The organism is Zestosphaera sp., assembly GCA_038843015.1.
Classification (GTDB): Archaea; Thermoproteota; Thermoprotei_A; order Sulfolobales; family NBVN01; genus Zestomicrobium.
On the sequence record JAWBSH010000006.1, the window covers coordinates 1 to 57,671 of the forward strand.

The 57,671-nt window shown below is 42.2% G+C and carries 66 protein-coding genes and 2 tRNA genes (1 of these 68 running past the window's edge); 27 read left to right on the top strand and 41 right to left on the bottom strand.

Annotated features, from left to right (window positions below; all coding sequences use genetic code 11):
- Positions 1–202 (bottom strand): glycoside hydrolase family 1 protein (locus QXL29_05355; GenBank protein ID MEM2284019.1); only part of this gene is annotated, 202 nt, incomplete at its 3' end.
- A gap of 107 nt (positions 203–309) precedes the next feature.
- Complete coding sequence (locus QXL29_05360) at positions 310–672, bottom strand: hypothetical protein (GenBank protein MEM2284020.1); 363 nt, start codon at positions 670–672, stop codon at positions 310–312.
- A gap of 130 nt (positions 673–802) precedes the next feature.
- Between QXL29_05360 and QXL29_05365 the strand changes: the two genes are divergently transcribed.
- The 13 genes from QXL29_05365 to QXL29_05425 all read left to right on the top strand — a co-directional run bounded on the left by QXL29_05365 (position 803) and on the right by QXL29_05425 (position 10,235).
- The gene (locus QXL29_05365; protein ID MEM2284021.1) at positions 803–2,053 is read left to right on the top strand and encodes an MFS transporter; all 1,251 of its coding nucleotides are present in this window, start codon (positions 803–805) and stop codon (positions 2,051–2,053) included.
- 97 nt (positions 2,054–2,150) lie between these two features.
- Complete coding sequence (locus tag QXL29_05370) at positions 2,151–3,008, top strand: M55 family metallopeptidase (protein MEM2284022.1); 858 nt, start codon at positions 2,151–2,153, stop codon at positions 3,006–3,008.
- A 17-nt stretch (positions 3,009–3,025) separates the two neighbouring features.
- Positions 3,026–3,994: a hypothetical protein gene (locus QXL29_05375; GenBank protein ID MEM2284023.1), complete on the top strand. Its 969-nt coding sequence runs from the start codon at positions 3,026–3,028 to the stop codon at positions 3,992–3,994.
- A 244-nt stretch (positions 3,995–4,238) separates the two neighbouring features.
- Positions 4,239–4,787, top strand: a complete 549-nt coding sequence (locus QXL29_05380; GenBank protein MEM2284024.1) for a multiprotein bridging factor aMBF1 — start codon at positions 4,239–4,241, stop codon at positions 4,785–4,787.
- Positions 4,788–4,790: 3 nt separating this feature from the next.
- Complete coding sequence (hflX, locus tag QXL29_05385; protein MEM2284025.1) at positions 4,791–5,924, top strand: GTPase HflX; 1,134 nt, start codon at positions 4,791–4,793, stop codon at positions 5,922–5,924.
- Between the two features lie 52 nt (positions 5,925–5,976).
- Positions 5,977–6,510: a tRNA (cytidine(56)-2'-O)-methyltransferase gene (locus QXL29_05390; protein MEM2284026.1), complete on the top strand. Its 534-nt coding sequence runs from the start codon at positions 5,977–5,979 to the stop codon at positions 6,508–6,510.
- On the top strand, positions 6,503–7,036 hold the full coding sequence (locus QXL29_05395) for a transcription factor (GenBank protein MEM2284027.1): 534 nt from the start codon (positions 6,503–6,505) through the stop codon (positions 7,034–7,036). Before QXL29_05390 ends, QXL29_05395 begins: the two co-directional genes overlap by 8 nt.
- Positions 7,011–7,979 carry a DNA cytosine methyltransferase gene (locus tag QXL29_05400; GenBank protein MEM2284028.1) on the top strand — a complete coding sequence of 323 codons (969 nt, stop codon included), beginning with the start codon at positions 7,011–7,013 and terminating at the stop codon, positions 7,977–7,979. Before QXL29_05395 ends, QXL29_05400 begins: the two co-directional genes overlap by 26 nt.
- A 119-nt stretch (positions 7,980–8,098) precedes the next feature.
- Positions 8,099–8,626, top strand: a complete 528-nt coding sequence (locus tag QXL29_05405) for a RecB-family nuclease (GenBank protein ID MEM2284029.1) — start codon at positions 8,099–8,101, stop codon at positions 8,624–8,626.
- Between the two features lie 26 nt (positions 8,627–8,652).
- A tRNA-Gln gene (locus QXL29_05410) sits at positions 8,653–8,743 on the top strand.
- A gap of 51 nt (positions 8,744–8,794) precedes the next feature.
- On the top strand, positions 8,795–9,124 hold the full coding sequence (locus tag QXL29_05415; protein MEM2284030.1) for a hypothetical protein: 330 nt from the start codon (positions 8,795–8,797) through the stop codon (positions 9,122–9,124).
- Positions 9,117–9,680 carry a sulfite oxidase-like oxidoreductase gene (locus tag QXL29_05420; GenBank protein ID MEM2284031.1) on the top strand — a complete coding sequence of 188 codons (564 nt, stop codon included), beginning with the start codon at positions 9,117–9,119 and terminating at the stop codon, positions 9,678–9,680. The genes QXL29_05415 and QXL29_05420 overlap by 8 nt, the downstream gene beginning before the upstream one ends.
- Before the next feature lie 180 nt (positions 9,681–9,860).
- Positions 9,861–10,235 (top strand): class II SORL domain-containing protein, encoded by a 375-nt coding sequence (locus tag QXL29_05425; GenBank protein ID MEM2284032.1) that lies wholly within the window; start codon positions 9,861–9,863, stop codon positions 10,233–10,235.
- A gap of 19 nt (positions 10,236–10,254) precedes the next feature.
- Here QXL29_05425 and QXL29_05430 read toward each other — a convergent pair whose 3' ends face one another.
- From QXL29_05430 to alaXM, 4 genes are all read right to left on the bottom strand, one after another.
- Positions 10,255–11,289: a VIT1/CCC1 transporter family protein gene (locus tag QXL29_05430; protein ID MEM2284033.1), complete on the bottom strand. Its 1,035-nt coding sequence runs from the start codon at positions 11,287–11,289 to the stop codon at positions 10,255–10,257.
- A gap of 3 nt (positions 11,290–11,292) precedes the next feature.
- Positions 11,293–12,516 (bottom strand): FprA family A-type flavoprotein, encoded by a 1,224-nt coding sequence (locus QXL29_05435; protein ID MEM2284034.1) that lies wholly within the window; start codon positions 12,514–12,516, stop codon positions 11,293–11,295.
- 91 nt (positions 12,517–12,607) lie between these two features.
- Complete coding sequence (locus tag QXL29_05440; GenBank protein ID MEM2284035.1) at positions 12,608–13,309, bottom strand: peroxiredoxin; 702 nt, start codon at positions 13,307–13,309, stop codon at positions 12,608–12,610.
- Positions 13,310–13,498: 189 nt separating this feature from the next.
- Positions 13,499–14,218: an alanyl-tRNA editing protein AlaXM gene (alaXM, locus tag QXL29_05445; GenBank protein ID MEM2284036.1), complete on the bottom strand. Its 720-nt coding sequence runs from the start codon at positions 14,216–14,218 to the stop codon at positions 13,499–13,501.
- A 142-nt stretch (positions 14,219–14,360) separates the two neighbouring features.
- On the opposite strand from alaXM, the gene QXL29_05450 reads away from it, so the two are divergent.
- The gene (locus QXL29_05450; protein ID MEM2284037.1) at positions 14,361–15,062 is read left to right on the top strand and encodes a DUF357 domain-containing protein; all 702 of its coding nucleotides are present in this window, start codon (positions 14,361–14,363) and stop codon (positions 15,060–15,062) included.
- Between the two features lie 64 nt (positions 15,063–15,126).
- On the opposite strand, the gene QXL29_05455 is transcribed toward QXL29_05450, so the two are convergent.
- The 5 genes from QXL29_05455 to QXL29_05475 form a co-directional block, all read right to left on the bottom strand.
- Entirely contained in the window at positions 15,127–15,843 is a 717-nt protein-coding gene (locus QXL29_05455) for a 50S ribosomal protein L2 (GenBank protein ID MEM2284038.1), read from the bottom strand.
- A 15-nt stretch (positions 15,844–15,858) separates the two neighbouring features.
- Positions 15,859–16,122, bottom strand: coding sequence for a 50S ribosomal protein L23 (locus QXL29_05460; GenBank protein ID MEM2284039.1), 264 nt, complete (start codon positions 16,120–16,122; stop codon positions 15,859–15,861).
- Entirely contained in the window at positions 16,119–16,931 is an 813-nt protein-coding gene (rpl4p, locus tag QXL29_05465) for a 50S ribosomal protein L4 (GenBank protein MEM2284040.1), read from the bottom strand. Before rpl4p ends, QXL29_05460 begins: the two co-directional genes overlap by 4 nt.
- Positions 16,932–16,947: 16 nt before the next feature.
- A complete protein-coding gene (locus QXL29_05470) occupies positions 16,948–17,967 on the bottom strand; it encodes a 50S ribosomal protein L3 (GenBank protein MEM2284041.1) in 1,020 nt (339 codons plus the stop codon).
- An 87-nt stretch (positions 17,968–18,054) separates the two neighbouring features.
- Positions 18,055–20,877, bottom strand: coding sequence for a DEAD/DEAH box helicase (locus QXL29_05475; GenBank protein ID MEM2284042.1), 2,823 nt, complete (start codon positions 20,875–20,877; stop codon positions 18,055–18,057).
- A gap of 101 nt (positions 20,878–20,978) precedes the next feature.
- On the opposite strand from QXL29_05475, the gene QXL29_05480 reads away from it, so the two are divergent.
- The gene (locus QXL29_05480; GenBank protein MEM2284043.1) at positions 20,979–21,323 is read left to right on the top strand and encodes a hypothetical protein; all 345 of its coding nucleotides are present in this window, start codon (positions 20,979–20,981) and stop codon (positions 21,321–21,323) included.
- Between the two features lie 14 nt (positions 21,324–21,337).
- Here QXL29_05480 and QXL29_05485 read toward each other — a convergent pair whose 3' ends face one another.
- The 9 genes from QXL29_05485 to QXL29_05525 form a co-directional block, all read right to left on the bottom strand.
- A complete protein-coding gene (locus QXL29_05485; protein ID MEM2284044.1) occupies positions 21,338–21,661 on the bottom strand; it encodes a hypothetical protein in 324 nt (107 codons plus the stop codon).
- Positions 21,662–21,776: 115 nt separating this feature from the next.
- Positions 21,777–23,426 carry a hypothetical protein gene (locus tag QXL29_05490; GenBank protein MEM2284045.1) on the bottom strand — a complete coding sequence of 550 codons (1,650 nt, stop codon included), beginning with the start codon at positions 23,424–23,426 and terminating at the stop codon, positions 21,777–21,779.
- Complete coding sequence (locus QXL29_05495; protein MEM2284046.1) at positions 23,423–26,143, bottom strand: ATPase, T2SS/T4P/T4SS family; 2,721 nt, start codon at positions 26,141–26,143, stop codon at positions 23,423–23,425. Before QXL29_05495 ends, QXL29_05490 begins: the two co-directional genes overlap by 4 nt.
- 6 nt (positions 26,144–26,149) lie before the next feature.
- Positions 26,150–26,854: an ATPase domain-containing protein gene (locus QXL29_05500; protein ID MEM2284047.1), complete on the bottom strand. Its 705-nt coding sequence runs from the start codon at positions 26,852–26,854 to the stop codon at positions 26,150–26,152.
- Positions 26,847–27,365 (bottom strand): hypothetical protein, encoded by a 519-nt coding sequence (locus tag QXL29_05505; GenBank protein ID MEM2284048.1) that lies wholly within the window; start codon positions 27,363–27,365, stop codon positions 26,847–26,849. Before QXL29_05505 ends, QXL29_05500 begins: the two co-directional genes overlap by 8 nt.
- Positions 27,366–27,374: 9 nt before the next feature.
- Positions 27,375–27,863, bottom strand: coding sequence for a hypothetical protein (locus tag QXL29_05510; protein ID MEM2284049.1), 489 nt, complete (start codon positions 27,861–27,863; stop codon positions 27,375–27,377).
- 44 nt (positions 27,864–27,907) lie between these two features.
- Positions 27,908–28,516: a hypothetical protein gene (locus QXL29_05515; protein ID MEM2284050.1), complete on the bottom strand. Its 609-nt coding sequence runs from the start codon at positions 28,514–28,516 to the stop codon at positions 27,908–27,910.
- Between the two features lie 98 nt (positions 28,517–28,614).
- A complete protein-coding gene (locus tag QXL29_05520; GenBank protein ID MEM2284051.1) occupies positions 28,615–28,860 on the bottom strand; it encodes a hypothetical protein in 246 nt (81 codons plus the stop codon).
- A 10-nt stretch (positions 28,861–28,870) separates the two neighbouring features.
- Entirely contained in the window at positions 28,871–29,482 is a 612-nt protein-coding gene (locus QXL29_05525; GenBank protein MEM2284052.1) for an archaellin/type IV pilin N-terminal domain-containing protein, read from the bottom strand.
- A gap of 245 nt (positions 29,483–29,727) precedes the next feature.
- Between QXL29_05525 and QXL29_05530 the strand changes: the two genes are divergently transcribed.
- From QXL29_05530 to QXL29_05540, 3 genes are all read left to right on the top strand, one after another.
- Positions 29,728–30,111: a hypothetical protein gene (locus QXL29_05530; protein ID MEM2284053.1), complete on the top strand. Its 384-nt coding sequence runs from the start codon at positions 29,728–29,730 to the stop codon at positions 30,109–30,111.
- A gap of 9 nt (positions 30,112–30,120) precedes the next feature.
- A complete protein-coding gene (locus QXL29_05535) occupies positions 30,121–30,972 on the top strand; it encodes a helix-turn-helix domain-containing protein (protein MEM2284054.1) in 852 nt (283 codons plus the stop codon).
- A gap of 473 nt (positions 30,973–31,445) precedes the next feature.
- Positions 31,446–32,087 carry a winged helix-turn-helix domain-containing protein gene (locus QXL29_05540; GenBank protein MEM2284055.1) on the top strand — a complete coding sequence of 214 codons (642 nt, stop codon included), beginning with the start codon at positions 31,446–31,448 and terminating at the stop codon, positions 32,085–32,087.
- A 23-nt stretch (positions 32,088–32,110) separates the two neighbouring features.
- Here QXL29_05540 and QXL29_05545 read toward each other — a convergent pair whose 3' ends face one another.
- The 4 genes from QXL29_05545 to QXL29_05560 all read right to left on the bottom strand — a co-directional run bounded on the left by QXL29_05545 (position 32,111) and on the right by QXL29_05560 (position 35,706).
- Complete coding sequence (locus QXL29_05545) at positions 32,111–33,151, bottom strand: DUF5305 family protein (GenBank protein MEM2284056.1); 1,041 nt, start codon at positions 33,149–33,151, stop codon at positions 32,111–32,113.
- A complete protein-coding gene (locus QXL29_05550; protein MEM2284057.1) occupies positions 33,141–34,349 on the bottom strand; it encodes a signal peptidase I in 1,209 nt (402 codons plus the stop codon). The genes QXL29_05545 and QXL29_05550 overlap by 11 nt, the downstream gene beginning before the upstream one ends.
- A gap of 91 nt (positions 34,350–34,440) precedes the next feature.
- A complete protein-coding gene (locus tag QXL29_05555; protein ID MEM2284058.1) occupies positions 34,441–35,130 on the bottom strand; it encodes a hypothetical protein in 690 nt (229 codons plus the stop codon).
- Between the two features lie 21 nt (positions 35,131–35,151).
- Positions 35,152–35,706 (bottom strand): hypothetical protein, encoded by a 555-nt coding sequence (locus QXL29_05560; GenBank protein ID MEM2284059.1) that lies wholly within the window; start codon positions 35,704–35,706, stop codon positions 35,152–35,154.
- Positions 35,707–35,908: 202 nt separating this feature from the next.
- On the opposite strand from QXL29_05560, the gene QXL29_05565 reads away from it, so the two are divergent.
- The 3 genes from QXL29_05565 to QXL29_05575 all read left to right on the top strand — a co-directional run bounded on the left by QXL29_05565 (position 35,909) and on the right by QXL29_05575 (position 38,095).
- A complete protein-coding gene (locus QXL29_05565) occupies positions 35,909–37,321 on the top strand; it encodes an ATPase domain-containing protein (protein ID MEM2284060.1) in 1,413 nt (470 codons plus the stop codon).
- 88 nt (positions 37,322–37,409) lie between these two features.
- Positions 37,410–37,703, top strand: coding sequence for a chromatin protein Cren7 (locus QXL29_05570; GenBank protein MEM2284061.1), 294 nt, complete (start codon positions 37,410–37,412; stop codon positions 37,701–37,703).
- Positions 37,703–38,095 (top strand): signal peptidase I, encoded by a 393-nt coding sequence (locus QXL29_05575; protein ID MEM2284062.1) that lies wholly within the window; start codon positions 37,703–37,705, stop codon positions 38,093–38,095. The genes QXL29_05570 and QXL29_05575 overlap by 1 nt, the downstream gene beginning before the upstream one ends.
- Before the next feature lie 19 nt (positions 38,096–38,114).
- Here QXL29_05575 and QXL29_05580 read toward each other — a convergent pair whose 3' ends face one another.
- The 4 genes from QXL29_05580 to thsA all read right to left on the bottom strand — a co-directional run bounded on the left by QXL29_05580 (position 38,115) and on the right by thsA (position 43,553).
- Complete coding sequence (locus QXL29_05580; protein MEM2284063.1) at positions 38,115–40,130, bottom strand: DNA topoisomerase I; 2,016 nt, start codon at positions 40,128–40,130, stop codon at positions 38,115–38,117.
- A gap of 167 nt (positions 40,131–40,297) precedes the next feature.
- Positions 40,298–41,416, bottom strand: coding sequence for a site-2 protease family protein (locus QXL29_05585; protein MEM2284064.1), 1,119 nt, complete (start codon positions 41,414–41,416; stop codon positions 40,298–40,300).
- A 21-nt stretch (positions 41,417–41,437) separates the two neighbouring features.
- Positions 41,438–41,752: a DNA-directed RNA polymerase subunit K gene (locus QXL29_05590; protein ID MEM2284065.1), complete on the bottom strand. Its 315-nt coding sequence runs from the start codon at positions 41,750–41,752 to the stop codon at positions 41,438–41,440.
- A 91-nt stretch (positions 41,753–41,843) separates the two neighbouring features.
- Positions 41,844–43,553 carry a thermosome subunit alpha gene (thsA, locus tag QXL29_05595; GenBank protein ID MEM2284066.1) on the bottom strand — a complete coding sequence of 570 codons (1,710 nt, stop codon included), beginning with the start codon at positions 43,551–43,553 and terminating at the stop codon, positions 41,844–41,846.
- Between the two features lie 203 nt (positions 43,554–43,756).
- Between thsA and QXL29_05600 the strand changes: the two genes are divergently transcribed.
- On the top strand, positions 43,757–44,038 hold the full coding sequence (locus QXL29_05600; protein MEM2284067.1) for a UPF0147 family protein: 282 nt from the start codon (positions 43,757–43,759) through the stop codon (positions 44,036–44,038).
- A gap of 50 nt (positions 44,039–44,088) precedes the next feature.
- A complete protein-coding gene (locus QXL29_05605; protein ID MEM2284068.1) occupies positions 44,089–45,537 on the top strand; it encodes a DUF402 domain-containing protein in 1,449 nt (482 codons plus the stop codon).
- 368 nt (positions 45,538–45,905) lie between these two features.
- Here QXL29_05605 and tmk read toward each other — a convergent pair whose 3' ends face one another.
- The 5 genes from tmk to QXL29_05630 are packed head-to-tail and all read right to left on the bottom strand — an operon-like array spanning position 45,906 to position 50,772.
- Complete coding sequence (gene tmk / locus QXL29_05610) at positions 45,906–46,541, bottom strand: dTMP kinase (protein ID MEM2284069.1); 636 nt, start codon at positions 46,539–46,541, stop codon at positions 45,906–45,908.
- Between the two features lie 9 nt (positions 46,542–46,550).
- On the bottom strand, positions 46,551–46,946 hold the full coding sequence (locus QXL29_05615) for a DUF126 domain-containing protein (GenBank protein MEM2284070.1): 396 nt from the start codon (positions 46,944–46,946) through the stop codon (positions 46,551–46,553).
- Positions 46,943–48,151, bottom strand: coding sequence for an aconitase X catalytic domain-containing protein (locus QXL29_05620; GenBank protein ID MEM2284071.1), 1,209 nt, complete (start codon positions 48,149–48,151; stop codon positions 46,943–46,945). Before QXL29_05620 ends, QXL29_05615 begins: the two co-directional genes overlap by 4 nt.
- A 4-nt stretch (positions 48,152–48,155) precedes the next feature.
- The gene (locus tag QXL29_05625) at positions 48,156–49,472 is read right to left on the bottom strand and encodes a UbiD family decarboxylase (protein ID MEM2284072.1); all 1,317 of its coding nucleotides are present in this window, start codon (positions 49,470–49,472) and stop codon (positions 48,156–48,158) included.
- Positions 49,465–50,772, bottom strand: coding sequence for a Clp1/GlmU family protein (locus QXL29_05630; GenBank protein MEM2284073.1), 1,308 nt, complete (start codon positions 50,770–50,772; stop codon positions 49,465–49,467). Before QXL29_05630 ends, QXL29_05625 begins: the two co-directional genes overlap by 8 nt.
- Positions 50,773–50,844: 72 nt before the next feature.
- Here QXL29_05630 and rsmA point away from each other — a divergent pair, with 72 nt between their 5' ends.
- Positions 50,845–51,678 carry a 16S rRNA (adenine(1518)-N(6)/adenine(1519)-N(6))-dimethyltransferase RsmA gene (gene rsmA / locus QXL29_05635; protein MEM2284074.1) on the top strand — a complete coding sequence of 278 codons (834 nt, stop codon included), beginning with the start codon at positions 50,845–50,847 and terminating at the stop codon, positions 51,676–51,678.
- Here rsmA and QXL29_05640 read toward each other — a convergent pair.
- Complete coding sequence (locus QXL29_05640) at positions 51,668–52,315, bottom strand: hypothetical protein (protein ID MEM2284075.1); 648 nt, start codon at positions 52,313–52,315, stop codon at positions 51,668–51,670. The genes rsmA and QXL29_05640 overlap by 11 nt on opposite strands.
- A gap of 131 nt (positions 52,316–52,446) precedes the next feature.
- Between QXL29_05640 and QXL29_05645 the strand changes: the two genes are divergently transcribed.
- Positions 52,447–52,983: a CDP-2,3-bis-(O-geranylgeranyl)-sn-glycerol synthase gene (locus tag QXL29_05645; GenBank protein MEM2284076.1), complete on the top strand. Its 537-nt coding sequence runs from the start codon at positions 52,447–52,449 to the stop codon at positions 52,981–52,983.
- Here the strand turns inward: QXL29_05645 and QXL29_05650 are convergent.
- The 7 genes from QXL29_05650 to QXL29_05680 all read right to left on the bottom strand — a co-directional run bounded on the left by QXL29_05650 (position 52,980) and on the right by QXL29_05680 (position 56,623).
- Entirely contained in the window at positions 52,980–53,162 is a 183-nt protein-coding gene (locus QXL29_05650; GenBank protein MEM2284077.1) for an RNA-protein complex protein Nop10, read from the bottom strand. The genes QXL29_05645 and QXL29_05650 overlap by 4 nt on opposite strands.
- A complete protein-coding gene (locus tag QXL29_05655) occupies positions 53,159–53,962 on the bottom strand; it encodes a translation initiation factor IF-2 subunit alpha (GenBank protein MEM2284078.1) in 804 nt (267 codons plus the stop codon). The genes QXL29_05650 and QXL29_05655 overlap by 4 nt, the downstream gene beginning before the upstream one ends.
- 17 nt (positions 53,963–53,979) lie before the next feature.
- Positions 53,980–54,180 carry a 30S ribosomal protein S27e gene (locus QXL29_05660; GenBank protein MEM2284079.1) on the bottom strand — a complete coding sequence of 67 codons (201 nt, stop codon included), beginning with the start codon at positions 54,178–54,180 and terminating at the stop codon, positions 53,980–53,982.
- Positions 54,177–54,470, bottom strand: coding sequence for a 50S ribosomal protein L44e (locus tag QXL29_05665; protein ID MEM2284080.1), 294 nt, complete (start codon positions 54,468–54,470; stop codon positions 54,177–54,179). The genes QXL29_05660 and QXL29_05665 overlap by 4 nt, the downstream gene beginning before the upstream one ends.
- A gap of 70 nt (positions 54,471–54,540) precedes the next feature.
- The gene (locus QXL29_05670; protein ID MEM2284081.1) at positions 54,541–54,822 is read right to left on the bottom strand and encodes a 30S ribosomal protein S26e; all 282 of its coding nucleotides are present in this window, start codon (positions 54,820–54,822) and stop codon (positions 54,541–54,543) included.
- 114 nt (positions 54,823–54,936) lie between these two features.
- Positions 54,937–56,394, bottom strand: a complete 1,458-nt coding sequence (proS, locus tag QXL29_05675; protein MEM2284082.1) for a proline--tRNA ligase — start codon at positions 56,392–56,394, stop codon at positions 54,937–54,939.
- A gap of 109 nt (positions 56,395–56,503) precedes the next feature.
- Positions 56,504–56,623 (bottom strand) — tRNA-Asp (locus QXL29_05680).
- Between the two features lie 111 nt (positions 56,624–56,734).
- Here QXL29_05680 and QXL29_05685 point away from each other — a divergent pair.
- Positions 56,735–57,139 (top strand): translation initiation factor IF-5A, encoded by a 405-nt coding sequence (locus tag QXL29_05685; GenBank protein ID MEM2284083.1) that lies wholly within the window; start codon positions 56,735–56,737, stop codon positions 57,137–57,139.
- Positions 57,139–57,671 carry the 5' portion of a signal recognition particle protein Srp54 gene (locus tag QXL29_05690; GenBank protein ID MEM2284084.1) on the top strand. It continues 814 nt past the right edge of the window, so only the first 533 of its 1,347 coding nucleotides appear in the window; its start codon is at positions 57,139–57,141; its stop codon lies off the right edge, out of view. The genes QXL29_05685 and QXL29_05690 overlap by 1 nt, the downstream gene beginning before the upstream one ends.

The following is a 57,671-nucleotide window of genomic DNA, read 5'->3' on the forward strand; positions in this document are numbered from 1 at the left end:
CGTGGTCTGCCTTATACAGCGTTAGATAGCCGGGACCCTCTTCAGGTAGGTGACCACTCACAATACCTGAGATGATATTATTAGGGTCGTGGACCCACACCCACCAGTCCGTGTTAGGGTCTACTTGTTCAGGAAACCCCATCTCAAATTGAAAGCCTGATTCACTAAAACCAAGTAAGAAGTTCTGTGGGATCTTTACCATACACTACTCACATATAATATAACAGTTATCAAGATAAAACTTTTAATGCCTCAAAAACACGAGCACGAAGTAAAGATTAACGCTAGCACTTCAGAAGCTCTCAGAGATTACCCTATTGAGTCTCTTACGTTAAATTTTATACTACCGTAATCTTTAGTCGTAGCAACAAAAACTATCTCGTGTTCTCCTGGTTCAAGCTTAATACCTTCTACTCTTATCGTCACGGCAGTATTCAACGAGAAATTAACAGGATTTGACTCTGATACGTCCTTGTTTAATACACTTCCCGATTCCGTGATTAACTTAATGCTACCTATAGGGATTGGCTTACTGTCAACATGTATTTCCAAGGGTTTAATTAGTATAGCATCAGCAAGAACGTTTCTAAGCATGAGTTCAAAGCCTTCTTCGGTGTTCTTAAGGCTCTTCTTAACATAGAGTCTCCTAAGAAAAATTGAGGGTATAATCACTAGATACACCTCACAACTACTCACATAAACCAAGTTAATAAGCCTTCATGAAGGAACTCCTTATTATAAGCGAGAGTGAGTTATTGACGGCTTTTAATCTTAACTTTATTCATGTGGTTTTGGTGGTCTCGTGAATAGCGACTCACTTAAAGGTTTGTTCAGGCGTGTGTTTAGTGAGTTTAGGTTCATGCTTAAAGGTAATGTCGGGATCATGGCTATCTCATGGTTCCTATTCAGTCTTAGTGGTGCTCTTGTTCAGCCCTTTTTTACGCTCTATGCTAAGAGCCTCGGAGCTGACGAGTTCTCAATAGCTTTAGTTAAGTCAGCAGGTCTCTTAGCGCTTTCCATAGCTTTGATTCCTGGAGGCCTGCTCACAGACTACATTGGTAGAGTTAAGATGATAGTAGCCGGCACTATAGGGATAACGGTTATTCAATTTCTTTACGCTCTAGCGGATAGCTGGAGGTTTCTAGCTCTTATATGGATTTTAGACGAGTTACTTCACTTTTATCAACCAGCACTCTCAGCAATAGTTATGGACTCACTACCTAAGGATAAGACTCTAAAAGGCTTCATAATCCTTCAAGTATTCCCAAACTTGCCGTGGCTATTCATGCCTTTAGTAGGTGGCTACCTGTACGACACGTACGGGTTGATAGGTATTAGAGCAGGCTTTATACTTTCTGGAATAATCAGTGCCATAGTAACTATCTTGAGGATTAAAGGATTTAAAGAAACCTACAGCTACAGACAAAACAACTCAAGTCCGAGAAATATAGTTTATAACTTAGTAAAGAACAGGAATAAAGTTTTCAATGCTTTAAGAGTTTACGTCTATACTGCTTTGTTATTCCCGATAGCTACGGGAGTTTCAAGCACCTACAGCTCTATCTACGTAGTTGACGAGCTCGGCATGAGCAAAGTTGATTTAGGAGAGATTACGAGCTTCTCCATCGCCTTAAGCATAGCGTTTTCCTCGATATTCTCGACCTTCAAGAACGTTGATAAACATCTGCGTGAGCTGGGAGTGCTGGGGTCACTCTCCGTAGCTCTCTCACAGGCCGCATTGGGGCTTGCAGGAAAGACAGCCACCAACTTTGTTTTTCTTGCCGCACTCTCTTTTGTATTGAGTCAAGTAGGCTCTACACTGACAGGACCCGTAATCTCAGCAACACTCACTAGAATCATACCCATTGAACTCAGAGGCACTATGACAGGAATTCAGCGAACGTTAGAAACTCTAGGCAGTTCTCTAGGTTCTTTTATAGCAGGAGTGCTCTACATCGTATTAGGCCCCTCAGACTCCCTACTGATCAGCTCGCTACTTGGATTAACAGCCACTTACTACTTACTAATGCTTCTAACTAAACTCACTACTTAGTCAGTGTTCCACTTCTTGAAGTATGTGATTCCTGAAGATCTGACTCGCGCTATTTTTAACGTTTCAGTTAAGAATATATCTGACAGGTGTTTTAATCGTGCCGTGGAGGAGAGCCTTCCTCTCAGTGGATTTGGAGGGACTACCTCACGTCGTAAGTCGTCTTCATTTAGTTCCTGGAAGACCTCTCTGGGAAGAGGCTAGAGAAATAGCTACTAAGGTCGTTGTGAGGGCGTGTGAGGTCTTGAGAGATAGCGGGTTCGAGGAAGTAGTTGTTGCTGACAGCCATGGGGATATGGTCAACCTAGAAGTGAGTAAGTTTTCAGACTATGTGGTGTTAGTCAGAGGTTACCCCAGACCCACTTCTATGATAGCTGGTGCTGAAGGGAGTGACGTTGCTTTAATGATAGGATATCACTCGGGCTTCGGCACTCGTAAGGCAGTTTTTGATCATACGTTCAGCGGGGCAGTAGTGAGAAGTCTTGAGTTCAACGGAGTCAGGTTCAGCGAGTATCTAGTGAATTCTTCTGCTTTAGGACATTTAGGAATTCCCGTAGTATTCTTGGCAGGCGACGAGAATTTAAGGACAGAGGTAGCTAAACACACTCCTTGGGTAGTATTCACTCCTTTAAAAGAATCACTAAGTAGGTATTCAGCAAAAAGTCCATCACTAAGTAGAGTGTTGAAGGACCTAGAATTAGGTATTAGAGAAGGATTAAGAAAACATGCTGAGGGCTTAACAAAGCCGTTCAAGATAGAGACACCGGTTACTGTCAGAGTGAGTTTTCACGAGAGTGGGTTTGCTGACGTAGCAGAACTCCTACCGATAGTAAAGAGGGTTGACAGCTTGACTGTAGAGTATGAGGCGCGCAATCCCGTAGAAGCCTACAAGATCTTAGAAGCGTTGATAATGGCTTCTCACGGCATTAGACTAATAACTGAGATTCAGTTAAGGTAGTTGCTACAGGTTTTCTCATGTTTAGGTCTCTCCTTAAACTAATAGAGAGTCCTGAAAAAATCGACTTCTTCAGGCTTTTCTATCCTTCTTTCTCGCTACCGCTAGTTTCTATATCTAGTGACGGCTTAAAGGCAGTTAAAGAATACGGACACTGTAGAGGGACTCAGCTAGTTATCGAGAATAACGGGTTATACGCTTTAAGCGACTTTAATGAGTGTCTCCAGTACTCGCAGTACTTGAGTGGCTCGTGGTTCAACGCAAGAGATTACCTAAGTAGCGTATCTGAGAACTTCAGGAACTTGATAGAAAGAATGCTGACTCTGTACACTGACTTAGGAATTCCGACGTCACCGCTAGACGATCTAGAACTCTTCACTTCCATAATACTCTCACGCAATACTGACTACCATAGAAACACTGTAGGTTGGGTTAAGAAACTCCTTAAAACTTTCCCCTCTCTAGAATCACTAATCAACGCTGAGTCAGACTTCTTGGTCTCTAGGGTTAGCAGTAGCTACCAAGTACTTGAGTTACCGAAAATCTTGGATTGCTACTTGAGAGTGAGGAACTTGCTGAAGGGACCCTCAGAAAACTCGCGAGCTCTCTTAAGATGTCCTGGAGTAGGTCCTAAGACGCTGTACGCCTACATACTCTTCGTGAAACTAGATTCTAGGTATGCTCCAATAGACACTAACTTGCTAAGCTTCTTGAGCAGACTAAGAGATTTAAGAAGAATAATCAGCAAGTCGGCGCTCCCTATCAAAGAATATTGCTTTAAGTACGTCTGTGATTCATGTCCGAAGAACGGCGTGTGCATTGAAGCATTGCTGAGGAATAAGTTAGGACCTCTAAATGGTTGGTTCCAGACTGTCGCTTTCTTACACAACAAGACATACTGCGCAACTAGAAAATGTCTTGTGTGCCCACTATCTACGGAATGCCTATCCTTCATAGGGAGAGGCGACCTGACCTCCTCCCCGCCCTAAAGTGCGGGGGTTCTGGGGAGGTTTGGAGCTACATTCCCGGCTATCGCCGGGTTCAGCTCCGCGCCCGGTCTCAGGCGCATTACCCCTACCCCGTGTAGAGCGGGGCTCAGGGATATGGCTTCCCAATACCTAAAGAATACAGAGCTTAAAACCTTACCACACCATCCCCGCCCTAAAGAACGAGGCTTTCGGGATTGTAAGAACTTAATAACATGCTTAACGGATTATGTAGAGGGTTAGGTAATTGAGTAGTGACTTGACTTACTGTGAGATGTGCGGCAGACCCATAAAGAAGAGAGAAGCTAGAGTAGTTTATGTTGAGGGGAGTAAGCTAGTTCTGTGTTTTTCTTGCTATTCTAAAGTCTCTAAGAGAGCCGTGAGCGCTGAGCTGAGAGAAATCGCTCAAAAGCCTGCATCAACACACTCACACAGACCCAGTCTCACCACTCGAGCAACTAGCAAGACACCGCAGAAAAGTAGTAAAGTGGTAGATGAGTACGAAGTGGTTCCAGACTATCATGAGAGAATAAAGAAAGCTAGAGAGAAGCTAGGATGGTCGCAGAAAGTGCTTGCTAACGCAGTTAGAGAGAGCGAGAATGTTATTAAGAGAATAGAAGCCGGACGTCTAGTCCCCTCAATAGACCTAGCACGCAGGTTAGAGAACGTACTTAAAATACAGCTGTTAGAGCCGGTAGTCGACACAAGCGTCAGTACCTCAAAAACCGTGAGTAAGGGTATTACGGGCCTCACAATAGGTGACGTAATGGTTTTAAGGAAGGAAGAGAAGGAGTAGCTGATGAGTAAGAAATCAATACTAGTAGCTAGAGAAAGCGATTTAAGTGAGGCGCTTTCTCTAGCTGACACAATACGTTTAAATATAGTTAAGAAACTCATACTACGAAATAACTACAGACCAGACAGAAACTACTTCCTCAACTCAAGACTACTAGACGAAGTCAAGAGTCTCCTTAACACTCTCAACTCGAACAAAACAATAATAGACTCAATCTACATCTATGAAGTCCTACACCCACGTCAGGTAGTCAATTTAATAAAAGAGCTAAAGTTAGAAGTTAGAGACAAGATACTAATGGTTCTTGAAATATTCGCTGGCCACGCAGGCTCTAAAGAAGCTAAGTTGCAGATAGAGATGGCTGAGATAACATATCAACTACCCATCGTTAAAGAGTGGATTAGGAAAGCTAAGTTAGGTGAGCTCCCGGGTTTCATGGGTCCTGGAGAATACGCTACCGAGACCTACTATAACCACATGAGAAGAAGACTCGCTAAAATAAGAAAAGACTTGAATGAGTTGAGAATCAGGAGAAGAAAAGAAAGAGAACTTAGAGTCTCTAAAGGTTTCCCACACATAGCTATTTCAGGCTACGCCAACGCAGGAAAAACAACTCTATTTAATTCCCTAACTAAACTAAGCAAGCCTACAGGTCCAGAAATGTTCACAACTATTTCTCCTAAAGTGGCGTTAGCGTTAATAGACTGCTCTGAGGTAGTGTTTGTCGACACTGTAGGTTTCATAAGAGACTTACCTCCGGAAGTTATAGAGGCTTTCTACGCTACACTAGAAGAAATCTCATTCTCAGACTTGGCAGTCTTAGTTCTAGACTCTTCTGAACCCTCAAACATGATTGAGTCGAAACTAAAGACTTCACTAGATATACTATCGAAGATAGGATACTTTGGGAAACCTCTCATCGTAGCTCTAAATAAAATCGACTTAAGTAACGACCTAGAAAACATAGAGAGTCTAGTCAGAGACTACATGTCTTCTAACTACTTATGGAGTTGGCGTCTAGTTAAAGTTTCTGCTCTGAAGGGTAAGGGTTTGAGCGAGCTTAAGAAGGTATTATGTGAGTTTCTCTCACCGAAAACTAGCGAGGGTCTTAAAACAAGTAGTTTCAGACATAATTAGAGGTCTGAGCCCTAAATATATTTTTAGGGGGACCGCTTTGCTCCATAAGGGAATTAAAGTTTGCGTTTTAAGGATAGGTCATAGACCTGAGAGAGATAAGAGGGTGACTACGCACGTAGCGCTTACCGCGAGAGCTTTTGGTGCGTCGTGTTTTGTATTAGGCGATGTAGAAGATCAGAGTGTTTCTGAGAGTTTAAGGAAAGTCTGCGAGAGGTGGGGCTGCGGAGACTTTAAGTATCTCTCGGGCGTTTCTAGTATTAAGTTTATTAATGAGTGGAAAAATTCCGGAGGTTCTGTAGTGCACCTCACGATGTACGGCTTACACCTCGACGAGGTCATCAACACTATAAGGTCGTCATCTAAAGATTTACTGGTTGTAGTAGGCGCATCGAAAGTTCCGAGAATCTTCTACGAGTTAGCAGACTTTAACGTAGCGATAGGGCATCAACCACACTCGGAAGTTGCTGCCTTAGCAATCTTCTTAGACAGGCTTTTTGAAGGAAAAGAACTTCACCTTATTTTCTCTGATGCTAAATATTATATAGAGCCGTCGATTAAGGGAAAGAAGGTGGTTAGAGTTGGGTAAGTCTAGAAAGTTAGACGAGCTATCTAAATTTATTGAAGAATATATCGGGGAAGCGGGCAAGGCAGTTTTCGAAGTCTTAGTTAAGCGTAATAAAGAGTTAACAGACTCAGAAATAGTTTCAGAGACGGGCATTAACGAGCAGGAAGTTAGAAGAGCTCTATACGAGCTACACTCATTAGGCATTGTTGCTTACAAGAAAAAGCAGAGTCCTGAAGATGGAAAGTTTATTTATACGTGGTTCATAGACGGAGGCAGACTTAATCAAGTCCTCCTCCAGAGAAAGAAAGAAACATTAAGTAAACTTAAGGCTAGGCTAAATTTCGAGTCTAACAATACTTTCTTCGTGTGTGACGTTGACGGTGTTAGACTAACTTTTGATGAGGCTTTCGAGAATGACTTTAAGTGTCCTAAGTGTGGGGCTGATTTAAGGCCTGAAGACAATACGACTACTAAAGAATTCCTGAAGAAAATGATCGCCAAACTCGAAGAGGAAATATCTAATGAGGAGAAGGAAGTCACTAGTTGATTTATTTGCTGGTGGCGGAGGCTTTAGCAGGGGATTCTATGAAGCGGGCTTTGAGCCCGTCCTAGCTGTAGAGATAGATGAAGCCTCAACTAAGACATACGTATCTAACTTCCCTAAATCGCTAATTATATCGGAAGACATACGCGACCTCGAGTGCTGGAGGTTACGTGACCTTCTAAGTTATGAGAAAGTAGACGTAGTGATAGGCTCCCCACCTTGCGAGCCTTTCACAGGGTCCAACCCTAACAGAATGAAAGACCCTCTAGACAGACTGTATAGAGACGAGACAGGCAGACTAGTCTTAGAATTCATAAGGATTCTTGAATGTCTAGAGCCTGAGTACTTCGTCATGGAGAACGTTCCGGCAATACTAGACGGAGACCTGAGTTCAGCACTTAAGGAAGAATTTAGTAGGGTTGGGTATGACGTCTACTTCAACCTTCTCAGAGCAGAAGATTATGGAACTCCCTCAAGAAGACTTAGAGTGTTCATATCTAATGTTCGTATAGACCCTCCTAAGTCAAGTAGGCTAATTACTGTGTTAGAAGCAATTTCAGACCTTCCGGAACCTTCGGCAGACCCTCAGATACCTAATCACGAGCCGCCGCCAAGTCTCAGTAAGTCTAAGCTGAAGAAAGTGCTTAGGCTTAGGTGGGGTGATTCAGTAGTTAAGTATGAAGGTGCTGAAGGACGATTCTTACCTAATCTTATTAGGTTGCATCCCTACAAGACAGCGCCGACGGTGTTAGGCTCTTCAAGATTCATACATCCTTTCGAGAACAGGCTACTTACTGTCAGAGAGCAGGCTAGACTGATGGGGTTCCCTGACAACCACGTATTTCTGGGAGGTAGAGACCAACAATATAATCAAGTGGGGGAGGCTGTTCCGCCACCAATAGCTAGAGCGATAGCTCTTGAGTTACTTAAGCGTTTAGGTACTTGAAAATCTAACCATCATTTTTAAGCCTCTTTTATGAAATAGTTGTTGTGAGAACTCAAGACGAGAAGAGGTAGTCTTGATAACAAAGCTCGTATTGCTGAGTAGGTTGGTGAACAGAGGTGTTGGGTCAAAGTCCTGTGAACACTGAGCAGACACTAAGAACTAGAGACGGTGATGACAGCTTAGAACTAATAGTAGTAGTCAGTAATGTTTCGTCTCCTCAGAGACTAATTGATTTCGCTAAGCTAGTCTATGGTCTAAGCAACTTAAGAAGTAGCCTAGTCTTCACTAGGGTTTCTGGCATGGCGGCCCAGTCAGGAGTGCCTGAAGTAAGTAAGTATCTGTATAGGTTAGGTAAACCATTACTTCTCCTGCCATCACCTCAGGATGTCATCGACTTGCTAAAGCCTGACAGAATTCTAGTATTAGCTAAAACTGATGTTTCTAAAGACATCGAAGAAATAGCTGACAGCTTGAAAGGTCGAGTAGCTCTGTTAGTCAACGGCGGCGATACACCTCCACCTAAAACAGAGCTTAGCTTAGGGGATCACGTTATGGTGAGAGAGCTTGACCCATCTACACCACCCCAAGCACTACTAGCTATAACACTCTACGTGATTATGAAGAAGCACGCAGAGAAAAACATTTAAGCTGAGTTACTATAAGAAAATCGTGGAGCCGGGTCGTCTAGCGGCCAAGGATGCGGGGCTTTGGACCTAACAGGAGGAACCCCCGTGACCGGGGTTCGAATCCCCGCCCGGCTACCACGTCATTTTCTACTTAAAATCGTGCGGCTCGTATAATACTTCGGGATTTTCGTGGAGTGCCGGGTCTCTAGTCCCGAAGCGCTCGCACCTAAAGGGATTAAGCTCGTCCTAACATGTGATCACGCACCTAAAGAAGCTTTTTTTATTGAGGAACTACATAAACATGCTTCCGCGGTCAAAGATTTCCTGAGTAATATGCTAAATCTAAAAGACCTTGAGATAATATTTAGTGAGAATGAAGTTATAGGTACAGACTACATACTATACTCTTACAAAATTTTTCGTCAAGGGAGCTACGTAGGCACGTGCAGATTTATAGCATACAACAATAAATTAATTAAGTCTCTGTGCACTATTAGTGGAGGGATCGCTTTTGAGTAAGCCTGACTCATTACCTCCTGGACAAAGAGCTATACCTAACTTCATAATCTACAGGATTCTTGGTCAGCCCCAAGTAGACCTTACTTCATGGAGGTTAAGGGTAGGGGGCGATGTGAGCAACCCCCTAACATACACATACAACGAATTGCTTGAAATGATTGACACGTCTTATGTCTCAGATTTCCACTGCGTCACTGGATGGTCTGTAAGAAACGTCATGTGGGAAGGCGTCTCACTAAGAAAACTCTCCATGAGAGCACAGCCGTCAAAAGATGTCAAGTGGGTTTACATAGTGAGTCTAGATAGGTACACGACCGTAATACCATACGAAGATTTTCTCGATGAAAGAAGTCTCCTTGCATTAAGAATGAATGGAAGGACTTTAAGTTTAGAACAAGGCTTTCCAGCAAGGATCTTCATACCACATTTATATGGCTGGAAGAGTGCTAAATGGGTGACTGAGATCACCCTAACTAAAGAATATAAAGATGGATATTGGGAGGCTTTAGGCTATCATCATAGAGGAAACGTATGGAGAGAAGAGAGGTTTAAGTAATTAATTTCTTCATCTTAATTCACCAGCAAGAGATTTCACTAACACTTAAATCAAACTAAGTAACACTTTTAACGTAATATAAAAATATTTAAATAAAATTGATTGACATATTATAATATTTTAGTTTCAATGATTAATCTTTATTAGCTTCAAACCAGTAGATATATTGGTGTATCTTAAATGAAGAGCTTCAGCGAACTAATATATAGTCAGGAGAGAGCGCCAGGCGAAGCAATAACTAAAGTTGAAACCCACACACCAAAAATAGAAGCACCCGATACCGTAAAAACTAACGAAGCTTTTGAGGTTAAAGTTTTTGTAGGACCTCACCCAAACACCGTAGAACACTCTATCAGAAGGATAGAACTCTACTTCTACGAAGAAGGTAGACCTTTTAACCCGATAAGACTAGCTACTACAGAGTTAGAGCCTGTATATAGTGAGCCAGAAATAAGGTTGAAAATAAAACTGAAAAAGAGTGGAGTCATATACGCTGTAGAGTACTGCAACTTACACGGATTGTGGGAAGCTAGGAAAGAAATTAAGGTTGAGTAAACTTATTCTACTTTATTTTTCATATCTCAATACCTAAGAGAATGTTAGCTATTCTACCAATAAAGTAAGTTATGGTTGCGGCGATCATTCCCAGAGCTATTAGTTCTAGGATTTTGCGCTTGGCTTCAAGACCTCCTAAAATGGATATTATGAAGCCCGTCAGCCCTAAGGCCGCCGCAGAAAACACGAAAGACAAAACTACTGAGATTGGTGGAGGGATAAGCAACACGTAGGGGAGTAAAGGTACTAGAGACCCTGACAAGTAAGAGAGCCCCGTGAATAGTCCTGCTTTTTTGGGGTCTCTTGATGCCTCCTCATTTCCTATGTGAATGTCTAAAGCAGTTAGACTAGTTCCAAGTTCTCCAGAACTATAGCCAGACTTTACCGCAGACAGTAACTGTAAGTACTTCATTTTTTCGTTAGCTATTTGTGTACTAGTCTTTGAACTAATATATGCTCCTATACCCATAGAAAGAGCTCCCCCAATACCCACTAGCGTGCCGCCAATAAAGACGTATAGTGGGAGTACAAAAGTTCCTGCAAGCCCTGCAGAGACTGAGAGAACCTCGACTAAGCCGTCATTCATTCCCAAAACTATTTCCCTAACGTGTTCTAGGAAAGTCTTATACAGCTCTTCTTCCTTCTTCAAAACATTCTCGTGAAGTACTTCGTCTTTAGCGATACTTACGAGTAACTTTACCTCATGATCATCTAGCTCGCCTGACTCAACCACACTTAAGTATTCTCTAACAGCTCTCACTTCGTCATGCTCTAATAACTTGATAACGAAGCCTAAACCAAAAACCCTATATGCAAACTTCAACAACATTAAATTCAGTACTTTTTTAAACCTGCGTGCTTTGGGTTCTACTTCCTTCCTCTTAAGGAAATTCTTCCAGAAAGCGACGTGCGAAGCTTCCATGGAAGCAAGCTCTTTAAGTTTTTTGCTAAGTGCCTCATCAGAGACTCTAGCAGCTAAGTACTCATAAGATGCTTGAGCAAGTTCCTCGTCCTCTAAAGACTTAAGGGCTATCCTTATTATGTCATGACTCATGTCTTAAGAAACCTCTAAAGAAGCCAAGATTTCTCTCGCTAGACTACTTAATTTCTGGAAGTCTGTCTCTGTGAGTAGGCTGTTAACTGATAACTCGCCAGAGAGCTTAAACTTAGATCTCGTGAGTAAGTTCCTTATCTCTCTTGATGCCGCGTCGTTCCAGCCGTAAGTAGTTATGATGTAGAGCGGCTTTTCGGAATCCGTCTTACTTAGTAGGAGTTCTAATACGTACTTAGTTAGAGGGAAGACAGCGTTGTCATATGTTGAGGTTACTAATACAATCACCTTAGCATCAATAGCTTCTCCTAGAAAATCTGAGACGTTATCTCTATAATCTGAGGTAAACTTGAATACCTCAATATGCACGTCATCTCTTTTGATCATGCTTAATAGTTTCTCAACTATTTTCTCGTTATAGCCGTACATAGACGTATACAGAATAACTAGCTTCTTATTTTCTGGTCTAGCTTCAGCCCATAAACGATAAAGCTTAATCGCCTCATTAATTGTGTCAGTTCCTAGCAATACAGCCCCGTGTGAGGGTGCTACTAACTCCACCTTTAGATTATGTGTAGTAAGCTTATTTAGCGCCTTAATGACGTTATCTCTGTAATGTCCTATTATGTTAACAAAGTATTTTTTCATGAACCTAGAGTACCGCGTCTTCAAATCAGTTAAATCACTTACTATGATGGGAGACACAGAGTAAGCGCCGAACGCGTCGCAAGTCATCAGAGCTCTAAACTCATCAACATAAGTGAAAATTGTTTCCGGCCAGTGCAACCACGGGACATGGAAAAACCTCAACGTAGTGTCGCCAAGCCTCAACTCTTCGCCATCTCTTACAGGCCTAAATTTAACTTCTATACCTAGAAGAGACTTTATGAGTTTAGCTGTGAGAGGGTGTCCTAAGACCTCAGCTCCGAACTCATTTAAAGCACTCAAAGCTTTCAAGGAACTACTGTGATCAGGCTCCATGTGATGAAGGACTACATACTTAATATCTCTTAAATCAACTACTCTTCTAAGAGCATCAATGTATTCTTCTGAGAATACGTGTTTTACAGTGTCAAAGAGGACAGATCCTTCTTTAGTCTTCAGGACGTACGAGTTGTACGTGATCCCCTCAGGTATCTCCCAGAGAGACTCAAAGTACATTATTTTCCTGTCAAAAACTCTCAAGACAACCAGGTCTTTTAGAAGTTCTTTTACTTCAACTAGCTCCAATGTAAGACCCCTATAATATAGGTAATAATACTTAAAATCGTGTATTAGTTAGGTTCCCTCAAAAAACGTTGTACTTTAGGGACTTCTTAAATTACTTGCGAGCTTCTGCTACTCTCTTTAAGAAAGCTCTTGCTTCTGCAGCGTCTTCTGCAGGTACTTCTTTATGACAGAACCACCAGTCAAAGCACGTATATTTCTTTAATCTTTCGGACGCTTCACTCATGGTTGATGGTGGCGGTATTATAGCTCTTTCACCTATTAATTCGTTGTTAGGCCAGTTCGCAGGTATGGCTACACCGTGTTCTTCATGTACTTGCAGAGCTTTTAGTATCCTGAGTATTTCGTCAATATTTCTACCTAATTCTAGAGGGTAATACAGGATAACTCTTATTACGCCTTCAGGATCTACAATGAATACTGCCCTAACAGTTGCCGTAGTAGATTCTGCATGAAGTAATCCAAGCTTCTCAGCTACTTGCCCTCTAGGATCAGCTATTATAGGAAACGGAATCTCATAACCTAGTTTCTCTTTTATCCACTCAACCCACTTAATATGGCTATAGTTGCTGTCTATACTAAGTCCTATAAGCTCTGTGTTTAATTTTTTGAAGTCTTCATACCTTACAGAGAAAGCAACGAATTCAGTCGTACACACTGGAGTGAAGTCTGCTGGGTGACTAAAGAGGACAAACCACTTACCTTTATAGTCGTCTGGCAAGACCTTCTTACCGTAATTAGTGAGTACCTCGAGCTTTGGGAAGGGCTCACCTATTAAAGGTATTAAACCGGGCATTTTTGTTTCACCAATTTATATTTAAAATTGAGGTATTTAAACTTTATCATTGGATAAATTAATGAAAGCATTTAACTTTATGAACAGACTGAAATATACGCTAGGTTACTCTACGGGTTTGATTAGAGTAAATACTTCTCTAGAGTGAATACTTAAAGAAAGAAAAATCGTTCGCTACAGACGCGCTAGTTAAGGCTCTACTGTATAGTATATTCTCTTTCTCTTCTTACCTCTATTTTCTGTTTTTAAGAGGACAAACTTGCCTATCTCTGCTGTGTTCTTAACGTGAGGTCCTCCGTCAGCTTGTATATCAACACCGGGGATCTCTACTATCCTTAAAGTTTCTATGTTTGGCGGCATCCTAGCGGCTAGCTTTACTATACCTGGTATTTTCATAGCCTCTTCTCTGCTAAGCCAGTAGATTCTAACTTCTATACTCTTCTTTATGATCTCGTTAACTTCTTCTGCTGCCTTACTGAAGACTTCTTTTTCGTCACCCTGCACATCATAGTCTTCTTTCGCTTTATCTGGTTCTACACTACCCCCAGTAACTAGAGAGCCGTATCTAGAGTACATGACTGCAGATAGTATGTGTGCTGCGGTATGTAACCTCATCAACTTATACCTCCTCTCCCAATTCAACTCACCAATAATTGAGGAACCGGGCTTCAAACCCTCGACACTATCAAGCACGTGTATGACCTCGCCAGAGTTCTTATCGATTATTACGTCTCTGACCTCGTACTTCTTCTCGCCAGAGTAGAGCCAGCCAGTATCATTAGCTACACCCCCAGACGTGGGATGAAAAGCAGTCTTATCTAAGACTACACCATCTCTAGCTACTTCAATCACAACAGCCTCAAATCTCCTTAAGTAGCTGTCTTTCTGAAACAGCAACTCAGTAACCACTCAAACCACCGAATAGTATTAAGAAAAACAATAAAAATAACTAGAACACTAGCAACCACTGCATCTCCTGCCTGAACAGCTAGAAAAAGGTTAGGTTATTTATAATATGCTGCATACGAAGTTTATTCTCCGGGGTAACGTAATGGCGTTAGAAGACATTCACACTAGGTTAAAGACCTACATAGACATGGTTGAAAAAGCACTGAAGACCTTGAGAATATTAAATGACAGTAAAGAAGTAAACGAGGTAATAAGACTAGCGTCACTTTACTTGAATGACTCGAAGTACTACTTCAGCATCGGTGATTACGTAACTTCATTGTCTTGCGTAGCATACAGTGAGGGCTTGTTAGACGCCTTAAGACTTACAAGCAACGTCGAGTTTGAGTGGGTGAGAGAAAAGCCTAAAAAAGTCCTCATAGGAGGGACTTTCGACTTGCTACATCCGGGTCACGTACATTACGTGAGAGAGGCTCATAAGAGAGGACTAGTATATGCCGTAGTAGCTAGAGACTCTGTAGTCAAGAAAATAAAAGGAAGAGAACCAGTATTTGACGAAAAATCAAGACTCACTCTAGTTTCTTCTCTTAAATACGTTTATGAGGCAATACTAGGTGATGAAGAAGACTTTATGAAGCCAGTGATTAAAGTGAGGCCAGACATAATACTGTTGGGTCCTGACCAACCCATAGACGAGCATACTCTCACCCGGAATAGCGAGAAACTAGGTCTAAACGTGACTGTAGAGAGACTGAGAGAGAGGGTGGGAGGACAGCTGATGTCAACTACAGACATAATAAAAGAAGTCCTCCGCAGATACTGCGTAAATCAATACAACAAATAAAACCAGAAAAATTAAAGGATGTAAGGTTCACAACGGAAATACGCTTCAAGACTTTAAAGAACTCTTACCTCTTTCTGAGACCTGTTCTCCTAGCGGCTATATGGCCTACCTTCCTGCCTGGCGGCGCGTTTCTAGATACTGTGGACGGATGTGACTTCCTCTGGTGGTGTCCACCACCAAATTTATGACTGACCGCATTCATTGCTACGCCCCTGACTCTAGGCCATTTATGCGCTTTCACTTTCCACTTATGGTAAGCAGCACCAGCTTTAAGTAAGGGCTTCTCAGGTCTTCCAGCACCCGCCGGAACACCTATAGTTGCCCTAGCCGTACTCAAAATACTTTTCTGTCTTTTGCTGGGTAGAAGAACTATAGTGTACTTGTCAGACCTGCCGAGAACTATGGCGTAACTGCCGGCCTGCCTAGCTAGCTTACCGCCATCACCTGGTCTCAACTCTATGTTATAGATTTTAGTTCCTTCAGGTATCTTACCTAACGGGAGAGTACATCCTAGGTTTGCCGGCGCGTCAGGACCTATAAAGACTTCCTGCCCCACATACATGCCCTCAGACGCAGGTATGTAATATTCACCGCCATTCTCTAACACTATCCTAGCTAGGGGGACCCACCTACCCGGATCATGTAACAATTCAGCAACAACTCCCTTATATGTGGCGTCAGTTAGTGGGGGGTACCTAGCTTCAGCAACTCTAGTGTGTGAGGGGCTCCTGAAGTTTTGCCCGCCGCGACCAGCTCTCTGCTGAAGTATTTTCTTACCCACCCAACATCACCCTACCTAAATAAGACCTAACCTAGTCGCTACCTCGCTAGCTTTATACTCTGGCTTAAGCTTAACATAAGCTTTCTTCTCTCCCTTCATAGTTATCAGAACGTTTACTTTCTCTACCTTAACACCAAAGAGTTTCTCTACAGCCTCTTTTATATCGCCTTTAGTGGCTTTTAGGTCAACTACAAAGACTAAAGTATTATTCTTCTCTATCAGTGAGAGAGTTTTCTCAGTAGCTAAAGATCTCTTAATTATTGACGCAGGGTCCTTCAAAAGCTCATCACCTCAAACCTCTTCCTGAGTACTTCTAAAGCAGACTTAGTGTATATAGTTAGCCTTCCCGGAACACCCCCAGGAGCTAAGTGTATCACACTCAACATACTAGCAGGAACTACGTCAACCCCGGGTAAGTTTCTGAAAGCTTTGTATGTGTCGAGATTCTCCTCATGCACTACAATCAAGAGAGACTTAGGCCTCACGTACCTCCTGCCCCTCATCTTACCCTTACCAGCCCTAATCCTAGTCTTATTGTGTGCTCTCTCGACATCCACGAAAACACCCAGGCCCTTAAGCAACTTCTTAGCATCACTAGTCTTAACGACACTCAGCGCCTGATCATCAACTACTATTGGTAAGACTTCTTTTTCGAATAAGTGACCTCTCAGCCTAACTAATTCAGGATGACTAGTAGCGGCTATAGCTGAAGCAATAGCCCTGACCTTCTCTTTCTTATTTATCCTCTCCCTAACAACTTTCTCGACTCTAGGTGGGTGAGCTAGCCTGCCACCCCTAGTCATAGGAGCTAAGACCGCACGACCGTTATCAAGCCTGGGCACCCTAGCTACACTATGCCCTATACCCCACGATTCACCAACTCTTCTCTTACCAGCTAAGGGGTCTCTCCCTTTAGGCTGCAACCTAGCAGTAAAGGAAGCTAAGAAAGCCCTCCTAATTAAGTCTTTCCTTACCGGAAAAGAAAAAACGTTAGGAAGAACCACCTCACCGATTACGTTACCACTAGCATCATACACAGGAACCTTCTTCTCCACTATTTTCTCACTCACGAGTAGTTTCTCAGACATCACTCAACACCTAGACTCAAATCTTACTCTCAAGACTTATATAAACAATCTTAGGAGCCTTATCCGGCACCCAGCTAGGAGGTCTGATAGGCCATCTAAGAACTAAGGGTCTCTTGGGAGTTCCCTGAACAGAACCTGCAAGCACTATGTAATCAGTTCTTACTTGACCGTAGTGCGGGAAGCTACCCACGGGAGTTATTTTGCTACCGTCATCGCCTATAATGAGTATCCTCTTATTATATTCTGTCCTTCTGTGAAATCCCATCTGGCCTGGCTGAGGGACCGGACTTATAGCACCGAATGCAGGGCTCCTAGCACCGATCCTTCTATGACCTTTCCTATGTTTATGCCACTTAGGCAACTCCCTAACACCAAACCTCTTTATCACCCCCTGAAAGCCCTTCCCCTTAGTAACTCCAATAACGTCTATGAACTGCCCAACACTAAAGACATCAGAAACTCTTAAAGGCTTTCCGAGAACACTCACGGCATACTCTATCTGAGTTTTCAAGTCCCCACCGCCTAACTTAACCTCAATGACGTCAGGAACTTTCTTACTAAGACCACCAGTCAGCTTAGGTTGAGAGGCCATTATTAGGGACACTCTAGCAATACTGTCTCTCATTTCTTCAAGCTTCTTAAGAGTTTCCTCGGAAGCGCCTGCTGTCACAGAGAGAGTCTTAATCCTCCTATGAATCTCTAACTCCTCAGGAGGTCTAGTCCAGACCTCAGTTAAAGTTTTGAGGCCTGCTACAGTAGCTTCATAAAATCTAGCCGCAAGCGGTATCATAGGGGGAGTCTCAACAACAGTTACTGGAACGAAAATTTCTTGTCCGTAAGTTGGTCTTCCAGGACGGTCATCTACTAATATTACGTGAGTCATTCCCACTTTATAGCCTAAGAAAGCGAGCGGCTTAGGACTACCTAACGTTACTTCAGGCCACGCCCTCACAGACGGCACAAACTCGGCAGCTCTTTTCCTAGGCCTAACACCTAGAGAGCCTCTTCGCGGAGCACTCCATTTCCTTCTAGCCATCAGCTACACCCAACCTTCTATGATCCTAAATGTTTTGGTGATAAGTGCTTAAATACTTTTACCTAGATAACTAAATCTACGTTAAGTCTACTTGCCGACGTCCCAGTACCTCCTAGTCTTCACATAATTTCTTTCGAGTTCGTAAATTGACAGGTAAAACTCTTCCTCACTACTGGAACTCAGCGCCTTCACGGCGTTGTGAGGACCTACGCCCCTAGCAGCTAAAGCAATCACGGCTTTCTTACCAAAAGCTAAGACGAGTCTTGCAGAAGCTACTAACTCCTTATATTTCCTCTTCTCTTCTTCGCTGACTAAAAACTCATATTTAGCGCCATACCTAATGACCTTCTTTACTAAACTACTTAGGTCTTCATTACCAAAATATGTGCCTACTACCGAGTAACCACACCTGTTACAGGTTACCCTCTCTGGTAAGTTCTTGACGACGTCGCGCCAGCTGTTACCGCACTTAAGACAGTAGAGTCTTACTTCTTTCTCAAGCAATCTCTTCTTGAGTAACTCAACTACCACATTCCTAGGAAGCTTCTCTACCTCTACTCTACCGTATCCACCAGCAACTTTAAGTCCTTCCAACGCTATTGGGGACAGCTCACTACTTACCACGATATTCTTAGTTAAGTGACCTGACTTAAAACCTCTGAAAAAACTTTCAAGAACTTCAGAATCGACGTAGCGAGTTAAGATCTCATTAAGTACTTCTTTACTGACTATTTCGTGACTTAAGTATCTACTAATTAAGGTCTTAATAACTTGAGAAGGAGCGTCTTCAGGCATTATGCCAAGCCTTACCAAGACCTTCCTAGCCACATACTCGGCTAGAGTCGACTTAAGTAAAGACTCTCTCAAGTAACTAACTACCTCTTCGCTAGTTAAATTACTAAGTAAATTCTCTAGTAGAGTTGCCACGACAGACTCGCTAGTGCTACTTGGGAGGAGCACGTAGACTCTGTAAGGGTCAGACTTCATTACAGGCTTTACACCGAGCATCTTACTCAAGTAATAAGACACCACGTGAGCAAGACCTAAATTACCTCTGCTCCCCAAACAAGAATGAATAACTGCTAAGACGTTGCTATTCCGACTAACCTCAACAAGCACTTCCTTCTCGGTAGGTAAGGGATAACCCTTACCTACGTGATCTCTTAACACCGTGCTCAAGTAACTTAAGACGCTGACGTCATCAACGAACCTCAAGTAATTACTTAAATCACTCCCTGAAACTATCATGCGTCTGAGAGCACAGACTTCCCTAGCCACCCTAAAATCAACAGGTATGTTCTCGCCAGACCAAGTAGGAATCAAAGCTTCCTCCTCATTACTCAACTCCACAAATATCTTCTTAGTTTCTTCATCTATGCCGAGGACCTTCCATACCCTGCCTGACAAAACAATGTTTGAGTTTTCGTCAGCTGATATAGCAACGAACTCCTCGTCTAGCCTCCCTACATGACTACCTGTCACTACGTCTATTACGTCATACTGTGAAGACTCAACAATCATGGTTGTTTTCAAATAATAGATCCTGCCCTTACTAGTCGCGGCGTAAGTGTTATCAGGTAGTCTCTTCAGATACTTCAAGTCAACCAGTAAGTCTATGACTTTTTGAAGATCTTCTTCTGGTAGTTCTGCGTAGGGGTAACTCTTCCTGAGAATCTTGAGTGCCTCGTCGAGAGTGAAGTTTTCTTCAAGACCTAAGCCCACTAACAAGTGAGCTAGGACGTCAAGAGACCCTTTAAATATATTCGGTTTCTCCAAGTCGTAGTTTGAAGTCCTCCTAGCAATGACTAAAGATTCTGACGCGTCATCTAGGTTCTTACTAGTTACTACATACCCTACTGCCTTCAGCCACAGCTTATGTGATGATCTACCGACCCTCTGAAGCAACTTCACAGCTTGTCTAGGAGAAGACACTTGAATAACTGCGTCTACGTGACCTACGTCAATGCCTAGTTCTAAGCTAGAAGTAGAAACAACTGCTCTTAGCAAACCTTCCTTGAGCTTCTTCTCTACTTCTTCCCTGACTTTCTTTGATAGAGAGCCGTGGTGCACCTCAACCGAGAGTCCGCGCTTACAAAGCATTGTTCCAAGCCACTCAGCTTCGTCTCTGGTATTAGTGAACACTATAACACTCCTAAACCTAGTTAATAGCTCTAAAACCTTGTCGACTACGGCATTTCTGGACTCGCTACTTGTTGGTGAGCTGGATTGCGCGACAGCTACCCTAATCTCAGATTCTCTAGACATAGGTATTGAGACATCGATAACTAGTCTGCCGGGAGCTAGAAGACTCTTAACTTTGTTTAAGTCGCCTATGCTAGCTGAAAGAGCTACACGCTGGTATCTTCCCGCAATCTTCTCAAGTCTTTCTAAATCAGCTAGTAGGTGAACCCCTCTCTTGCTATTAATCAGCTCGTGAAACTCGTCTATCACTACCCACTTAACGTTCTTTAAGTAATTTCTTAAGTCTTTGTTGACTAGAACGTAAGCTAAAGTCTCAGGAGTAGTTATCAGGATGTGGGGTGGTGAGAGACTCATTAACTTTCTGGCAGTACTCGGCGTGTCGCCATGTCTGACAGCTACTTTAAACCCTAACATATCGCCTAAGATGCCTAACCTGCGTAGCATGTCTCTGTTAAGAGCTCTCAGAGGAGTCACGTAAATAACTGTTATGGGTGAGACCTCACTTCTCTTCTTACACATCATAGTAAGTATTGGCAACATTGCTGCTTCAGTCTTGCCGCTACCTGTTGGCGCTACTACGAGTACGTGATGTCCTGATAAAATAGCGGGAATAGCTTTTTCTTGTATGGGGGTTAACTCAGCTAGACCTACTTTCTTAGCTAACTCAGCAACCTCCGCATTCAGCAGTCTTGCCGCGTCTTCCAGCATCTCACTCACTAGTCTCAAATATATAAGTATTAACTACTCTGATAAGCTGGTGGGGGGTATAATTTATAAATATCCACAAAGATGTCTTCTAAGGTGTTAGAATGTCAGAAGAAGAAAAAAGAAAGGAAGAAGAGGGGGAAGAGGCAGAAGAAGAGAGCTTCGAGAAAATTATTAATCTAGAGACTACAGAGGAAGAAACTAGCTGGAGTGCCGAAGAAGTTGAGGTACCGAGAATCTCGTTTAGTATAAATTCTTTAGAGACTATGATAAGCGTTGAAGAACTACTTCTGAAAGCGCTTAATAACCCTGAGACCGCGGACGAGGTAGTAAGGAGTATAAGAAGGTTGAGAGAGAACTTCTCATTGAGGCAGAAGAAAGCAGAACAGAAACCAAAAACAAGGAAGCTTCAGAAAAAGAGAGCTTCTGAAAGCAGGAGTAAGAAGTAATTTTGTGTTTCCTGTCAGCTCATTAACTTAAGTATATATTCTTGATTTACTCTCTTATCAAACACCACAGTAACTATTTTTTGATTGTTCTCCACTCTTAACTTAATCTTATCTACGATAACTTTCCCTAAGAGCAAGTCTCTCTCACTCTTACGTGGTGTTATATACTCCTTGAACTTCTTTCTTAACGAGCTGTAATGAGCGTCGAAATTCCTCAAGATTCTTAAAGTATCTTCAATATCCTCAGTTGAGCCTAGTTCCCTAGCTATCTTCTCTAGAACATCGTAAACGTCTGTGAGAACTCCTTCAATTACTACGTACCCTAACTCCCTAAACACTTTAACTCCTAAATCACACCACCTAATCTAAACCTAACTAGAACTAGTTTTTATTTCTAGATTGAAACTGGTTAAGCTCTCGATTTAGAGATTTAAAGAAGCCTTCAAGCATTGTTTAAGTTAGTGGTATCATAGGTTGTGATATCATCTCTGCCACAGGTTGAAGCAAATTCACTACCAGCACATCTGATATAAGGCCGCCGAAGCCCCCCAACATTAAGAGGACTGCTAGGTAGTAGATTGAGGAGTGTTTAAGTCCCCCATTAGTTATGGTTAGTGCGACGGTATTCATTGAGGTGATAGCTACTATTACTGACAAGTTTATCGAGTTTATGAAGGCTTCTGGGAGAGGATAGAAAGGCATTATGGTTTGTATCTGAGATAATACTGAGGCGAAGATCTTCATTAAAGAAGTGATGAAAGTTATTAATAACACGTTAGTCAAGTATATCGCGTAGGTTGAAGTCTCGAAAGTCTTATGGACCTGGTATCTACGTAATCTCAGCCTACTTATCATTAAGGAAACTTCAGAGAGATTAAGTCCTGTTCTAGAAGTGTCTCCGCCAAACCTTAAAGTGTCTTCAAGAATCCTTGACATGCGGTGAGCGAGTTCTGAGCGAGTGCTAAGTACGAATTCCTTCAAGCTCACAGAGAAACTTATGTTATTGCTTAGCAGGCTGTTGAGTCTCTGGAGAGACTTAGCGATTTTACCAAACAAGACACTCAGTAGAGGTTCCAGAGCTTTAAGAGGTGATGGAACTATAGAGAGATTACTGCCGTACATCCTTATAAAAACCGTTAAATCTTTATCTACCTCTTTCACGAACTTCTCTATCCTCACGTACGCGTAGCCCGGAATGAAGAGAGCAGCCCCCACTAGAATTAACAACACATACAGACTTAAAGAAAGAAGACCTGTTAAACAGGAAACGATTAGTATAGAGCATATAGCACTACTAAAAACCAGAATTAAGTTAGGGACCTTTAAAACTTCTTTTCTGAGAGCCCCACTCACGACGATGATATCTCTAGGCGAGACCATCCATATAGGCACTAATATAGTGGCTGTCGCCGCAAAAACCCCTATCAACGAAATCAACACAATACTGAGATCACCGCCGAACATTATAGAGAGTACTAAGAGATTAGCAACAACGAATATAGCTGAGGTAAGTACTGCGGTGTAGGCACTTAAGAGCACGTTGACAGAGTCCATAATCCTCTGGTAAGAATACTCATAAACACTCATATAATTTCTTAACTCAACCTCAATGAATCTCTCGGCACTCTCACCAACTCTTATAGAAGCCGCATATCTCTCCATAAAATCTCTCAAGTACTTAAGCTTAGTTACCTCAGAACTAACAATATAGAGAGACTTAGCTAAATCATACCCGAAATTCTTAGAAAGATTAACTACCTTCCTCATATACTTAGCTATCTTAGAATAACTTTCTGAATCAGCCACAGAAGAAATTACGTTGAGATTAGAGGTGCCGCCAGTAGACACTGAATACGCGTGAGCAAGCATAAATATAAAGTCTATGTCAGGTATAGTAACACTCAAATACTTAACTTTAACTATGCCGTAAGCGTAAGTAAAGAAAACAGAAACAAACGATACTAGCAGAATGATAACCACGTTGAGAGGATAACCTAAGCCGGCATACTCAACTATTAGGTAAGCCAATATTAGAGAAGCAACAATTACAGAACTCTTAATTAAGTTCTTTAAAAGCACCCTACTACTGAGCCCGAGAATCAAATCAGAGCACCTTTTCTTAGAAGGTCAATAGCTTTCTCGATACCTACTTCCCTAGACTTAATAATAGCTCTCCACACATCCCAATAATCAAAAACTTTCTTCTCAACTAATTCTTTGATAAATAAAGTTCTTAACTCGAGCTCGTCGTAAATCTCACTAACTCTGCTTCTAGGTATGCCTCTCATCACAGCTATCTTCTCTTCTAGCAGGTAGCTAGTTCCCCTACCGCTAAAAACAAATTTGTCATTTACAGGATCCCACACAAACACGGGTATGGCTATGATGCTGTCATTTTGCGGGTAGTAACCAATTACCTCGTAGAGCTTAACCATCTTCCTAGCTAAGAAGCCCTCCTTAGTATAGACAGCTGACTGAAACCAGGCGAAGTTGAGAGCACCTATGTTAGTTTTAGGAATATTTATTGGGTTGTTAGTTAGTCTCTGTGTTAACGTGTCGATGTCTGACGCGTGGAACGTTGATAAGACTGGGTGACCGGTATTGTGGAGAGCTGTAGGAAGGAAACCACCTAGGAATAACTCAGACTCGGGGACCGATATGTCGTAAACAAATCCGTCATACCTAGATTTACTAATTCTGAGAACCTTTAGGAAGACTAAATCACTTCTTAGGAGTGTTTTGATCCTGCCTAAGAGAGTTGCGTCGCTTTCGTTAAGGAGGCTTAAGTCTTCTTTAAAGGATTCAATTACGTCTTCAACTACCTTCTTAGAAACGAATTCTCTTGAATTATTGCCTGACTTCCTCAAAAGTCTGTGCTCGTTAAGAGAGATACTTGAGTTTTGAATGACGTGTCGTAAAGCATCCAATATGCGCACCGGGACCTCTTCTCTTGGCAGACACACTACAACCTCGTAAGATTGTTCATTGCCCTTTAAGACAGACATATAAGACTCAAAACCTAGCAACCTAGCAAACCAAGTCGCCGCGGTAGCAACCTTCTCATCACTTACGTAGTAAATAATTGATTCTTTTGAAGCTTTAAGTGATTCAAGCGTCTTAAAAGCTTGAGTGTTGAGAAGACTAGTAATCATCAACCATAAAGTCATCGGACGTGAGAAGAGTTCTCTTAAGTTAAGATTACCAAACGAGGCATTCTGCTTGCTACCTGCTCTATCAAAGTTCTTAACGAAAGAGACTAGGAAATCGCCTTCTTCAAGTTGTGAGACGAGCTTAGGTACAACCTTCATAGACTTCATGTCAAGAACGAAAACGCTGTGCGAGCCCGTGACTCTTAAACGTCCCCCACCCTCATAAATTATCTCGTAAATCGTGTTAGTCTTATGTCTCAGGACGTAGTTTATGGGAGACCAAATAACCTTGCCTGACTTGCTGAGTGACAAGACCTCATAACCACTAACATATCTCTTTCCTTCAGCGTCGTCACTAAAGAACTTATCCACGAATTCACCTATAGGAACTAGCTTTACTCTGCCAGTCCTCACTTCCTTAATCAAGACTGGAGTCTCCCAGGCAACGCTTTGAATAGCTTGAAAAGCTATCGAGCCTTCAGCACCTCTAATCTCACCAACGATTATGTAATTTGGTCTCTGCCTAAGCGCAGACTTAAGTAAATCAAACATTGACACGCTACTTTCAGGTCTTCCTGTATCTCTAGTTAATTCCCTCACCCAGTTAGGGTGTGGGACCACTACTTCCGCGGTATCCTCTATGGAGACTATCTTAGCAGAAGGTCTTATGAAGGGTATCATAGCTGTAAGCGAGGTGGTTTTGCCGCTAGCTGTCTCACCACATATGAAGCCGCTCATACCTTCACTTAACAGCATCCACATGTAGGCTGCGATTCTCGCGTCGAAAGTCCCCCAGCTAATGAGTTGCGTTACGCTAGCCGGGGTCTTCAAAACTCGCCTAATAGTGAAGTTAGAGCCTCTTAAGCTAACGTCGTTGCCGAAAACTATGTTTATTCTAGAGCCGTCAGGTAGCGTAGCATCAACTATTGGTCTAGCACTAGATAAGGGCTTACCTATCTTCTCAGCTAGCGATATTAGAAACGCGTTCAACTCATTCTCGTTCAGGAACCCCACACTGCTCTCCATACTGCCGAAGTACTTGTGCACGACGTATATGCTTCCCAACCCACTGCATGAGATGTCTTCTAAGTACGGGTCACGTAAGAAAGGCTCTATAACTCCTACACCTACCTTATCCCTCACCACGTGATAAGCTACTACACTCTTAAGCTCTTCGCGAGAGACTCCATCACTCAAGTAACGTAATAATTCTCCAGACCACTTACTATAAACTTCGTCAATTAGTCTAAGCAACAAACACACTTTATCATCTGGAGACTTAGGCACGTACTCTTCTGGGATAAGCCTCGCTACCTTCTCCTCAACGAAGTAAAGGATTTTCTCTGGTGGTCTGGGAGGTTCTATGACTACATAGCTTGGGTAACCTCTACTCAATTTCCTGCTAGAGACGTGAATGAAAACGCCGCCACCGACAGGATAAATAAGACTGTAGTTTTTCAGGAACTTATGCTCGCTACCAAGTTTATCAACTACTTTAATGTCATCGGACTCGGAAGTCTTTCTAGATATGTATTGTCTGAGATACCACGGCTCTACATCACTGTAGTAAGGAATATGGCAGGCAGTACTCTCAGTCACAGCCCTCTTTTTACGTAAACTCCTCGTTATGTTGAAGGACTTAGCGAGTAGAGGTAGTTTTGAGGAAATCATGCCTCGTCACACTTTAGTAGCTTTAAGCGGAACTATCTTTATTCCTATAGCAGGATCAATATCGAAGATTATTGAGGAGTCAGCACCAGCATTAAATCCCTTCATCTTAATTAAATTAAGCGCCTTGTAATTCTTGCCGCCGAAATCTATGTTGCTTAAGCTAATATACACGTCGGAAACGCCTACTACCTTAGCTCTCATATCTTCTGGTAGGACCCTGGGATGTAGCGTGAGTATTAGAGTATTGCCTCTCCTAACTAGGAGCCTTAAGTTCTTGAAAAAATTCAAGACTTTACCTAGCCAAACACCGTGAATTAAGTGAGTAAGACTATCAACTGCGATTAGGTCGTAATCAGTTGAGCGTTCCTCGAAGAAACTACTCAGTATGTCGAGAATCTTAGAGTTAGTTAGCCTACCCCACCTCAAGCCTCTTAAGTTAGCCGTGTAGACTCTCAGCGAGCCTTTTATGAAGTACCTACTCAGATCTAACCGTATCTCGGCCGCGTCACTGAGAAACTCTCTAGTAGTTCTCTCAGTAATTATCACCAAAGAACTCAAATTCTCTGATAAGGCACCATAAATAATCTGCTGAATCAACGCGGTCTTTCCAGAACCATTATCACCCTCAACCACTATGTAGGAAGGGTGGGGAAACCCCCCACCCAACCTTAAATCTAGAACTTCATTATGTGTCGGCACACACCTATGCATCATCAATCACCCAACTACTCTTACTACCGCCAGGACTCACTACAACTACAACAACAGGACCCTCACTAGATTTAGGAATCGGTAGTCTAAGCCTGGCTATGACTATTTCTCCGGGAATCAAGTAATTGTTTCCCTCTAGGCTCCTCACAACTCTGCCAGAATGTATCGCGTAAATACTCCATCCAGGACCCTCATCATTTGAATACTTGAGTAAGTACGTGAACACGTGCTCGTTTAATCCCTTATAACACACGATGAACTGAACGCTAGTTAGGGGCGCGACAGTGTCTTCTAATGCTGTTAACTTAACCTCTAGCGTAGTCTCATCTATTAAGTGGCCCTCAATTATCTTCAGACGATCGTTCCTAACGAGAGACTCACTCATCCTCCTCGCCTCTCTAAAGACTATCAAAACGTAATTCAAGTTCATGATAACGCTCGCTACTATCATCACAAGCATAAATACCGCGACAATGATTGAAGGAATCGTTACTTCGCTTGGCAGAATCAACCACCTCTCTCATCCCGGGACTATCCCCTCCGTGTAAGCTCCTGAAGGCAGGACTAGCTTAACCTTAACGGGCTCAGAGGGCTTGTTCTGGAAGCTTAGCTTAATAATTATGGTTTCTCCAGAACTCCAAATACCGTCTCTCTCTAGCTCTAATATAAGAGACTTACTCGTCTCGCTCTCACTACTCAATACGAAGAAGTAGTTTTGACCGTCGTAAGTACTTAAATAAAGTTCTGTTCTGCCGTAAAGTTGACTCAACGGTATGTTTAGCGTACCGACATTCTTCACGTATATGACGTACATAGACTCGCTAGAGTTATAAAAACCTGTTATTATCTTGACGTCTACCTGAAGTTCTTGCAACTTGGAATTCAGGATTGACGAGAGAGCGTTATTCACGTAGTTTATTCTAGTAACTATGAACGCGCCGAATACCGTGGCTAGGATGACGCCGACGATCGTGAGCAACCCATGCACTATTACTGCGGAGGACCCCATGCTCTGGCATCCCGCGACTCAAGCTCTATGATGCCTCGCTAAGACTACCTACTAACTATCAGCTTCAGCACGTAAGTCATTAACTCGCTGTCTACTACCTCATCTCTAAAACCAAAGTTTTCAGCTATCACACTAAACAGAGCTATTTGCTCCTCAACACTTAAACTCCTTTTCCTAGCCTCATCTACTAAGTCTATGACGGCCTTCAGCAGTTCTAGTTCCTCGTTTTTCACGAGCTTGAGCTTATTCATGAACGTTATGTAGTACATCAGCATATCTTTGTCAATTTTGTCCAGCATTAGATTAACTAGGCGCATGAACTTGACGAGATTCTTCATATTCGCTTGCTTACCTTCAACACCGGCCTTCTTAACAGCTCCCCTAACCTCGAGAAGACTCGGAACAGACTTCTCTTTCTCAGTAGGGACGTTCTCCCTCACGTCATCCCCTTCAGCACTACCTTCAGTCTTGCCTGAAGCACTAATCACTTCTTCAGAATTGCTGGCAGTGACGGCTTGAGTCAGAGGATTACCTAGCTCTCCTAAAGTCTCTCTCAACTCTATAACTGCCTCTCTTAAAGCCTTGACTAGCTGAGATAACTCTTTCTTAGAATCTTCTTCTAACACCCTATTATCTACTCCTGACTCAACCACGGGCCTCACCCCACCTCGACAAAACTTCTTAAGTATAGGCTTAACAAAGACCCTACACAGAAAGCAATCACATAACCACATGGAGTCAACACACCCAATCACGACCACCCCTTGAGAAGAGACTTAACGCCTACGAGGAAAAAATGAGTAGATATGTAGAGAGGTATTAACAAGTAGAGAGAGTAGTAGAAGCCCTCGTTAAACAAAACCCAAATCAAGTAGACGATGAAAACAACTGAAGCAAGCGAAATGAGCGTGATTACGAGAACAGGATACGGGAGAGTATTATGACGAGAAGACTTTCTACCAAAAAAGAAAGATTGAACTTCAAGGTATTGAACCAATTAAAACACCTCACCCTAGACTTACTGCCTGTCCTGAGGGCAGTATAGCTGGGACAACTCTCTCAACAGTCAGTGGAGCACCATCAGGAGTTCTAATCTCGACTCTTATGTTGTCGTATGGTGCTGGGTGTGAGCCCTCGGGGAACTTGATAATCAAGAGGACTTTTTCACCATAAGATAATACGGTGTCCTCAACCCTCTCTATGACGAATACCATGGTTGCATTTGGACTGCTACCGGCTTCAATCGTCGTGTTAAGACTACTTAGGCTGAAGTCACTTCCGCTCATCACCTTAGAGTATATGTTTTCATAAGCTAAGCTTGTGGTGCCAGTTACGAAGAGTGCTACAGTTAGCTTCTCTGGGTTTAAGTCTATGTTGTCTTTTCCTGGCGCTAGTCTTAAAGGTATGCTGATTAGTTCTACACCGTTCCCGTTGCTGTTAACTAGCGCGGTTATTGAGCCGTCTACTTCTAGTACTGAGGAGGCATGTGCTAGTCCTGTGTTTATTGTTTCTCTTGCTCTCTGGGTTGTGAACATGCCCATGTTTAGTACTACAAAGGCTAGTGCTGCCGCGACTACTACGAAGGCTATCATGACTATAGCTGCTTCTATCCCGGTTATTCCTTTCTTGGTTTTCCTGGAGTTTCGGACTAGGCGCGTTTTGAGTCACCTCGTGATTGAGGGCGGCGACGTCTTTTTAAAAGGTTTGTTTCTTATACTGCGGTTCTCCGATCTTCTCTTTTGAGGTGTGTTTTCAGTGTTCTGTCACTTGCTTCTCTATTGTTTTGTTTCGGAGTGTCGACTAGTCGTCGAGTCTTCGCTTATTACTTAAAAAGAATCAAGTATCTGTCTTACTTGGTGTCTGGATGGATGTTGTGAGAGAGTTGCTGAGTCTCCTCGTTGACGGGAGGGTTTTCGTTGACGCTTGTCTCGCTTCAAGAGGTTATGTTCTTGGGTTTATTGAGGGTAGTAAAGACCTCCTCTCTTTTACTGAGCACGTCTCGCTAATTCCTTCTAGAGCAGGGTTTATTATGTTGATGTATAAGAGCGGGTTTAGGTGGGTGTATGTTGGCGTCCCCTTGGTCGAGGGCGGTTTCTTGTGGCTCACACTCAAGATTTCTCAGGCATACGTTGCTGAACCGGCTAAACTCAAGATTCTCTTAAGACATCTTTCTAAGACTTCCTTAAGATTAAGTGATCTTTTAGGGAAGTCTTTATCGGTCGCAGGAGACTTAACAGACCATAATTAGGTGGTTTAGATGTATTCTACTTACGTGAGTGACAGAGAGCTAATGCATAAGAAGATAGAGCTCATAAAAGAACTAGATACTATGCTAGACTTTGCTAAGTCTACGGCTCAGTTAGAGATCATATTATACTTGAGTAGCTCTAGAAAAAATCTTACAGCCAGAGAAATCGCGCAAGCTCTCAACATGAAGCTCAAGACTGTTTATGACGCACTCAACAAGCTGACTAGTAAAGAACTCGTTGAGAGAACAAATGATGGCGGGTATAAACTCACTCCGTTAGGTAGTGAGTTTATTGAGAAGTTGCTGAAGATCATAACAGATAGTGAGTTTAGGGGACTCCAGCAGACTAGTCTAAGCACGAACAACTTCAACGCTATGGCGAGGAACTTAGTTACTTTCAAATACGTTCACGACGTCATGTTAATTCTAGCACTCACAGATTCTGATAAGGTAGATGTTAGGAAGCTCGCAAAGATCCTTAAGACTTCTGAGCAGACACTCTCTGAACACTTAGAACTCTTCTGTTGTAAGAAAGAAGGGTGTCTCGGACTACTAAAGAAGTCTGCAGGGAGCGACACCACATACTATTCACTTACCGAGTTAGGCAAGCAAGAAGTAAGTAAATTCGTGAGTTATAGGAGGTTAAAGAATAATAAGCTACTGAGAGCCTTAATGAAGGTGACGAGAAGCTTAACACCTAAGCAAGCAGTATTGAGAATAGCTATAATGAGCTACGCACTCTCTATAACCGGCATGTACACGATACTGCTTAACACATACATCGGAATAATAATATTCTCAACGATACTAGCTTACTTGCTAGCCGTAATGACTGCAGCACTATATTACGACTTATCATAATATAATCTTTAATTGGTTTCGAAGAAAGACTCCTAGATCTGACCTCCTCCCCGCTCTGAAGTGCGAGGGTTTCGGGGAGGTTTAGAGCTACATTCCCGGCTTCTGCTGGGTTCAGCTCCGCGCCCGGTCTCAGGCGCGTTACCCCTATCCCGCATAGTGTGGGATTCGGGAATATGGTTCTCGTTTTCTCGATATATAGAGGATAGCTTATAAACCTTACCATACCATCCCCCGCCTAAAGAACAGGCTTTCAGGTTGTAAAGACATTAATTAACCTTCTGAAATACTAGAAATATTGAGATCATGCTTTACAAGTTTAAAAGCTAATTAATTAAATTAAAAATAAACTAGTTAATTGATCAGGTAGATGAAGTTAACATAGCAAAAATCAAAAACTCGATCTTTAAATATTATGTATACCTAATACATAATATTTATAAGTTTTGTAAGTACATACTAATAGTGGTTTGACAATGTCTGCTTATAATGAGGATAGAGAGAGTTTAGTATCTTATGAGATAATCTACAGGATCCTCAATCATATGGAAAGTAAGGGTAGGTCTTTGAAGACTAGGATTCTCTATGCTTCAAACCTAAACTCAAAGTCTCTAGAGAAGTACTTAGATTTTCTATTAAAAAAGAACTTAATATCTGAGGTTTGCATTAATGGGAAGAAGTTTTACGTACTCACAGCTAGAGGGAGAGAATTCCTTTATAAGTTGAGGAAAATTAGGGAAGATATAAATAATCATCGCCCTAAGAGGCTCTCAGACTTAGTTAAGAATATGTATTTAGAAAAACGAGTGACTGTAAACACTTATGAATTGAATAATAAGAGATTACACGTAGTAATAGTTGATAGTGATTCAACAACTAAGGAGACTCTGTCTGAGTTAATACTTAGTTACGTTAACGCGAGAATAGATGGTGATGAAGTGCTAGGCGTTATTCCCTCAAGACTATATGATAGAGTAATAGAGATACTTAACGATTTAGGGAGAGCTGCTTCGTTAAGACTCTACACATATAATGAACGCGAAGATTTAGAAGACTTAACTCTTAGGATAGTTAGCTTATTAAGAAGTTTAGACACTCAGTATAGGATAATTATTTAATCGTGTGTTTTTATCGAAATAATTCATTTAGTTGATTTATCAATTTCCTCGTACAGGTAAGTCACGTCTCCATCTACTACAGCGAATTTAGTCTTACTACTTAGTCTTACTATAGGTTTTCTCCTCATAGTAGCTACTTTAACTAAGTCTGTAAAATTCTTAACACGAATTACTACAGCGACGTGCCTGATTTGCTCTAGTTCCCCAGTAATTATTAGGTCTCTATACTTGCTCTCAAGTAACGCCGGTATTCTCTTACTTGAGCTACTTCGGGTAATCACTATTATCGCGATGGCTAACCCGCCCGCAGAAGTTATTGAAGTGATTACAGTTAAGACCCTATACGTTATGATGTCTACGCTAACCCACAATAGAGCTACTTCAGCAACTCTAGTTTGTTTATAGCTGTCTACATACTTAGACTCTGGACTACTGACGCGGACGTCAATGAAAGGCTTTCCAGTATCGTAGTATACTTCTAACTTAGAAGTTGACGTTAGTGTGTAAGACTTACTAACATTCACTAATTTGACGTCTGTACGAGCACGAAAAACTATGACTATCGTGTATGCTCTACTACTACCTACCTCTCTCTCGACCCTACTTATGTAATCTCTCAGGTAAGTGAAGTTCAGGTAGAGACTCCTAGTCCTCAGTAATTCTCTCACATCACCTGAATCAACTAATATCTCTTTAAACCAGATCGGTGAAGATATGTTAACGTATACCTCGTACGTACCCCCAACATTCTGTAACTCCTTACTAGAACTTAACTTAAGCTCATGCGTGATATTGAGGCCCTCAAAGAATTTAGTATATATTGTCTCACCCGGCTTAAGAACTGTTCTGTTGTCGTAAATGATTGAACTCTTAACGAAGACTACGTAATTCAAGTCTATCTTTTGAGCAACTGTAGCTATGACTATCTCCTCAACAATCTTGTCAGGAATGCTATACGAGACAACTAAACCGTTCAAGGAGAGTAATAAGGTGATGCTTAAGATAGTGATTAAGAAATATGTGAAGGCCCTACTCTGCTTCTCGATAAGAGATTTAATCTTCAACAAATACAAACCACCTAAGCGAATTTCTTAATAAGCCAGCAGTCATGAGTAACGTCACCGTAATTATCAAGTTCTGATAATTTATTAATATTTGCATTAAGTATATCCATAAATACCCTACTAAAGGTATCTTAAAGACGTACTTCCCCAGTAATGCGCTCTGCGATACTCTGAATGGATCTGGATTCTCGTTAGCGTCTCCCTTAGTTAAGTACTTTATTCCTGAGCTAGTGTTAAGCACTCTTACAACCCTATGTATGATTATGTCCCTGCTCAGGTAGAACGCTATCACGTCACCCTCTACCACGTCCGACGGACTGACTCTCGTGTTAATCACTGCCACGTCACCCACGTTTAATGCGGGACTCATACTACCACTAACAACTACGAGAGCCCTATAACCGATTATCATAGATACCAAGACTGCAAGCAGTAAAGAAAAGAACACGAAACTCAGTAACTTAGAAGAGAGTGTGATCTTCTTTGTCTCGCTCTCTCCCGAGTACGTTATCTCAAGAATAACGAAAAATACGAACACCTGAACAACGTTTACGACGGCTAACATACCGCTTGATACGTTCGGGAGCAAGGGCATTAAGTAGATATATAGTCTCGTGAACATAGAGTAAATAAGGCTATTCTTTATACCTCCTAAAATAAACAAGTAACCAACTAGCAAGTTACTGAGGAAGAGAGGCACAAAGCTCCTCATGATGAAATTAACAGAGCTAGAGTAACTAGACGTAATCATATTCAAGTACCTGGTATAAGTGAAACTCAAGAAAGTAAAAAAGAGTGAAGTTAATACAAGTGATGTCCTAACTCTCCTTGAATTCCCTAGAAGATAACCTCTGAGAAACTCTACTCCAAGAACTCTCGGAACCTCCCTAACTAAGTTGAGTACAACAAGAGATTGAGTAAGTGTTAACGGGTTTCGTCCAAAACCATTTAACAATCCCAAAACAACATCACTCGCTATACTCACAGCTAAAAACAGCAAAACAATTGGCGTGAGACTCTCTCCAAATAAGGTCTTAATACTTAAAACCTCGTTAAAGAGAAGCCCTACCAAAAGTAAACCAACTACTGATGGTATCACGTAGTAGAGTAACCCACCCCAAGGCAGGAAAAGAGGATAAAAATAAGCAAATAAGATAAGAGCCAGAGAAAAAACTAGTAAAAAATACCGATTAAACATCAATTGACACCATAGATTCATTACTATAATTATATAGTTTTCAAATAAAAAACTTTTACTCTTTCATCACGCCTTAACTAATGCTTACTTGCTAACTAACAGGAGTAGTAGGTGTTGGATAGCTCTCGGAATACTCGTTCCACTGGATCGCTTCGAAACTTATGTATATAGTTAGTGAAGCACTTTCAGGGGCTGGCTGAAGCACTGTTAAGTCAAAGCTTATATCTGCTGACTGGCAAGGATGTAACTGTACTCCGAAGTTATCACCCCACCAGACAGTAACGTCAGGCTCTCCATCATCGTTAAGATCTAGCTCAACTCCTTGTTGTAGTTCTTGCTCGTTTAACTCGTAGTATGCTACACCATTTATCACTACTCTCCAGATTTTAAGAGGTATCGTGCCGTCATTATGTACTTTAAACGCTATATGTGTGTAATACCAGGGATAAACGTTGTTTAAGGTTACTTCCATAGTGTCAAGATCTCCATCCCCGTCAGTATCTAGTAGAGTTACGTTAGTGCATCCTACATCCTTATCTAGCTGCAGGGCTCCAGGCATTGGATAATAAGATGCGTTCCAGTCATTGCCTTTGAAAACTCCGTAACCTGGCTCCAGACCGCACGCGTCTAAGTATATCACTGAACCTGGAACGAATTCCCAGTCGAGTTCGCCTGTGTTGACTGTTGTGTTTATCATTAGTGTCTCAGACCACATAGCTAACGCTACTAGAGCCACGCCGATTAAAGCCACAATCCCTAACTGCTTAATAATTCCTTTCATTATCAGCACCTTTAGCTATCGTTAGTCACTCATTACTTCATTCCACTGAGCGAATACTAAAGTCACTTCGAATCCGTACGTAGAGTTTTCTTCAGCTTCTTGAAGAACCTCAATATGTAGAATATATTCACCATAACCTTCAGGGTCTATTTGAGTATCTTCTGGTATTAGTAAATTCACGTATAGTGGCGTGTCCTCCGGAATATCAATCATATAATTATAGAGCTTAACTGGAATAGTACCTACGTTGTCTACGTATAGATACACGTCAACCGCGTATCCAGGATAAGCATTATCAATCGTTACGAGTAATTTAATAGCGTCTCCTTCCTCATCTACTACTTCTACCTCAACGTTGCATGAAGCCACGTCTTTGCCCTCCTCGTTACTATAGCCTTCTCCCTGAGGGTCTGCCCCCTCGTCACTACACCACCATTCCGACCACTTAACATCTACTTCGCCTGTGTTGACTGTTGTGTTTATCATTAGTGTCTCAGACCACATAGCTAACGCTGTCCCTAAAGCAAGCACTAATATTGTTAAGGCACCTATAGTTAGTAACTTACGTGTTTCCATATTACATTACCTGCAAATTAGAGAGGGTTTTCTGATATATTAAAGGTTGTGCATAGAGAGTACTTACACTATGTAAGTAGTGTATGTATGTACTGAAAGTACACTAGCATATTATCTTGTGTTAGAGCTCTATCTACGTTTATTTACCTCAACTAATATATATGTCTTGAAGCATAGGGAAGAAAATAAGTGGTGAGGTCCTATTTCAGAAAATCCTAAGTTTGTTTTAGGTGTTGAAAGTCTAGACATTCTCTTAGGAAAACTCTTAGAGTATGGAGCTTTAATACTTATCGCCGGAAATCCTGGCGCTGGCAAGACTCTACTCGCTTCAACTATCTGCTACTCTAACGCTGTTAGGGGCGTTCCATGTCTTTACATCTCTCTACAAGAAACTAAGGAGGTCTTTTTCAGGCATATGAAAGACTTTAACATGGACTTCAGTGAGTTAGAGTCTAAAGACTTATTCAAGTATTACAGAGTACCGATAATAATAGATCCTGAGTTAATTAATACGCTTATTAATGAATTAAGCACTTACTCAAGCAAGTATAAAGTGTTAGTAGTAGATAGCTTCACACCCTTAAGCAAGTTGATAGAGAAGAATTCTGAAACCAGGGCACTACTCCAGAACTTCTTCTATAACCTCGCGAAACTCGAGAAATCTCTAGTTGTTTTAGTAGCTGAGATCCCTATAGGTAAAGAAACCTTAGACTTAGGTGATGTGGAGTTCGTGTCAGACGTAGTGCTACTTCTGAAGCAATACATGGAGAGAGGCCTGATAACAAGGTTTATGGAGGTAAGGAAAGCCAGGGAAGCACCAGTAAGTATCGGTGAGGTGCCCTTCAAAGTAGTTGAGGGATTAGGCATACGTTCTTTTCTCCCACCACAACTTGAGGAACCCCCACCAGTAGTGCGTGGAGTAAGTTACGAGTATCCTTGTAGAGAACTTAACGAGATGTTAGGGCCTGTAAACGCTGGGTCAACAATGTACGTAGTAATGCCTGCTGACGCTCGCTCAACCGAAGCTTACATACCTGGATTAATAAGTCTGTCTTTAGCACTAAAACACAAGCTCAAGACTCTGATAATAGATTATGCTAAACCAACTTACACATTCATAGACTCACTAGCAGATTACGCGGCAAAAAGACTGCTGAAAAGCCGCGAAATAATCGAGAAATTAACTAAAGAGTTAGTTAGCGTCAAGTACGTCAACCCAGCCACGATGAGTCTAGAAGAACTATATACGTACGAGATAGAGTTAGTGAGACTATACCAGCCTAAAATCCTCATCCTTAATAGGATAGACATACCTTCACGCATCCATGGCGCTGAGAAACCTGGAAAATACTTCACACACTTGTGGAACGAGCTACTCTGGTTCAGGAAGCACGGAGTAACAGTGATCAGGACTAGCACCTATATTGGTAGGGAAGCATACTTACAGAACGCGTCTATATCCGAGACAGTAGTACGTCTCTACAAAACTAGAAAAGAACCAAACCTAAAGATATACTTGTGGACTGAAAGAAAAGACCCTAAAATAATAGACTTTCAAGTCTTGAGTAAGTGTCTCGACGAGTTTATCTATAGTGTATGCAGCGAGAAGCAATAATCAAGAGGCGAGAATCTAAATAGCACCTACGACAAGCACTTACCTCAAATATATAAATATTAAGAGATTCATGACTTAGGTGTTTAAAGTGGTTAAGTGTCCCAACTGCGGAGCTGACGTAAGTCCTGAGAGAACTTGGCAAGTCATAAGTCCTTTGCCAGACGCTTACGGGAGGATAACCATAACTGTCTTAGGAAGTTTTAAGTGCTCATCATGTGGTCATAGCTGGAAAGGTAAGGTGTCAGCTATTAAGGTAGGTCCTGAGGGCGAGGTATCTTTTGGCGAAGGAAAGAAAACTAAGAAGAGAGATGAGGTTCCTCGCGAGAAAAGAGAAGGTAAGGTAATAGAAGTAGATATCTCCGACATACTGGAGGAAGAATAATGAGACTCAGCCAAGTTGTCGACATAACTATAGCACTAGCTTTCATAGTTGTCTTGACGCTAACACTGACCGGCACGCTCACGCTGGCGGTGGTAGAAGGTAAATCTATGGAGCCTCTGCTCTGGACCGGGGACGTAGTGGTAGTCTATAAGTCTAGCGAGATAAGAGTAGGTGACGTAGTAATATATGAGAGTAGAGGGAGTTACGTAATACATAGAGTAATAGAAGTCCGCAGTAACTGTTACCTCATTAAGGGCGACAACAACCCGATACCTGACGGGTGCATTCCCAAAGAACTAATAGCAGGTAAGGTATTAAGTATTGGGAACTCAGTCATCAAAATACCTGGAGTCGGGTATCTAACTCTCTTAATGAGGGGCTGGACAAAATAGACATTAGTAGATCAAGAACTCACTTCTTAGTCAGCAAGAATTCAGCTACTTCCTTGACGTACCTACCGCTAGACCTGAGTGTTAAGACCTTATTAAGGAACTCGATAAAAGAAATCTTTGTTTTCCTGCTCCACAACTTATAGGCATTCTTTAGTTCTTCGTATGCTCTTCCGTGAAACCTGCATAATCTTAAGCCATCGTAGGCAAATTCCCCAAGCCTCTGACAGAGAACACACACGGAGTTACCGTCATTGAGGCCTGCTAACCTCCTTAGCTCGCTAATAGACTCATTGCTTTCTAGAAGTTTCTTAACATTAACTAATTTAGGTCTCAACACTGATATAACTTCTTTTACCACTTCCTCTCTGGTGGTCTCACCTACGATTATCTTATTAAGTTTTTCTTCCACCTCACGTGTTAGTTGGACACTTGAAAGCTCAGAGAATAGATTTGCTGATATAGTAGAAACAACACTGCCTAATTCAGTAATGTCAATCCCTGAAGCTGTTTGTTTAAGGTATCCGCGCTTAAATAGAGTCTCAATTATTTCAGCTCTAGTAGCTTCAGTACCGATTCCTGACTTCTCCATCCACTCAAGCAAAGATGATTTAGTGTAAGTAGCTGGAGGCTTACTGAAAGTCTTAACTACCCTTACGTCAAGTATCGGCACTTCCTCACCTAATCTTAAGAAAAACTTCTTTGTAGTACTCACTTTTTTGTAGTTGTATATTCTTAGCCAATTCTCTCTCACTAGTTCCTGAGAAGTGATCACTAACTCTAAATCAAGCACTTTTAAAACATAAGTTGATATTCTGAGTTGTGCTTCATCACTTAATGAGGCTAGGTACCTCCTAACTATTAAGTCATAAATTATCCGCTCCTTATCCTTAAGAGTCTCTCTAGGTAAGTACCCAGTAGGGTGTATCGCGGGATGTGCTGGGTCTTCTTTAACCCCCTCCACAGGTATCAGCGAAGGCTTCTTAAGCAGTTCACTAACGTATTCTTTGTAGGTCTGTAAAGCAGATAAGTTCTTCAGTATCGTTCTGTGGTTAAGCGTTTTAGGTAGTTTCTGTGAGTTTGTTCTAGGATAGCTTATGAGTTGATCTAAGTATAGAGACTCAGCTATGTTGAGAGTCTCAGCAGGAGAAATCTTAGCTATTCTGTAGGCCTCATACTGCAGGTCTGGCAAGTTGAAGGGAGGTGGCGGTCTCAGGACTTCAATCCTAGACTTAACGTTCACTACCCTAGCTTTGCCGGCTCTCTTAATAGCGAGCCTCAAACTATTAGCTTCTTCCTCACTAAGATCTTTGCCGAAGTCACTTCTCACGTTCAGCTCTCCATCTCCAATCTTCAACTTCATAGAAATACTAAATCTTACCTCAGGAACAAAAGATTCTCTCTCAACATGCTTCTTAAAAACTTCTATCAGAGTCGGTGTCTGGACTCTGCCAGCACTCAAGACCTTAAAGCTGCTGAAGACTTTCTTGTAGAAGCTCATTAGAGCTCTACTCACGTTAATACCCCATATCCAGTCTATCTCGTGCCTGCACAAGCCCGCCTCAACCATCTTCACGTCTAGCGGCTGAAGATTCTTGAAAGCGCTCACTAATTCTTCCTGAGTTAAAGAAGAGAACTTAGCTCTCCTGGACCTGCTTAAGTCACCGAAATTCTTGATTATTAAGTAACCTATAACTGACCCCTCAATATCGTAGTCGCAAGCATTAACGTACTCGCTAGCGTCTCTAGCTAGACTCTTCAAAACCTCGTAGTATTTGCGCGCGTACTTGCTCTCTTTTTCAACTAGCCACCTAGGAACCCACTTATAAGTAAAAACCGGAAAACCGCTCTCTTCAGTATCAAGAGAGAATAAGTGACCTACTGCAGGAGCTACTAGAAACCTACGACCGTTAAAGAAACCACTCCAAACCCTAACACCGTTTATCACCTTCTTAATACTCAGGTTTAGAGCTGCAGCTATTTTATCAGCAGCCTTAGGTTTCTCAGCAATTACCAAAACGTACTCGCTATCTCTCAACTCTATCCTGAACTATAATCTAAAACCAAGAGAAATTTATAGGAATGAAGGCTTACCTAATGCTCCTAGAGGAGGGCTACTACAACTCACTAGTTCACAAACCTAAACAAGCTATAACGCGAGAACATAAAATAAGACTTACAGGCAGCAGTTCAGAGCGAATTCTTTTAGGCTACTACTGGTAGGGTAAGCAAGAGTAAGAAGGCATACAAAAAACTAAAAAACCATTTATCTCTCAATTCTAGTCTTGAGTTTAAGTTGGCTACCCCGTAGTGTGGGTTCCTACCAGAGATAAGCCACGCTAACACACTGAAAATACCTAGCCAGAGTAAGTTGGGCTGAATAAAAGATATGAGTATGCTTACAGCTATGATCATGTGAGACAGTATTGAGTGTGTTTTGACGTTCGTTAATGAACGAACAACATGCCCACCATCTAACTGCCCTATAGGCAACAAATTAGCGAAATGAACTAGTAGAAGAAACCAAGCAGCCATAGCAATAGGATTTAAAAGAACTACTTCCTTAGTTCCTACGAGACTATCTATGAATAAGGTTATCAGAGGTATAACTCTGATCTCACTAATTAAGTCAGCCTTTAAAGCACTTAACGCGATCTCTTGCGGGATTCTCGGGGATGTGAGATAAGAGAAAATATAGAGGGTTGCAGAAAGTGTGACTCCTGCTAGAGGACCTGAAACACCTACTAGAGCAAGCCTCTTTAAGTCTTTAGGCGGGTGATGCGATCTTATGAAGGCTCCGAAAGTGCCTATAGGCGATATTAGCGGCGCCGGTATAGGTAGCGGGTAAGTTACTGGGATGCCGGCACGCCTACTCACTACGTAGTGACCTAACTCATGACACATTAAAGGAGCTAAAACACTTACTAAGAAACTTAAGGTCCCTATAAGAGGTTCGATTAAAGGAACTCCGGCACTAAAGCGGTTATTAAGTTCTTCAGCTATAGAGTTGAAGTTGCTTATAGTAAAGTATCCTGTCACAGCTACTGAAGCTACAGTAACTAAAAATAGAACCAAGAATTGCGTTAAGGGCTTCTTGAACTCTACAGCCTTCTTACTAACTCTAAGGAAATTCATGCCCTTACTACTAAACATTATTACCGAATAACCCCTAGGTACCAACTCATCGTATATCCTGGAAAAAGCTTCATCTAGAGTTAAGTCAGGCAATACCTCAACCAAGTACTCAAGAATATTCTCGTCTTCGTGTGTAGGCGTGTAAGTGAAGTACTTAGAAATCAAACCCTCTAATTCTTCTTTACTCATTATACACCACTATTCTATCGACTAGTCCTCTAACCCGTGAACTCTCTTGAACAACTTCTTTTCCACTTCAATAAGTTTACTCACAGGTATTAACTCGACCTCACCGGCAGGAGTCCTCCTGATAATTGTCATAGGCAGTAAGCCTCTCTTGAGTTCTTCTATAGCTATTACTACAGGGTCTTTCGTTATGTTGCTGACATCTATTAATGGTATAGCACCTAAACTAAGTTGCAGGGCTCTAGCAGCCACAATACGTGCTTTCTCATACCTTGTGAGTTTGTATGGCTTGGTCTTAAGGTCTATCTTTTTCAAGTAGTCAATTATCCTCTCGCTCACGCACTCACACCTACTTGACTTAATATTATCTTAGAAAAAATCTTAATAAGGATATTTAATTTAGAGTAAAAATAATGTGAATAGTGCTTTACTACTCTAGACCGCCGAACTTGCCTTCAGGACCCTCGACTCCTTCCCTGCCTTCTTTACCTTTCTCCTCTTTCTTCATAGGAGTAGCTGCTATAACGTCATCAACCTTCAGTATCGCCGTAGCTGCTTCTGTAGCTGCCTTAATCACTTGCTTCTTGACTATGACTGGGTCTATGATCTTAGTAGTCGTCATGTCTTCTATTATCTTACCACCCAATACTTCTATGCCTGCATTGATCTTGCCCTCACTATGCAGCCTCCTCAACTCCATTATAGTCTGTAGTGGGTCCATGCCGGCAGACTGAGCTAGTATAGAAGCTATCTCTTCTAGAGCGTCTGCGAAAGCCTGGATAGCTAGTTGCTCCTTACCACTAACTTCTTCTGCCTTCTTTCTTAGTCTGAGAGCCAGCTCTACTTCTACAGCACCACCACCGGGAACTATCTTGGGGTCTTTAAGTATGTTGCGTAGTGAGTGTAATGCGTCATTAAACGACCTCTCTGTGTCGTCCAGTATCATGTCACTAGACCCTCTTATAAGTATAGTTACTGCCTTCGGGTTCTTGCAGCCCTCAACAAACACCATCTTCTCATTACCTACTCTCCTCTCTTCTACTAGTTCTGCGTAGCCTAAGTCGTTAGGTGTTAGGTCTCTTATGCTAGTTACTATCCTCCCTCCTGTTGCTCTCTCTAGTTTTTCCATGTCTGATCTTTTTACTCTTCTTACTGCTAGTATTCCTTTCTTTGCTAGGAAGTGCTGAGCTACGTCATCAATACCCTTCTGACAAATAACAACGTTAGCACCTGTAGCAGCAATTTTCTCAACCATGTCCTTAAGGACTCTAGTCTCTTCATCTAAGAAAGTCTTTATCTGGTCTGGAGAAGTTATGTTTATTTTAGCAGTAATGTCTGGCTTCTCGATCTCTAGTGGTGCGTCGATTAAGGCGATCTTAGCTTTCTCAACTCTCTTAGGCATGCCGGGGTGCACAACTTCCTTATCTAGCACTATACCACTAATTAGCTTGGTCTCAGCTAGTGATGCCCCCTTCTTCTTCTCTATCTTGACATTATCGAGTCTTACGTCATAAGTTCCGTCAGGCTTTTTCTCAGCTACTTTTAAGGCAGCCTCAATGCTCAAGTCTATCATGTAGTCTATGATGTCGGGAGTAGCTACATACTTAGAAGCTAGCACTGAGTAAACGACGTTCCTTAACTCACGTTTAGAGGCTTCCAAACCTTCAGGAGTTTCTAAGTCTCTTATGCTAATTTTCACGCCAAGCTCATCAAGCACCTCGAGAGCCATGCTGGCTGCCTTCTTGTAACCCTCAATTATTATCGTCGGATGTATGTTTTGATCAAGTAATGTCTCAGCCTTACCCAACAACTCACCAGCGAGAACAACAGCTGAGGTAGTGCCGTCACCTACTTCAGCGTCAGTAGCCTTAGCTACCTCCACAAGCAACTTAGCAGCAGGGTGCTGAACCTCCATCTCCTTAACTATAGCAGCACCATCATTGGTTACTGTCACGTCACCAAAAGAATCAACCAACATCTTATCCATTCCTCTAGGACCTAAGCTAGTCTTTAGTATCTCGGCCAGAGCTCTAGCCGCTATTATATTGTTTCTCAGAGCCTCACGACCGTAGGTTCTCTGCGTACCCTCCTTAAGAATAACCACAGGTATACCGTAAAGAGCTGACATGTTTGATCCCATTAACTCATCATTAAACGGTTCTATTTAAGCTTTTCGGTTTCTGAAAACTATTAAAGCTTATTAACCCGAACTCCTAAACAAAGGAGAATCTTAAGTTGCCTGATTAAAGACCTCGAGAAACTATCGAGTGGAGATTCTTACACTTCCAGAATCATATTTATTTAGTTTTAGGACTCTTCATTATTAGATTGGAGGTGACGTGAGTGTCGAACACTACCGAGAAACAAACACTAAATGAGGCTAGAATAAGACAAGCCATGCTAATGCTTGAAAAAATAGTTAACGACTCAAGCATACCAAGAAATATTAGGAGAGCAGCAATAAACTCACTAAACATGTTGAGAGACCCTTCATTAACTCCGGGTGTTAAAGCAGCAAACGCCGTAAGTATTTTAGATGAGGTAACTCAAGACCCTAACATGCCGATGCACGCGAGAACCGCTATATGGAACGTTATAGCAGTACTCTCAACTGTAAAGGACTAAGCCCTGAGAATAAGTAACGAAGTAATTAAGTACAGAGGTAGTTAGTCCAGATGTTTTTGAGAGTTCGCGTCAGGGGAATATACTCAACTGCCATCTCTAAAATATTGAACGAGAATGGAGTAGAGTTAGTAGACGTGACTCCATCTATAGCGTCTAGACTCAAGATAAGCGAGAATAGGGGGGTGCCTGCCGACGTCACAGTCAAAACAGAAAATGATAACTTATCGCAAATAATGCTGATAGGGTTTCCTGAAGCAATAAATAAAGTTTCAGAAATACTAGAAACCAGCATACCCGACATGCTCGTATTTAAGCCGTTGACAGGCCTCTATACGACGTTCAAGACCCGTGTAGTAGGGTATGAAGGCAGGGAATGCATAGCTCTGAGCCCGTGGGGTAAGGCAGTACTAGTAGACTATAAAGAATGCACACAAGATAGGGAGATCCCAGTCACGACCATAAAGTTAATCACAAACAAAGATAGTAAGATAGTATTATCAGAGAATGTAAGAATAGTTGGTAAGTACGCGATAATAGGGAGAGGTTCAAACGTCACTTTCAGTCACTTCATAAGGAATAGGAGAAGAATCTCGGAATTAATAGATATTTCAGCAAAATACGTTCGAGAAGGCTATAGCATAAGATGGAGAAGTAACTCAGACGAGGCAAACCTGCTAGACATAATGAGTGAACTAGAAGAACTTACAAGAAAATACGACGAGCTAGTAAAGAAAGTTCAGAAAGCACCGCTACTAGAGGTAGTGTATGAGGGAGAGTCTGCGAGATTCTATGAACTCACATACAACTCTAAAGTATTTTTAGATAATGTGAGGAAGGAAGTCTGTCCCACAATATTCTTACATCACTTCTTCAAAAGCTTTGACGTGAGAGACAGTAACCTCGTGGGACTCCTAGACGTTTTATCAGCTAAGGTGTCTAAAGACGAGGAAGACAAGCTAGTCTTTAAGTGGTTCTTAAGTGAGTTGAAAGAAAGAAAAGAAGCTGTAGTAGAGCATAAGAAAACTTCTGGTAAAGTGATTTTCATGAAGGGAGTAATAAGTTGTGTACCAGAAAGTCGTGTACCGGCGCTAGTACTTAAACGCACGATAAAAACTCAAGGGATTTATGATGGACTCAATATCCCTAAAGAAGTGGGAGACATAGCCTTAACGACTATGAGGATGGGAGACTGGCACATAAAACACGAGTATTTCAGTAAGGAGGGCAAGTTTAAAGGCGCTTACATAAGTTTCAATACTCCCACTGAAATACTGTATACCGGCAGAATCCGCTACTTAGATCTCGAAGTAGATTTAGTGAGAGTAGGGGATTTGGGCTGTAAACTAACAGACACTAAAGCATTCCATGAACTCCTCGCTGAAGGAATAATAACTCAAGACGTACTAGAGAAACTAATCACAGAATTTGATAAAACTTTTCAAGAAGTCTGTAGCAAGACTTTCGCCCCATCCACGCCTCACGAGACACATGAAGTATGAGTAGCAATCACTAATAAAACAGAACGTACTACTCGCAGGTCCGCTTTACGTGAGACAGTAACAACACACAAGACTGAATATAGGTCTTCAGTAAGGACTCTACAACTGTCAATAAATAAGGTTTACTAAGGTTTTCGTAGAATTGCTTATGTTGAAATATGGAATATGGTTCCAAGGCTACATGTGAGTCCAGTGCCGTCGGGCTCGAAGGATTCCATGACTGCACGTAGAGTAGCTAGCAACCGCAGTAAACCGTGGAGCAGGGACGCAACCCGTCCTAGAAAAACCTAGAGCGGGAAACAGAAGCGCATATTGTCAAACTAACGAGCTTCTTAAGTAAAGGTTCTAGCTTTCAGGATAAGAGAAGGTCAAAAACCCGGAGCTCTAAGCTTGAAGTCATAAGTTTTTTGAGAGCAAAGTATCTTAAGTTTCTCACAGAGTATCCTAGCACACTCTTTAATCACATCTTCTAGGTCGTTAGAAGCATCAACTTCTATCATGAGACCCCTAGCTACAAGCTCTTTGTAAATTGTTCTGACCTTGTGTAGAAAGCTCTCATCTTCTTCTAAGTACTTTATCTTAGTTGTTGAAGATTTCTTCCTTCGTAAGCCTACGCTAGGTTCAACGTCTAAATATATGGCTAGGTCGGGTTCTGGCGCGAACTTATTTAGAGTTTTAATCCACTCGACGTTTACGCCCTTAGCTCCCTGATAAGCAAGAGATGAGTAATAATACCTGTCACTAACAACTATTAATCCCTCTCTCAGAGCAGGGGTAATGACGGAAACTACGTGATTATACCTGTCAGCGGCCATAAGGTAAGCCTCCATAACGCCACCCAGTCTCTTACCGTAGTCATTAATCAACTTGATGAAATCCTCGCTGTATGGCTCATAGGTATACAACACTTTAAAACCTTCTCTCGCTAAAGCCTCAACAATCCTTAAAGAAACAGTGGTTTTGCCGGAACCGTCAAGTCCTTCAAAAACTATAAAATAACTCAAACAATCCACCTAAGTTAGTCCTATCTTGAGGGCATTCCCCTCAACACAGACTTTAAGTCCTTCAAATACCTTCAACTCGTTTAAGTCTATAGCACTATCTACGAACTTATATAATGACACGTCAGCTAACACACAACCAGCTACTAGAGTCGGGTCTACAGACTTAGTTATTAATGCCTTGGGCGCTAAACCCCTCTTACTCAGTGCGTAGAGAACGTAAGGACCTACGGTACTACCTACGAGTGCTGGCGCAACCAATACAGACTGCGCTATGTTCCCGACGCCCTTGACCTCCGCACTCTCAATCACGACGTCTCCTAAGAAAGAGAACGGGCGAGTAGACACTCTCAATTCACCACACACGTTCTCAGACCCGTAAATTCTACATACCTCATACACCCTCATCTAACCCCGCCTCCAAGAAATTCTTTAAGAATCTCTTCCCTATCTTTGATTACTACTTTAACCCCAGCTAATTTAGGCATATAGTGAAGAGCCTTTCCCGAGTCAGTAATGACGTACTTAACACCTAACAAACTCAACTTGGTAGTAACGGGACACATCCCTCTAATAATTCTGACACCAACCTCACTCAAGTAATCGACAGTCTCTTTATCGAGGCTTACAGTATCGCCAACACCTAACCAGAGTTCCACCTTACCGGAATTCCTTCTACCCCCGACTTGCAGACGTCTTAATAAGTACGTGAGCTCGTCTAGCGAAAGGTGTGGGCAACCAATAAAGTAAAGAATGCCTCCACTCTCACTACTATCTCTTAAGTCTAGCAAGACATCCCTCAAATCACTTGAGTCTATAGAAAATCTATCCTTAATATCTGAGCTCTCTAAGAGTTCTTGACTGTCGGGGGTTAACCTATTGAAGACTACCATGGGCGCGTTAGATGTAGAACCGAATGAAGCCAGGAAAATACGAGCTAGTTCTTCAGACACGTTTTCAAGACCTTCCACGAAAGGTATCGAATCAGGACATAGCTCACCTACTTTGAGACCCAATAATGATATGTGTAGAAAACTAGCACTTTCTCCAGTTTTGACCCTCACTAGACATTTTGGTTTACGCCCCTCACGTAAGTGAACACCCGCAGCATAAGTCTTTCCTAAGAGGCCTTCAAACAGTGCTAGAGGACCTCCCTCTCTATTACTCCAAGCACCAACGAGTGAATTAGCGTATAGAACTGCGTTGGATTCAGCCCAAGCTAAGTGCTCCCCATATGAAGGTCTCCTAACATAGTAGGGAGCACACGTGAACGCGCGAGCTCCCATGCCCTTCAAGTAATTAATTATCTTTAATTGCTTACTTCTCACGTCTTCAGGCAAGCTACCATACATAGAATCTATTATGACTGCGTAAGGATTAGCTGTAGTGAATACGTGAAATCTAGCGCTACTAGTTGCCAAAGACTCTATGAATTCTAGTCCTGCATCACCTATGTTGAAGTACGAGATACCTGAAACATGAGCGTGCTCTACCGGGATTAGCTTCTCAGCCCCTAGAGAAGCCCCTACAGTCGTGAGTACTTTCATGGCTAACGCATAAGGATATCCCAGCTCACCGTTAAGTATGGCTTCTTCTTCTTTAGTTAAGTACATTACGTTAGCCCTCAGGCAATCTTGGTTTTTCAAAGAAGCTCTTTTGCGAGAGTGGATAGGTAGCTACTACCGCTACCTTGTCTGTCAAACCATCCTCGGAACTAGGGTCTAATGTAGAGCCCCTACTCTCTCTAATCACTAAGAGCCCCCTAGACGCTTGAAACCTAGTGGCTATTGCCCACTCAACGTCTTCTGGGTTGTCAGGATCTACGTCAGAATCAACTATGACTACATGTTTTAAGCTCGGGTGTCCGGCAAAAGCAGCTAAAGCAGCGTTTTTCCCGTCCCCCTCATGATTTCTCTCTATAGATATCACAGCATGCAACCACTGTCCCCCACCACTCGTTAGCCTAACCTTGACCACCTTAGGAACAACCTTCCTAACTGAGTCCCATATTAGAGCCTCCCTAGGAAAACCCATGAAGATCTTATGCTCTCTTCCACCAGGAAGTATAACGTGAAACAGAGGGTTGTCCTTAAGCAAATATATGGACTCAACCCTAATCAGCGGTTGCTTCCTAACAACGTCATATAAGTTGAGAAGATCTACGAATGGACCCTCATTGACTAGGTCCAACGTGATCTTGCCCTCCATGATTACTGAAGTCCCGGCAACGACAGGCAACCCGTACTTAGGAGTCCTCACGATAGGTACTCTACTTCCGCCCAAAACAGAAGCTAGCGAAAATTCGAAGACCCCATAGGGTGGGGAGATTGAAGACGCGATGAAAACTACTGGGTGGACGCCGACAGCTACTGCAACGGGGGTCTCAAGACCTTTCAACTTATTCTGCTCGTAGATCCTGAAGAGATGTCTTGGAACCAACCTAACTGCAAATCCTCCGTCAACTAGCATGAGCCTGTGAACTGAAGCATTATACGAGTCCATCTCCGGCGTCTTAGCAACCAAGACTGAAGCGTCTATATAGTAACCCCCGTCTTTCTCGAAAAACTTTATTGACGGCAACTTACGATAATCTCCCTCGTATGGGATATAGAGCTCTGAAAAAGAATATTCTGAAAACCAATCACTAAACTCTCTTTCCGCACTCATGGCAGCAACTAACTTCCTATACGCCTCAACATCGCTCTCGACATTAAGAAACTGATAAAGTCTCTGGCGTGACCCAACTAGGTTGCCTACACATGGAGGACGCTTGCCAGCTACTTGGAAAAACACCGCTTTGTTGAGTTTTTCAGCCTCCATTAAAGCTCTAGTAGGCTCGTACTCGTCTCTTAGTGGTTTCTCAATTATCATTAATTCTCCGCGGTTGCTTACGTCATCAATGACTTCTTTCAAACTCCACAGAAATTCACTCACCCCTCCTAACCTCCCTATACTCCTCATCTAGCCTAATATTGCTACTAATTAAGCCTTTTATGAGTCCTTCATGCGGTGTTCTAAGCTTAATTAAGATATCGTCCTCCTCAAACCTCACGTCTTCTATTATTCCCGCAGCAACTTCATTCATGTTATCTCCTACTACACCTACTAAGCACCGCACGAGGTCTTCCACGCTGGAAACGAACAACTTAATCGAGTATTTCAGGTATATCTCATTTCTTAACGTTTCTAGCAATCCTATGTGTGGTGGGCTCTTAATTAGCAAGGCAAGCTCTTTCTCATCTCTACATGCCCTTATTATATGCGTTGCTATCGAGGAGAGTTCAGGAAACATCTCGGCTAGTTTACTAGCAGGAATCTCAACACAGTTTAAGGGAGACATACCAATCAAGCCTACCTTACTAGCTCGTAAAGTCTTCACAGAAGAATTCATGAAGTACTTCTTGTATGCTTCAGATCTTAGTCTTTGCCTTTCCTCTCTACTCCTGATTCTAGGCTGTATAGGTGGCTTAGCCCTAATTATCTTAATCATCTCACGAAATACTTTAACCATTAAATCACTTAAGTTGCTGTCAAGGACTACAAGGTGAGTGGGCTTAACCCACCTGATTAACTCTAGCTTATACGAGACCCCGTCTCTCCCGCTGACCCACCCGTCAGTATTTACTATTACTGCGTCACAGCCCCTGAAGAGGGCTTGATTAACTAAGTCTACTGTAGAAGCTATTATTCTAGAACTACAGTTTCGTGGGCTGATACAGCCGACAAACCTGAACTCACTAAAGCTTAGTTCCCTCTGCCATATGAAAGGCTTATCTACTACTGCTAGAGCTATAGTGGCAGGCGTTGCTAAGTCTTCCTGACCTACATCACCCTCAATAATACAGCAATTAAGTCCTCTACCTCTAAGATAATTAGCTATGAAAGCTGTTAAGGTAGTTTTGCCTGACTCGGGAGGACCCACGACAACTACCTTAAGCTTTCTGACTAAATTGAAATCCTCACTAATAACTTCTGCAACACGTAGCCAATCATCAATAACTTCCGTAGAAGGATCTACGACGCCGAAAAACCCTCCAGAACCTAGAGAGACTCTAAGCGTTGTCTCAACAAGAGCCTTAAGAGAGTAACTCCGTAACTCATGAACTACTAGATTGCTCCCCCTACCATATATGTTGCCAACAAGCAGTATCTCGCCATCAACTACTTCAATCCTAGCAGGACCTGAAACTCTTGCTACCTCGCCTGCTTTTAAGGCGTGTGTAGCAACACTCATGAGTTACCCTACCCAAACTATATTTATGACTTATTATTTAGTGTTTTAGAAACTTCTTAAATGGTTAAGTAAATGGTGTCATCAAGGAATGACCTATGCTTATGGCTTAAGAAAGTATCTGCAGAAATTATTAAAGAACTGCCTTTGATGAGGAGATATAGCCAACACATAATGATAGACTGTAAATTAGGATATTTGTTTAGAGAGGCGCTCCTGAAACTCAACGTGAAGTCTGCTATGGAGATAGGGGCTGGTCCAGGCCTCCTCACAAAGTTCATTAAAGACGCTGTTAAATACTTAGTAGCAGTAGAAATAGACATTAAGTTCTTAAAATTCGGCATAGAATTAGCTAGTGAAGAACCAAACATAGAATACTTGATGAGTGACGGTCTTAAACTACTTAATAATAATGCGCTGAGAGTAGATGCAGTAGTATCAAACACACCATACTCACTCACAGGCCCCCTACTAGCATCAATAGTAAAATCCAACATACCCTACGCGCTACTCACACTCCAGAAAGAAGTTAGTGAGAGACTAGTCGCTACACCAAGTAACAAGTCCTACGGCCGCGTGTCAGTCTTTATTCAAAGCTTCATGAAGCCTGAAATAATAGACTACGTGAGTCCTACTGCTTTCTACCCACCACCGAAAGTTTGGTCGGCTTTAGTACTCCTGAAAAGACGTAGAGAATGGCGTGAGGAAGACAAAATCTTCGAAGAGTTTATTAAGTGCGTATTTAATCAGAGAAGGAAGAAAGCCCTCAAAATAGTTAGGGAATGCACAGATAAGCTCTCTCTTAAGGAGATAGGAGACAGCATATTGAGAGACTTAATAGGTGATAAGAGAGTTTATGAGTTAAATGTTGAAACATTCAATGCTCTCATGAAGCTAGCTAGTAAGTAACTTTCAGTAATCCACCCCTAAGGGCTATGTTGATGCATGCTCTCAAGTCAGGGTCTTTAAGATCTTTCCTCCCAATATATGTCGTGGGGCAAGTGCCGGTAGTGCTATCCTCATCTACTAAAACAAGAGAGTACTTGCCTTCCTCAACTATTCTCAAAACTTCAGACATGAAAGACTCCCAGAATCCCGCAGGAGATACACCAACCTTAATAACAACTCTCTCTGGACCTAGTGAGTTCTTAACCTTACTTAAGATCTCAGCCAAATCTGAAAATCTCTTGACATAGCCATAGTCGAGCAATACATTATTAGCGAATATCACGTAGTTTACTATTGCGTTACCTAGATCCACACCTACTACTAGAGTCTCTACTTTGGTCACCCCAACCAACTCAAGGAGGCTAGTTAAAACATTATCTTCTGAAATCTTCATAACTCTAACCTTGCTAACATCGTAGTTCTTTTTAATTAGTTCGAAACATTCTTCGTCAACCAGTAATGTAGTAGCTTCACGTAAGTCATCTTGCAACTCAAAAACCTTATAATGAAGGTCTATTAAGTTACTGAGATTCTTAAATATATTCATCAATTTAGGGTTACAGATAGCTACTACGTTTCTCCCAGTTCCAGACTTCATATTAACTTACGTCCACCTTAAGTAGTAAGAGTTTCAGCACATATAACCTTTAACGCTAGACCGTATAATTGAAGGTCAGTCTTTTAAGCGTAAACGGGGGGTTATTCTTAAGGGTATGTGTGTTGAATGAGGTGCTAGAGCATCTGCTGAAAGTGATAATGGTGTACTTGCCGGCAATGGTAGCTAACGCAACGCCTCTAATATGCCGTAGGTACTTCTTCAGAAATCCGCACCCAGTAGATTTCGGGAAGAGCTTCTACGATGGTAAGAGGTTATTCGGTGATAATAAGTCAATTGAAGGTCTCGTGTCAGGAGTCGTAGCAGGAGTATTGATTGGCTTAGCTTACGGCTCTTACATGCGTTCACAACTTTACGAGTGGACTGTTTACGGTTTTCTTTCAGGTGCGGGAGCGATGAGCGGCGACCTCCTCAACTCGTTCATTAAGAGAAGACTAGGTATGAGACCTGGTCAATCGTTCATACCTCTTGATCAAATATCATTTGTTGTTGGTGCTTCCGTATTTATTAAGGTGTCTAGAATAGACCTAGCAGTTAATCAAGAATTGAGTGTCATTGATTTCTTATTAGGTCTTTTATTAGCCGGAATACTACACCCACTAACGAACTACATAGCCTACCTAGCCAAAATAAAAGAAACCCCGCTCTAGCTACTCTCTGAAGATTCTCCACTACTTGAATACTTGGCAAGAACTCTGTAACTCACGTATTTGTCTCTAGGAGAGAACCTGGGAGGATGCGGACAAGTAGTCTGTGACCCGCACACAGGACACACTTCTTTTAAAGTATACCTACCGCAATTAAGGCATTTCCTCATTAAAAACCTCACTTTGTTTTTTCCCTCTCGGAAATCAACTCAATACCGTACTTGCTGGCTATATTCCTGGCGCTACTCAGCGCTTCTGCTAAGACCTTCTCAGCTGTTTTGTAGTCTTCGGCTGAAACTTCCACGGCATATCTAGGAGCACCGACAGTGTATATCCTTACTGAGAGATTCCCTGAGCTCTTGACGTAATTCATGATAGACTCTAGAATCTCCTTAATCTTATCAATACCGTCTGACGCTGTAGTACTCAGAGTTACTATATTACGTATCCTAATACTCTTAGGCTTTATCCTCTTCTTAACTTCCTCAACTACTACAGGAATCCACTCGTCCGGGATCTCTATTTCAGCTAAGAGCTCTTCACCTCTAGTAGCTATCTCCTCAAATGCTGTCATGAGGTCGCCGAAGTAGTCTTCAAGCTTCCACCCTACTTCCCTGTAGGCGTCTTCAAGTGATTTACCTAATCTCTGAGCCATCACCTCAAGCATTTTCTCAGCCTTCTGCATTCTCTTAAACTCTATAAGCTTACTCCTCTGCTCACTCTCAGTGACTCTCTTAAGCGAAACGTCTATTTGATTCTTCCTAGTATCAACTCTTATTACCTTAACTACTACTTTCTGATTCTCTCTAAGAACTTCGCGGATGTCCTTAACGTACTTAGAACTGACTTCAGACCACGGCAAGTAAGCTTCTATGCCGCTATACTCGTCTAACTTTAAGTAAGCACCATACTCAAAAATTCTGTTCACAGTACCTATGACTAACTCTCCAGCTGATGGAATCGGTCGCCTCTTTTTAACCAATACACATCCCCTTAACACTAACTAAGTATCTTGACTACATCACCTAGCAACTTAGCTTTAGCACCTGTAGGCTGGACCAACTGAGTACCGCAAATAAGGCATCTTACAGGAAATGAAGCGTGATCAAAAACTATTTGCTCATTACCGCAGGAGGGACACTTAATCTTGAGAAACTTGCTCTTAGGCATAGGTATTAAGACCTTTCTCTTCTTGCTCATGCCTTACTCAACACCTCACCTAACTCTGCTTTCTTTAATCTAATACCTTCTCTGTGGCTAATGTAGCCACACACACTACACTTAAGTTTAAGAACAACCTTCTTAGTTGTTTTAGCAAATCTCTTCTGTTCAGGTTTTCTCTTACTTCCATAACCCACATTCTTTCTATCATATCTTCTCTGACCCTCAGCAAGAGACCTCCTCTTACCTGACTTATAGATCGTTACGGAGTGCTGTGTGTGCTTCTTACACCTCGGGCAGTAGGTATTGAGTGATTTAGGTATCTTCACGTCCTAGCACCTCACTCACTACTAAATCATGTGATTACCAGACAATTTAAGTTTTGCTTAAAGCTCGATACTACGCTTTCGTACTCTTTCTCTCTTCTTCAGCTCTAACCTTAATTATGCCTAAGAACACAGCACAACTAACACAGTAACATTTAGTCACAGGATACCTAGCTATTATAGCCCCCTTCTTCTCTAGCTCGTCAGCCAATTGTGGGTCAACAGGCGAGTACCACCTCGTAACACAAACAGCCTTGTCTTCAGGAACTAGCCTACCACACTGGTCACAGTGGATCAGCTCTACAGAACCCTTACTACCCTTACGCCTACCCCTGCTCTCACGCTTCTTCGGCAAACCCAACACCTATAGCTATTGACTCAAGACTTTATAAATTACTTGAACAGACAGAGACGAGAATATCCTGAGCTGTTATCAAGGCAATATACAGGAGTGAATAGACTTACTCTCCTAGTACTTTCTAGCGTATCTCATGTGAGTCACTGCTCTCTTACCACAGACAGGGCACTTGATCTCACTAGTCTTAACCTCCTCTCTTACTTTGAGGGGGGTCCCTAGAGCCTCTAGGCCGTACTTGCTCGTTATAAAGTCAGCACACTCTTTAAGACCACACCAAGGAACTTCAATCAAGTATTTCTGTTTTTTCAGAGCTTCTTCTAGAGCATTTAAGTCACTCACTTCAGCTACGTGAGTCCTGAACGTGTCCCAAGCCCTCCTACTCAAGTTAGCGTCTATCTCCTTACCCAACTCCCTCAAAGTATCAGGGAGCCTCTCCAGCGGAGTCTTTAATCTAGTTAAAGTATCTCTCCTGAAGATCGTGGCTCTTCCCTCACTAAGCTCTCTAGGGCCTAAGTCAATCCTGAGAGGAACACCCTTAAGTTCCCAATACGCGAACTTTTCGCTCGGAGCCTTCTCCGTGTCTAGGTCTGCGAGAACTCTGAAACCCTCCTTCTTAAGATACTCAGAGAGTTTGCTTGCTTCAAGAAACACTCTCTCTTTCTCCTCATTACTGCCGGCAGGTATGGGGACTATAATTACCTGGATTGGAGCTACCTTAAAAGGAAGTATTAGGCCTTTCTCATCGCCGTGTGTGCTTATGAGAGTAGCTATGACTCTCTCAGAAATCCCGTAAGAAGTTTGCCACGCGTAATCGATAGATTCGTCTCTTTTTTGGATCTTAACTTCAAAGACTTTAGTAAAGTTCTGTCCTAAGTTATGCACAGTACCTATCTGAAGTGCTCTCCCATCAGGCATTAAAGTGTCGAAGGCTATCGTGTAGATAGCTCCAGGGAACTTATCCCAGTCAGGTCTTCTCGACACCACGTAAGGAATACCCAGCAAATCAAAAAACCTACTGTAAATCTCCACAGCTTCTGAAACTTGCCTCTCCGAATCTCTGAAGTCTTCGTGAACTGTATGTGCTTCTTTAAAAGTAGTGACTTCCCTGACACGCAACATAGCTCTAGTAGCTCTTGTCTCGTACCTGAAGATACTGACTACCTGGTAGTACTTCTTAGGTAACTGCTTATAGCTCTTAATCCAAAAAGACTCCATGTAAGTTAAGGAAGTCTCGCTAGTAGGTCTTAAAGCTAGCTTGATTTCTAGAGGGTCTAGACCCCCATGAGTAACCCAGAAAACCTGGTCTTCAAACCCCCTCACGTGCTCCGACTCCTTAGCAAGTAAATCTTCTGGTATCAAGAGAGGCAACAGTATCTCCTCATGACCTGTAGAATCAAGTAAAGAACGCATTAAGTCTATAATGTGCTTCCTAAGTTTGAAACCGTAAGGCATCCAAACACCAAAACCTTTGACGGGGTATCTGCCGTAGTCGTAAAGTTCAGCTTCTCTTAAAACCCAATCAAACCACTCACTGAAACCCATATTCCTCAAGTCCTCCTCTTTAACCATGACACACCACTTGACCTAAAACTAACTTGAATTACTTCTTTAATATTTTCTCTCATATTATCTGACCTCTTCCACGCACTGAAGAACAAGGCTTTCAGGTGTAAGAAGCTGGCGCCGCGGCCGGGATTTGAACCCGGGTCACGGGCTCTCTGTACGCCCGAACTCTTTCTGCCTTCTGTGTGAGAGGTTCGACAGGCCCGCATACTAGGCCGGGCTATACTACCGCGGCGCCAATCATTTTTTAGGTGTGGAGCTTATAAGCTTTTACCGCGCAAGAACATGCTCTCACTAAATAAAATATATTAGGGCTGTTTAGTGGATTAGTTAAGGTGCTATAGTAATGAGTACTACATACGCTGAGTTAGGAGAGTTGCGTGAGGGTAGCTTCATAGTAATTGACGGCGAGCCTTGTAGGATAGTTGAGATAAGCAAGGCCAAGACAGGTAAGCATGGGAGTGCTAAAGCACACGTAGTTGCTGTAGGCATATTCTCCGGGTCTAAGAAAACGTTGGTAGCTCCGGTAGACCAGAGAGTAGAAGTCCCGATAATTGAGAAGAGGTCTGGCCACGTCATAGCCGTTATAGGGTCAAGCGCTCAAGTCATGGACCTAGAGACTTACGAGACCGTAGAGATAGAGTTACCTACAGAAGAAGAATTGAAGAGCAAGATAGTTGTTGGTGCTGAGGTAGAGTACTGGAACGTCTTGGGAAAAAGAAAAATCATGAGAGTCTTAAAGGGAGCTTGATGAGCTACTTAGGAAGACTAAAAGACTTAGTATCTGATTTTGTAAGGGGTAAGGGACCTTACGAAGAAAGCGTCAACGAGTTTATAAAAGAACTCCAGAAAGAACTGATTAAAGCTGACGTAAACCTCAAGTTAGTAATTGATTTAACTAAGAACATAAAAGAACAAGCTCTAGAGTCTGAGCCACCACCTGGAGTCCTGAGGCGCGAGTGGTTTATTAAGATAGTTTATGACAACTTAGTAAAGTTCTTTGGCGGGGAAGTAGTTGAGGTACTGCCTAGGAAGATCCCGTGGGTCTTAATGTTAGTCGGCATACAAGGTAGCGGAAAAACAACTACTGCGGGGAAACTTGCATACTACTATAAGAAGCTTGGCTACAAACCCTGCTTAATAACTACGGATACTTATAGACCAGCTGCTTACGATCAGTTAAAACAAATAGCTGAGAAACTCAACGTCCCGTTCTACGGCGAGAAAAACAGCGATAATCCTGTCGAGATAGGTGTGCGCGGATTAAGCAAGATGCTTAGAGA

Coding starts and splice junctions, on each gene's coding strand:
- QXL29_05375 (MEM2284023.1), top strand. CDS start 3,026: ATGTTTAGGTCTCTCCTTAAACTAATAGAGAGTCCTGAAAAAATCGAC.
- hflX (MEM2284025.1), top strand. CDS start 4,791: ATGAGTAAGAAATCAATACTAGTAGCTAGAGAAAGCGATTTAAGTGAG.
- QXL29_05400 (MEM2284028.1), top strand. CDS start 7,011: ATGAGGAGAAGGAAGTCACTAGTTGATTTATTTGCTGGTGGCGGAGGC.
- QXL29_05425 (MEM2284032.1), top strand. CDS start 9,861: ATGAAGAGCTTCAGCGAACTAATATATAGTCAGGAGAGAGCGCCAGGC.
- QXL29_05430 (MEM2284033.1), bottom strand. CDS start 11,289: ATGAGTCATGACATAATAAGGATAGCCCTTAAGTCTTTAGAGGACGAG.
- QXL29_05440 (MEM2284035.1), bottom strand. CDS start 13,309: ATGCCCGGTTTAATACCTTTAATAGGTGAGCCCTTCCCAAAGCTCGAG.
- QXL29_05450 (MEM2284037.1), top strand. CDS start 14,361: ATGGCGTTAGAAGACATTCACACTAGGTTAAAGACCTACATAGACATG.
- rpl4p (MEM2284040.1), bottom strand. CDS start 16,931: ATGTCTGAGAAACTACTCGTGAGTGAGAAAATAGTGGAGAAGAAGGTT.
- QXL29_05470 (MEM2284041.1), bottom strand. CDS start 17,967: ATGGCTAGAAGGAAATGGAGTGCTCCGCGAAGAGGCTCTCTAGGTGTT.
- QXL29_05475 (MEM2284042.1), bottom strand. CDS start 20,877: ATGCTGGAAGACGCGGCAAGACTGCTGAATGCGGAGGTTGCTGAGTTA.
- QXL29_05480 (MEM2284043.1), top strand. CDS start 20,979: ATGTCAGAAGAAGAAAAAAGAAAGGAAGAAGAGGGGGAAGAGGCAGAA.
- QXL29_05495 (MEM2284046.1), bottom strand. CDS start 26,143: ATGATTTCCTCAAAACTACCTCTACTCGCTAAGTCCTTCAACATAACG.
- QXL29_05500 (MEM2284047.1), bottom strand. CDS start 26,854: ATGCATAGGTGTGTGCCGACACATAATGAAGTTCTAGATTTAAGGTTG.
- QXL29_05510 (MEM2284049.1), bottom strand. CDS start 27,863: ATGGGGTCCTCCGCAGTAATAGTGCATGGGTTGCTCACGATCGTCGGC.
- QXL29_05530 (MEM2284053.1), top strand. CDS start 29,728: ATGGATGTTGTGAGAGAGTTGCTGAGTCTCCTCGTTGACGGGAGGGTT.
- QXL29_05535 (MEM2284054.1), top strand. CDS start 30,121: ATGTATTCTACTTACGTGAGTGACAGAGAGCTAATGCATAAGAAGATA.
- QXL29_05540 (MEM2284055.1), top strand. CDS start 31,446: ATGTCTGCTTATAATGAGGATAGAGAGAGTTTAGTATCTTATGAGATA.
- QXL29_05550 (MEM2284057.1), bottom strand. CDS start 34,349: ATGTTTAATCGGTATTTTTTACTAGTTTTTTCTCTGGCTCTTATCTTA.
- QXL29_05555 (MEM2284058.1), bottom strand. CDS start 35,130: ATGAAAGGAATTATTAAGCAGTTAGGGATTGTGGCTTTAATCGGCGTG.
- QXL29_05560 (MEM2284059.1), bottom strand. CDS start 35,706: ATGGAAACACGTAAGTTACTAACTATAGGTGCCTTAACAATATTAGTG.
- QXL29_05575 (MEM2284062.1), top strand. CDS start 37,703: ATGAGACTCAGCCAAGTTGTCGACATAACTATAGCACTAGCTTTCATA.
- QXL29_05585 (MEM2284064.1), bottom strand. CDS start 41,416: ATGAGTAAAGAAGAATTAGAGGGTTTGATTTCTAAGTACTTCACTTAC.
- thsA (MEM2284066.1), bottom strand. CDS start 43,553: ATGGGATCAAACATGTCAGCTCTTTACGGTATACCTGTGGTTATTCTT.
- QXL29_05605 (MEM2284068.1), top strand. CDS start 44,089: ATGTTTTTGAGAGTTCGCGTCAGGGGAATATACTCAACTGCCATCTCT.
- QXL29_05615 (MEM2284070.1), bottom strand. CDS start 46,946: ATGAGGGTGTATGAGGTATGTAGAATTTACGGGTCTGAGAACGTGTGT.
- QXL29_05620 (MEM2284071.1), bottom strand. CDS start 48,151: ATGTACTTAACTAAAGAAGAAGAAGCCATACTTAACGGTGAGCTGGGA.
- QXL29_05630 (MEM2284073.1), bottom strand. CDS start 50,772: ATGAGTGTTGCTACACACGCCTTAAAAGCAGGCGAGGTAGCAAGAGTT.
- rsmA (MEM2284074.1), top strand. CDS start 50,845: ATGGTGTCATCAAGGAATGACCTATGCTTATGGCTTAAGAAAGTATCT.
- QXL29_05640 (MEM2284075.1), bottom strand. CDS start 52,315: ATGAAGTCTGGAACTGGGAGAAACGTAGTAGCTATCTGTAACCCTAAA.
- QXL29_05660 (MEM2284079.1), bottom strand. CDS start 54,180: ATGAGCAAGAAGAGAAAGGTCTTAATACCTATGCCTAAGAGCAAGTTT.
- proS (MEM2284082.1), bottom strand. CDS start 56,394: ATGGTTAAAGAGGAGGACTTGAGGAATATGGGTTTCAGTGAGTGGTTT.
- QXL29_05685 (MEM2284083.1), top strand. CDS start 56,735: ATGAGTACTACATACGCTGAGTTAGGAGAGTTGCGTGAGGGTAGCTTC.